The organism is Collinsella sp. CLA-AA-H167 (assembly GCF_040095305.1).
Lineage (GTDB): Bacteria > Actinomycetota > Coriobacteriia > Coriobacteriales > Coriobacteriaceae > Collinsella.
Genome location: NZ_JBBNGA010000001.1, coordinates 1 through 55,732 on the forward strand (window position 1 = coordinate 1; position 55,732 = coordinate 55,732).

General features: G+C 58.4%; 59 protein-coding genes and 2 tRNA genes (1 of these 61 cut by a window edge). 46 read left to right on the forward strand and 15 right to left on the reverse strand.

From position 1 onward, the window contains the following. The first annotated feature begins 303 nt into the window (after positions 1-303). The 13 genes from AAAT03_RS00005 to nrdD all read left to right on the forward strand — a co-directional run bounded on the left by AAAT03_RS00005 (position 304) and on the right by nrdD (position 12,934). Positions 304-2,037 (forward strand): glycoside hydrolase family 13 protein, encoded by a 1,734-nt coding sequence (locus tag AAAT03_RS00005; protein WP_349102292.1) that lies wholly within the window; start codon positions 304-306, stop codon positions 2,035-2,037. Between the two features lie 141 nt (positions 2,038-2,178). Beyond that, a tRNA-Gly gene (locus AAAT03_RS00010) sits at positions 2,179-2,254 on the forward strand. A 3-nt stretch (positions 2,255-2,257) separates the two neighbouring features. Continuing rightward, a tRNA-Val gene (locus AAAT03_RS00015) sits at positions 2,258-2,332 on the forward strand. A gap of 284 nt (positions 2,333-2,616) precedes the next feature. Further along, complete coding sequence (locus AAAT03_RS00020) at positions 2,617-3,108, forward strand: 4'-phosphopantetheinyl transferase superfamily protein (protein WP_349102293.1); 492 nt, start codon at positions 2,617-2,619, stop codon at positions 3,106-3,108. Further along, positions 3,102-3,752: a TetR-like C-terminal domain-containing protein gene (locus tag AAAT03_RS00025; RefSeq protein WP_349102294.1), complete on the forward strand. Its 651-nt coding sequence runs from the start codon at positions 3,102-3,104 to the stop codon at positions 3,750-3,752. The genes AAAT03_RS00020 and AAAT03_RS00025 overlap by 7 nt, the downstream gene beginning before the upstream one ends. Positions 3,753-4,073: 321 nt before the next feature. After that, complete coding sequence (locus tag AAAT03_RS00030; RefSeq protein ID WP_271817623.1) at positions 4,074-5,360, forward strand: thiolase family protein; 1,287 nt, start codon at positions 4,074-4,076, stop codon at positions 5,358-5,360. 38 nt (positions 5,361-5,398) lie between these two features. Next, on the forward strand, positions 5,399-5,821 hold the full coding sequence (locus AAAT03_RS00035) for a hypothetical protein (protein ID WP_117583871.1): 423 nt from the start codon (positions 5,399-5,401) through the stop codon (positions 5,819-5,821). Between the two features lie 117 nt (positions 5,822-5,938). Further along, the gene (locus AAAT03_RS00040) at positions 5,939-6,172 is read left to right on the forward strand and encodes an acyl carrier protein (RefSeq protein ID WP_117806465.1); all 234 of its coding nucleotides are present in this window, start codon (positions 5,939-5,941) and stop codon (positions 6,170-6,172) included. A gap of 5 nt (positions 6,173-6,177) precedes the next feature. Further along, positions 6,178-7,185 (forward strand): phosphate acyltransferase, encoded by a 1,008-nt coding sequence (locus AAAT03_RS00045; RefSeq protein WP_195404221.1) that lies wholly within the window; start codon positions 6,178-6,180, stop codon positions 7,183-7,185. Between the two features lie 3 nt (positions 7,186-7,188). Then, positions 7,189-8,301, forward strand: coding sequence for a butyrate kinase (buk, locus tag AAAT03_RS00050; RefSeq protein WP_195404220.1), 1,113 nt, complete (start codon positions 7,189-7,191; stop codon positions 8,299-8,301). A gap of 74 nt (positions 8,302-8,375) precedes the next feature. After that, positions 8,376-9,575, forward strand: coding sequence for an MFS transporter (locus AAAT03_RS00055; RefSeq protein ID WP_195404219.1), 1,200 nt, complete (start codon positions 8,376-8,378; stop codon positions 9,573-9,575). A 100-nt stretch (positions 9,576-9,675) separates the two neighbouring features. Next, entirely contained in the window at positions 9,676-10,143 is a 468-nt protein-coding gene (locus AAAT03_RS00060; RefSeq protein ID WP_195404218.1) for a hypothetical protein, read from the forward strand. A gap of 568 nt (positions 10,144-10,711) precedes the next feature. Further along, positions 10,712-12,934, forward strand: coding sequence for an anaerobic ribonucleoside-triphosphate reductase (gene nrdD, locus AAAT03_RS00065; RefSeq protein ID WP_271743418.1), 2,223 nt, complete (start codon positions 10,712-10,714; stop codon positions 12,932-12,934). Positions 12,935-13,070: 136 nt separating this feature from the next. On the opposite strand, the gene AAAT03_RS00070 is transcribed toward nrdD, so the two are convergent. Next, positions 13,071-13,244, reverse strand: coding sequence for a hypothetical protein (locus AAAT03_RS00070; protein ID WP_349102295.1), 174 nt, complete (start codon positions 13,242-13,244; stop codon positions 13,071-13,073). 116 nt (positions 13,245-13,360) lie between these two features. On the opposite strand from AAAT03_RS00070, the gene nrdG reads away from it, so the two are divergent. The 4 genes from nrdG (at position 13,361) to folB (ending at position 15,679) form a co-directional block, all read left to right on the forward strand. Further along, positions 13,361-13,942, forward strand: a complete 582-nt coding sequence (gene nrdG / locus AAAT03_RS00075) for an anaerobic ribonucleoside-triphosphate reductase activating protein (RefSeq protein WP_349102296.1) — start codon at positions 13,361-13,363, stop codon at positions 13,940-13,942. A gap of 66 nt (positions 13,943-14,008) precedes the next feature. Next, positions 14,009-14,566, forward strand: a complete 558-nt coding sequence (folE, locus tag AAAT03_RS00080) for a GTP cyclohydrolase I FolE (RefSeq protein WP_022094399.1) — start codon at positions 14,009-14,011, stop codon at positions 14,564-14,566. A 2-nt stretch (positions 14,567-14,568) separates the two neighbouring features. Next, a complete protein-coding gene (locus AAAT03_RS00085) occupies positions 14,569-15,150 on the forward strand; it encodes an HD domain-containing protein (protein WP_192934622.1) in 582 nt (193 codons plus the stop codon). Positions 15,151-15,193: 43 nt separating this feature from the next. Beyond that, positions 15,194-15,679 (forward strand): dihydroneopterin aldolase, encoded by a 486-nt coding sequence (gene folB / locus AAAT03_RS00090; protein WP_349102297.1) that lies wholly within the window; start codon positions 15,194-15,196, stop codon positions 15,677-15,679. Positions 15,680-15,685: 6 nt separating this feature from the next. On the opposite strand, the gene AAAT03_RS00095 is transcribed toward folB, so the two are convergent. Both AAAT03_RS00095 and AAAT03_RS00100 read right to left on the reverse strand, forming a co-directional pair. Continuing rightward, the gene (locus AAAT03_RS00095; protein WP_349102298.1) at positions 15,686-16,462 is read right to left on the reverse strand and encodes a SprT family zinc-dependent metalloprotease; all 777 of its coding nucleotides are present in this window, start codon (positions 16,460-16,462) and stop codon (positions 15,686-15,688) included. Between the two features lie 74 nt (positions 16,463-16,536). Next, a complete protein-coding gene (locus tag AAAT03_RS00100; RefSeq protein WP_349102299.1) occupies positions 16,537-17,550 on the reverse strand; it encodes a membrane dipeptidase in 1,014 nt (337 codons plus the stop codon). A 120-nt stretch (positions 17,551-17,670) separates the two neighbouring features. On the opposite strand from AAAT03_RS00100, the gene AAAT03_RS00105 reads away from it, so the two are divergent. The 3 genes from AAAT03_RS00105 to AAAT03_RS00115 all read left to right on the forward strand — a co-directional run bounded on the left by AAAT03_RS00105 (position 17,671) and on the right by AAAT03_RS00115 (position 19,561). Then, the gene (locus tag AAAT03_RS00105; protein ID WP_055286916.1) at positions 17,671-18,099 is read left to right on the forward strand and encodes a peptidylprolyl isomerase; all 429 of its coding nucleotides are present in this window, start codon (positions 17,671-17,673) and stop codon (positions 18,097-18,099) included. 3 nt (positions 18,100-18,102) lie between these two features. Continuing rightward, the gene (locus tag AAAT03_RS00110) at positions 18,103-18,681 is read left to right on the forward strand and encodes a hypothetical protein (RefSeq protein ID WP_349102300.1); all 579 of its coding nucleotides are present in this window, start codon (positions 18,103-18,105) and stop codon (positions 18,679-18,681) included. A gap of 82 nt (positions 18,682-18,763) precedes the next feature. Next, positions 18,764-19,561 (forward strand): HAD family hydrolase, encoded by a 798-nt coding sequence (locus AAAT03_RS00115; RefSeq protein WP_117757384.1) that lies wholly within the window; start codon positions 18,764-18,766, stop codon positions 19,559-19,561. Between the two features lie 76 nt (positions 19,562-19,637). On the opposite strand, the gene AAAT03_RS00120 is transcribed toward AAAT03_RS00115, so the two are convergent. The 5 genes from AAAT03_RS00120 to AAAT03_RS00140 form a co-directional block, all read right to left on the reverse strand. Continuing rightward, complete coding sequence (locus AAAT03_RS00120; protein ID WP_172677978.1) at positions 19,638-20,018, reverse strand: transcriptional repressor; 381 nt, start codon at positions 20,016-20,018, stop codon at positions 19,638-19,640. A 61-nt stretch (positions 20,019-20,079) separates the two neighbouring features. Further along, the gene (locus AAAT03_RS00125; RefSeq protein WP_271729708.1) at positions 20,080-20,490 is read right to left on the reverse strand and encodes an acylphosphatase; all 411 of its coding nucleotides are present in this window, start codon (positions 20,488-20,490) and stop codon (positions 20,080-20,082) included. Positions 20,491-20,492: 2 nt separating this feature from the next. Continuing rightward, positions 20,493-21,599, reverse strand: a complete 1,107-nt coding sequence (locus AAAT03_RS00130) for a Gfo/Idh/MocA family oxidoreductase (protein ID WP_349102301.1) — start codon at positions 21,597-21,599, stop codon at positions 20,493-20,495. 73 nt (positions 21,600-21,672) lie between these two features. After that, positions 21,673-22,209, reverse strand: coding sequence for a ribonuclease HI (gene rnhA / locus AAAT03_RS00135; RefSeq protein WP_117637459.1), 537 nt, complete (start codon positions 22,207-22,209; stop codon positions 21,673-21,675). 48 nt (positions 22,210-22,257) lie between these two features. Continuing rightward, a complete protein-coding gene (locus AAAT03_RS00140) occupies positions 22,258-23,160 on the reverse strand; it encodes a LysR family transcriptional regulator (protein WP_349102302.1) in 903 nt (300 codons plus the stop codon). Between the two features lie 272 nt (positions 23,161-23,432). Here AAAT03_RS00140 and AAAT03_RS00145 point away from each other — a divergent pair, with 272 nt between their 5' ends. The 3 genes from AAAT03_RS00145 (at position 23,433) to AAAT03_RS00155 (ending at position 26,226) form a co-directional block, all read left to right on the forward strand. Further along, the gene (locus AAAT03_RS00145) at positions 23,433-24,743 is read left to right on the forward strand and encodes an O-acetylhomoserine aminocarboxypropyltransferase/cysteine synthase family protein (RefSeq protein ID WP_117779259.1); all 1,311 of its coding nucleotides are present in this window, start codon (positions 23,433-23,435) and stop codon (positions 24,741-24,743) included. A gap of 312 nt (positions 24,744-25,055) precedes the next feature. Beyond that, complete coding sequence (locus AAAT03_RS00150; RefSeq protein ID WP_349102303.1) at positions 25,056-25,832, forward strand: hypothetical protein; 777 nt, start codon at positions 25,056-25,058, stop codon at positions 25,830-25,832. Positions 25,833-26,019: 187 nt separating this feature from the next. Next, on the forward strand, positions 26,020-26,226 hold the full coding sequence (locus AAAT03_RS00155) for a hypothetical protein (protein ID WP_117766084.1): 207 nt from the start codon (positions 26,020-26,022) through the stop codon (positions 26,224-26,226). 107 nt (positions 26,227-26,333) lie between these two features. Here the strand turns inward: AAAT03_RS00155 and AAAT03_RS00160 are convergent, their stop codons facing one another. After that, entirely contained in the window at positions 26,334-27,248 is a 915-nt protein-coding gene (locus tag AAAT03_RS00160) for a ketopantoate reductase family protein (protein WP_233503834.1), read from the reverse strand. A gap of 261 nt (positions 27,249-27,509) precedes the next feature. Here AAAT03_RS00160 and AAAT03_RS00165 point away from each other — a divergent pair, with 261 nt between their 5' ends. From AAAT03_RS00165 to AAAT03_RS00190, 6 genes are all read left to right on the forward strand, one after another. Then, positions 27,510-28,700: an aldo/keto reductase gene (locus tag AAAT03_RS00165; protein ID WP_349102304.1), complete on the forward strand. Its 1,191-nt coding sequence runs from the start codon at positions 27,510-27,512 to the stop codon at positions 28,698-28,700. A 90-nt stretch (positions 28,701-28,790) separates the two neighbouring features. Beyond that, positions 28,791-29,810 (forward strand): Gfo/Idh/MocA family oxidoreductase, encoded by a 1,020-nt coding sequence (locus AAAT03_RS00170; RefSeq protein WP_349102305.1) that lies wholly within the window; start codon positions 28,791-28,793, stop codon positions 29,808-29,810. A gap of 144 nt (positions 29,811-29,954) precedes the next feature. Then, on the forward strand, positions 29,955-30,821 hold the full coding sequence (locus AAAT03_RS00175; RefSeq protein ID WP_349102306.1) for a deoxyribonuclease IV: 867 nt from the start codon (positions 29,955-29,957) through the stop codon (positions 30,819-30,821). A gap of 147 nt (positions 30,822-30,968) precedes the next feature. Further along, complete coding sequence (locus tag AAAT03_RS00180) at positions 30,969-31,829, forward strand: ABC transporter substrate-binding protein (RefSeq protein ID WP_349102307.1); 861 nt, start codon at positions 30,969-30,971, stop codon at positions 31,827-31,829. A gap of 140 nt (positions 31,830-31,969) precedes the next feature. Beyond that, a complete protein-coding gene (locus AAAT03_RS00185) occupies positions 31,970-33,307 on the forward strand; it encodes an amino acid ABC transporter permease (RefSeq protein WP_349102308.1) in 1,338 nt (445 codons plus the stop codon). Between the two features lie 12 nt (positions 33,308-33,319). After that, positions 33,320-34,072, forward strand: a complete 753-nt coding sequence (locus AAAT03_RS00190) for an amino acid ABC transporter ATP-binding protein (protein ID WP_055251428.1) — start codon at positions 33,320-33,322, stop codon at positions 34,070-34,072. A 116-nt stretch (positions 34,073-34,188) separates the two neighbouring features. Here the strand turns inward: AAAT03_RS00190 and AAAT03_RS00195 are convergent, their stop codons facing one another. After that, complete coding sequence (locus AAAT03_RS00195; RefSeq protein WP_118289161.1) at positions 34,189-34,608, reverse strand: flavodoxin; 420 nt, start codon at positions 34,606-34,608, stop codon at positions 34,189-34,191. A 46-nt stretch (positions 34,609-34,654) separates the two neighbouring features. Further along, entirely contained in the window at positions 34,655-35,359 is a 705-nt protein-coding gene (locus AAAT03_RS00200) for a DUF3793 family protein (RefSeq protein WP_349102309.1), read from the reverse strand. 174 nt (positions 35,360-35,533) lie between these two features. Between AAAT03_RS00200 and AAAT03_RS00205 the strand changes: the two genes are divergently transcribed. Continuing rightward, a complete protein-coding gene (locus AAAT03_RS00205) occupies positions 35,534-35,917 on the forward strand; it encodes a heavy metal-associated domain-containing protein (RefSeq protein ID WP_117583897.1) in 384 nt (127 codons plus the stop codon). A gap of 26 nt (positions 35,918-35,943) precedes the next feature. Here the strand turns inward: AAAT03_RS00205 and AAAT03_RS00210 are convergent, their stop codons facing one another. Both AAAT03_RS00210 and AAAT03_RS00215 read right to left on the reverse strand, forming a co-directional pair. Further along, on the reverse strand, positions 35,944-36,369 hold the full coding sequence (locus AAAT03_RS00210) for a hypothetical protein (RefSeq protein ID WP_233506767.1): 426 nt from the start codon (positions 36,367-36,369) through the stop codon (positions 35,944-35,946). After that, complete coding sequence (locus tag AAAT03_RS00215; protein WP_349102310.1) at positions 36,362-37,867, reverse strand: DNA repair protein; 1,506 nt, start codon at positions 37,865-37,867, stop codon at positions 36,362-36,364. Before AAAT03_RS00215 ends, AAAT03_RS00210 begins: the two co-directional genes overlap by 8 nt. Before the next feature lie 223 nt (positions 37,868-38,090). Here AAAT03_RS00215 and AAAT03_RS00220 point away from each other — a divergent pair, with 223 nt between their 5' ends. The 15 genes from AAAT03_RS00220 to AAAT03_RS00290 all read left to right on the forward strand — a co-directional run bounded on the left by AAAT03_RS00220 (position 38,091) and on the right by AAAT03_RS00290 (position 53,851). After that, positions 38,091-38,615, forward strand: a complete 525-nt coding sequence (locus AAAT03_RS00220) for an iron-containing alcohol dehydrogenase (protein ID WP_349102490.1) — start codon at positions 38,091-38,093, stop codon at positions 38,613-38,615. A gap of 199 nt (positions 38,616-38,814) precedes the next feature. After that, entirely contained in the window at positions 38,815-40,509 is a 1,695-nt protein-coding gene (gene pgi / locus AAAT03_RS00225) for a glucose-6-phosphate isomerase (protein ID WP_349102311.1), read from the forward strand. 237 nt (positions 40,510-40,746) lie between these two features. Beyond that, entirely contained in the window at positions 40,747-41,589 is an 843-nt protein-coding gene (locus AAAT03_RS00230; protein ID WP_349102312.1) for a Cof-type HAD-IIB family hydrolase, read from the forward strand. Between the two features lie 63 nt (positions 41,590-41,652). Then, positions 41,653-42,312 carry an HAD family phosphatase gene (locus AAAT03_RS00235; protein ID WP_349102313.1) on the forward strand — a complete coding sequence of 220 codons (660 nt, stop codon included), beginning with the start codon at positions 41,653-41,655 and terminating at the stop codon, positions 42,310-42,312. A 150-nt stretch (positions 42,313-42,462) separates the two neighbouring features. Next, complete coding sequence (locus tag AAAT03_RS00240; RefSeq protein ID WP_349102314.1) at positions 42,463-43,206, forward strand: GntR family transcriptional regulator; 744 nt, start codon at positions 42,463-42,465, stop codon at positions 43,204-43,206. A gap of 218 nt (positions 43,207-43,424) precedes the next feature. Continuing rightward, entirely contained in the window at positions 43,425-44,888 is a 1,464-nt protein-coding gene (locus AAAT03_RS00245; protein ID WP_161194911.1) for a putative basic amino acid antiporter YfcC, read from the forward strand. Positions 44,889-44,897: 9 nt separating this feature from the next. Beyond that, positions 44,898-46,481, forward strand: a complete 1,584-nt coding sequence (locus AAAT03_RS00250) for an amidohydrolase family protein (protein ID WP_161194584.1) — start codon at positions 44,898-44,900, stop codon at positions 46,479-46,481. A gap of 1 nt (position 46,482) precedes the next feature. Next, positions 46,483-47,334 carry a sugar phosphate isomerase/epimerase family protein gene (locus AAAT03_RS00255; RefSeq protein ID WP_161194583.1) on the forward strand — a complete coding sequence of 284 codons (852 nt, stop codon included), beginning with the start codon at positions 46,483-46,485 and terminating at the stop codon, positions 47,332-47,334. Between the two features lie 62 nt (positions 47,335-47,396). Then, positions 47,397-48,365, forward strand: coding sequence for an SIS domain-containing protein (locus AAAT03_RS00260; RefSeq protein WP_273377892.1), 969 nt, complete (start codon positions 47,397-47,399; stop codon positions 48,363-48,365). 14 nt (positions 48,366-48,379) lie between these two features. After that, the gene (locus tag AAAT03_RS00265; protein WP_161194581.1) at positions 48,380-49,243 is read left to right on the forward strand and encodes a PfkB family carbohydrate kinase; all 864 of its coding nucleotides are present in this window, start codon (positions 48,380-48,382) and stop codon (positions 49,241-49,243) included. Positions 49,244-49,364: 121 nt separating this feature from the next. Further along, complete coding sequence (gene frlD, locus AAAT03_RS00270) at positions 49,365-50,165, forward strand: fructoselysine 6-kinase (protein WP_161194580.1); 801 nt, start codon at positions 49,365-49,367, stop codon at positions 50,163-50,165. Positions 50,166-50,192: 27 nt separating this feature from the next. Beyond that, complete coding sequence (locus AAAT03_RS00275) at positions 50,193-51,053, forward strand: amidohydrolase family protein (protein WP_349102315.1); 861 nt, start codon at positions 50,193-50,195, stop codon at positions 51,051-51,053. A 2-nt stretch (positions 51,054-51,055) separates the two neighbouring features. Then, positions 51,056-51,484 carry a secondary thiamine-phosphate synthase enzyme YjbQ gene (locus AAAT03_RS00280; RefSeq protein ID WP_006234356.1) on the forward strand — a complete coding sequence of 143 codons (429 nt, stop codon included), beginning with the start codon at positions 51,056-51,058 and terminating at the stop codon, positions 51,482-51,484. Positions 51,485-51,517: 33 nt separating this feature from the next. Beyond that, positions 51,518-52,327, forward strand: a complete 810-nt coding sequence (locus AAAT03_RS00285; protein ID WP_349102316.1) for a BtpA/SgcQ family protein — start codon at positions 51,518-51,520, stop codon at positions 52,325-52,327. Positions 52,328-52,333: 6 nt separating this feature from the next. Further along, positions 52,334-53,851 (forward strand): FGGY-family carbohydrate kinase, encoded by a 1,518-nt coding sequence (locus AAAT03_RS00290; protein WP_349102317.1) that lies wholly within the window; start codon positions 52,334-52,336, stop codon positions 53,849-53,851. 80 nt (positions 53,852-53,931) lie between these two features. On the opposite strand, the gene AAAT03_RS00295 is transcribed toward AAAT03_RS00290, so the two are convergent. Together AAAT03_RS00295 and AAAT03_RS00300 are read right to left on the reverse strand one after the other, a co-directional pair. Next, a complete protein-coding gene (locus AAAT03_RS00295) occupies positions 53,932-54,714 on the reverse strand; it encodes a TatD family hydrolase (RefSeq protein WP_349102318.1) in 783 nt (260 codons plus the stop codon). Positions 54,715-54,728: 14 nt separating this feature from the next. Continuing rightward, positions 54,729-55,526, reverse strand: coding sequence for a tRNA threonylcarbamoyladenosine dehydratase (locus AAAT03_RS00300; RefSeq protein ID WP_349102319.1), 798 nt, complete (start codon positions 55,524-55,526; stop codon positions 54,729-54,731). 179 nt (positions 55,527-55,705) lie between these two features. Between AAAT03_RS00300 and AAAT03_RS00305 the strand changes: the two genes are divergently transcribed. After that, positions 55,706-55,732, forward strand: the 5' portion of a protein-coding gene (locus AAAT03_RS00305) for an autorepressor SdpR family transcription factor (RefSeq protein ID WP_349102320.1). 252 nt of this gene lie beyond the right edge of the window; 27 of the gene's 279 nt are visible here — the first part of the coding sequence; it begins with the start codon at positions 55,706-55,708; its stop codon lies beyond the right edge, outside the window.

Here is a 55,732-nt window from a genome sequence, read left to right on the forward strand (position 1 = left end):
CCCAACCTCGTTGCGGCGCGGCTGCGCCTCTGGCACTTCAACAACATTGTCGCAGCCCCGACCCGCGGTCACGAGCGGGGGCTCCTGTCGTTTCCGTGCCCCTGGATTGGGTCATAGTGTCTGTCGTGGCCGGGGAAGTGGGTCTTCCGTTCTTTTCACTAATCGATTGATTCGCCCCAGGAGGCTCGAGCCCGTGAGGGAGCGAGCGTTTGGGGCGTGGCTGTGACGTTTGCCGCGAATGTCCGCTTTGGGCGTATCATCGTGGGCATCTCGCATAACCTCGTTGCAAGGGAGATACGCCCCATGGCTACAGAAAAGTCTTCTTCGCGCTCATGGATGTCCGACGCCGCGATCTATCAGATCTACCCGCGCTCGTTTAAGGATTCGACTGGTTCGGGTCTGGGCGATATCGCGGGCATTACCCAGCAGATGGACTATCTTGAGCAGCTGGGTATCGAGGCCATCTGGCTGAGCCCGTTTTACCCATCGCCTCTTGTCGATGGCGGCTATGATGTGGCGGACTACTGCGATGTCGACCCACGTCTCGGCTCGCTTGACGACTTCGATGACATGATCGCCGCGGCTCATGCGCACGGCATCAAGGTCATCGTCGACATCGTGCCTAACCATTCATCCAACCAGCACCCTTGGTTCAAAGCCGCTCTTGCCGCCGGCCCCGGATCGCCCGAGCGCGCCCGTTATATCTTCCGCGATGGTCGCGGCGAGCATGGCGAGCTGCCTCCCACCAATTGGAATGCCAACTTTGGCGGCCCCGCCTGGACGCGCGTCGCGGACGGCCAGTGGTATCTGCACATGTTTACGCCCGAGCAACCGGACTTTGACTGGTCATGTCCCGAGGTTCACGCGTTCTTTTGCGACGTCCTGGCGTTTTGGAGCGATCGTGGCGTCGATGGCTTTCGCATTGATGTGGCGCACGGTCTCGCCAAGGATCTCGACCGCGATGACCTCGACCGGTGGCATCTCGCCGAGGGCGATGACATGGTTGACGACGGCACCCATCCGCTGTGGGACCGCAACGAGGTCCATGAGATCTATCGCGAGTGGCGCCGCGTGTTCGACCGTTATGATCCGCCGCGCAGCGCCGTTGCCGAGGCGTGGGTTCTGCCCGAGCGCCAGTATCTCTACGCACGCCCCAGCGAGCTTGGCCAGACATTCAACTTTGAGTTCGCCAAGGCCACTTGGACCTATGATGACATGCACGCTGCAATCGAGAAGGGCTTGAAGGCGGCCATCGAATCCGATTCCGCCTCGACCTGGGTACTCTCCAACCACGACGTGCCGCGCGTGGCGACACGCTATGCCCTGCCGCAAATCAAGGCGACGCGCTACCATCAGATTGCGCTCGACTGGCTCTTACGCGACGGGTCGTCTTATGACGAGGACCGTGAACTCGGCGAGCGCCGCGCGCGGGCGGCCCTTTTGCTCGAGCTGGCGCTTCCGGGCTCGGCATACGTGTATCAGGGTGAGGAGCTCGGCCTTTTTGAGGTGGCTGACATTCCGTGGGCTGCACTCGAAGATCCTACTGCGACCAATACGCACGGACCGAAGCGCGAGAAGGGGCGCGACGGCTGCCGTGTGCCCCTGCCGTGGGTGGCGGCGGACGATCCCGCGCAGGGCGGATCGTTTGGGTTTTCACCGGCGGACGCCGATGCGGCGCCCCATCTGCCGCAGCCTGCATGGTTTTCCGATTACGCTGCCGATAGGGAAGAAGCGGACCCGACATCGATGCTTGCGCTCTATCGTGACGCCCTCTGGCTGCGGCGCAAGCTGCGCGGGTGCGCCAACGATCTCGCGTGGCTCGATCTTGACGGGCGCACCGGCCTTGCGGATGGTGCCGAGGGCGCTGAGGGCGGCGTCATCGCCTATCGCCGCGACAACGGCTGGGCGTGTGTGACGAACTTCGGTGCAGCACCCGTGGAGCTGCCGGCGGGCAGGGTCCTGCTCACCTCATCACCGCTTGCAGACGGCAGGCTCGCGCAGGACAGTTCTGCCTGGATCATGCTCGCTGAGTTGTAGGGGCCTCTTGCGGCGAGTTTGCGTTTGCCTGCGCTTTCCGTGGTGGCTGATGTCTTCGCGAGGTTCGCGAGGGCGTCGCAAAACTTTTCAAAAAAAGTTCTTGCATTTGGGTGGATTATCCCGTATATTAAATCCTCGCAGGCGGACATGGCTCAGTTGGTAGAGCACAACCTTGCCAAGGTTGGGGTCGCGGGTTCGAGCCCCGTTGTCCGCTCCATTTGGGCGTTTAGCTCAGGGGGAGAGCGCTTCCCTGACACGGAAGAGGTCAGAAGTTCAAATCTTCTAACGCCCACCAAATGTTCGCAGCTCAGAGGCTTAGCCTCTGAGCTGTTTTGTTTTGGTCGCCAAATCGCCGGCAAAAGGTACCTCGCTTCATGAAAGAGCGGTTCTGAACGTCAGTTTAGCCTTGTCATCTCAATCGAGTGGGGGTTGACCATTTTGAACATAACCGTGCATCTCGTTGACGTTTCTGCGATCGATCCCGGCGAGACCGTTGATATGGCATCAATCGCGGGACGTTATGCCTCGCGTGCCTCCAATGGAGATCTCCCCATTGCGTCTCGGAGGGAAGCTGCGGGCGTGGGTCTGCTGCTTCGCGACGCCCTGGGTGTCTTCGACGACACCCAGCTTGCGCGTTCTGCTTTCGGCAAGATCGAGCTTGCGGATGGGGAGGCCCCCTCTATTTCCATTTCACATGGCGGAAGCGTGGCCGTCCTCGCTGTTTCCGATGTTGCTCGGTCGGTCGGAGGACCTATTGGCGTGGATATCGAGGCGGTCGATGAGATTGTACCTATTGCGGTTGAGCGTATGGCGAGCTCAAGGGAACGGGCGTGGATTGACGCTGCGGCAGATTCGCAGGAACGCGCCTTTCGGCTGTGTCGGGTTTGGACGCGTATCGAAGCCGTCCTGAAGGCGGAGGGGTCCGGCTTTTCAATCGATCCCCGCAAAGACGGGTTGCCGAGCGGATGGTTTACTTCCTCGGTGGTGTTTGGCCAGTGTGTCATCTCTTGTGCAGCGCGTTCTATGCCCCATATCGCCATTGAGGAGCATGCCTTTCGGGTAGCATGGTAGCCAATCGCCAACAGGGGAGGCCTTCTATGTCACTGAACGCTAAAAACGATATTGCTTCGCGGATCGAAGGCGCCGTCTTTGAACTTATGGCGACAACGCCTGTGCAATCGATTAAGGTCACCGACGTACTCCGTCTTGCCCATACATCAAAATCAACCTTCTATCGTTGCTACCGCTCTGTCGATGATGTGGTCAAGCGCTTTGAAGATGAGCTGCTCCAGAACATGCAAGACATTAACGACGTTGCCCTTGAGGCTCGTTTTGGTGATGCGCAGCTTGATCCCACGCCCACGATGATCAAGCGCATGGAAATCCTCAAGGCCAATCGCTCGAAAGTCCTGGCGCTTAACAGCGATAACGGTGATCCCGTGTTTGCACACAAGGCAACGATCTTCATGCATGACTATTTTCGCGATCGTTTGCGGTCGACGTTTTCGGATGAGACGGACCTCGATCTGTATCTTGCTTTTGCGCTTGCGGGCCACCATAACCTCATCCAGTATTGGCTCGAAGTCCGGCCTGACCTTGAGGCACGAACCGTTGCCGCCGCGCTCAATCGCATGTTCTACGCACCGCTCTTTGTCGACGATGCATCGCGCCATTGGCATCCGCGGATCCCTGATTTCGATAATACGCTCGGATGAACGGTCGCTATTTACGGGTAAATGGTTAGATTCATGGCGGTGTCATAATGATTTGCCGAATCCTTGCATTATTGATAAGACCATTTACCTGCTATTTGGAACGCTTTTGCCCTATGGGTCTCAAATGATGGGACACATAGGGCCTTTTTGTCCCATACGTCCTGTCTTGCCCCTCATAAACTAAAGCTACGTTCAAAAGAACCACTGCAGTAGTTCAACGTGTGACGGCACAGAAAAGCCGCGAGCGCTCTCTCACCTTCGCTCGCGGCCGGACTGCGCCATCACTCCGTACACCCTCACATGATTAGGATGTGATATTCAGTGGTTACGCTCGGAAAGAACATGCGCAGCGTCTCGATTGTAGGCGTAGGCTGCACCCCGTTCAAGGATTTTGAGGAGCATCCCGAGACCCAGGGCATTGGCGAGGGCGAGGCGTTTGGCTATGCTGCCCTCGAGGCAATTGCCGATGCCGGTCTTGAGCCCCGCGATATCGACTTTTTCTACCACGGCAGCGCCAATCCGTATCTTGTTGGCGATTGCATTACCCCCAACATGCAGGTTGCCGATTGGTTTGGCGTTCGCGCCAAGGGTTCCGTCCATCATTCCGAGGCTTGCTGCACGGGCTACGTCGCCCTTGAGCAGGCCGTGATGGCAGTCGCCTCCGGTGCCTACGATGTCGTCCTTACGGGTGCCTGCGATTTGGCTTCGACCCTTCCCGTTGAGCACATGCCCTCGCATATTCGCCAGGACTTTACGCTCGACGTCATGATTCCCTCGCTCGATAAGATCTATGACCGCGCGTATGGTCGCCCACTCGATGGTGCCTTTGGCGTGTCGTTCGACAACTGGATCAACGAGTATTCGATGCAGTACGACCTTACTGCCGATCAGATCGATGACGCCCTGAACGGCCTTACCAAGAGCCTTCGCCGCGGTGCCGTCCTGAATCCCCTTGCCTGGTACGAGACCACGGTCGAGGAGGATGCGAAGGCAGCTGGGTTCGATACCGCCGACGAGTATCTCAAGAGCATGTACAACCCGCGCGTTACGCAGTACCTGCGCGTTACCGGCTTTGAGAAGAAGTGCGACGGTGCCGCCGCTGTTGTCGTGATGCCCACGGAGAAGGCCAAGGCCATGGGCGTGCCGTATGCGCCTATCGAGGTGCTGGGTACGGGCGCCTCTGCTGTCGAGGCCGGTCTGCTCCACAACGAGCACTGGGCTACCGAGCTTGCCGCCAAGCAGGTCTATGACCTTACCGGCGTGAGCTCCGACGAGATTGACCTGTTTATGTGCAACGACTTCTTCCTGGCTTCCGAGATTGTCTCGGCTGAGGAGTGCGGCTATATTCCGCGCGGCGAGGCTTGGAAGTACGCGATCGATGGCCGCACCGCTTTTGACGGTGATAAGCCCATCAACCCGCACGGTGGCCGTTGCAACTTCGGTCACGCTCATGGCGCATCCGGCATCGCCGATATCGTCGAGGCCGTCAAGCAGATGCGCGGCGTCGCCGGTGCCACCCAGATGAAGAAGGTTCCCGAGACGGCCTTCCTGCGCGGTTTTGGCGGTTCTCAGAATGTGCGCTGCCAGATTCTTCGTACCGTCGCCTAAGCGACCGCGGTTTTCGATTTCCCATAAGGAGTATTCTCATGCAACTCAAAGATATGGAGCCCGTGGTCAAGAAGTTCTACACGGGTCTTGAAGAGGGCATCTATTGGGCACGTCAGTGCCCCGAGTGCGGAGCCGTCGAGTTTCCGCCCCACCTTGCCTGCAATGCCTGCGGCTACCACAAGACCGATTGGGTCCAGGTTTCCGGTCACGGCCATCTGATCGATTTTACCCTGCCTGGTCCGCAGAACGACAAGCCCTACCTCAAGGAGTATGGCAAGTACGCCTACGGCGCCGTCGATATCGACGAAGGCTCTCAGTACACCTACGTCATCTATGGCATTACCAAGAAGAAGGCCCCCGAGATCCGCGCCAAGCTCATGGCGGGCGAGACCGTGGGCGTCCATGCCAAGGTCATCGACCGACCGGGCTACAAAGAGCTCACGTTCGAGCTTGACGACTAGGCTTTCACACTAGGCTTTCACCCCTATAACAATTCGCTTCCTCTCTTAGGCCACGGCGGGACCCATGTCTCCAGCCCGCCGTGGCTACCCCTCTTTTTATCTTAGAAAGGCACCATCATGAACGAAGAACTCACTCAGCAGATCTGCGATTTTGCCAAGTCCGCTTACAACTACGATGGCGATGTGACCCCCGAGACGACGTTTGAGACCCTGGGCAAGGGCTCGATGAAGATGATCGCCCTGACCTCCATGATCGAGAACGAGCTCGATGCCGAGGTCCCCGTTCGCGAGGTCATGGTCATGAAGACCATCCGCGAGCTTATCGAGCGCACTGCCGAAGAGATGGAGTAGCTGCCATGGACCTGATGCAGACCCTGCGCGAGCAGGCTGCCGCCAAGCCTATGCGCGTTGCTTTTCCCGAGGGCGAAAACGAGACCATGATGCAGGCGGTCGCAAAGATCGCCGCCGAGCATCTTGCCGAATGTGTGCTGGTCGGCGACGGCGGTAAGCTCAAGGAGCTTGCCGATGAGCGCGACATCTCCCTTGACGGCATCGAGATTGTCGATGTGACCGACGAGGAGGCGAACACCGCTTGCTGCGAGCGCTATCTTTCGCATCCGGATTGCAAGTTTAAGCCCAAGGGCGCCGCGCGCCGTATGACGCGTCCGCTTGAGCGCGCCCTGATTTTGCAGGTGCTCGGCGATGTCGACGTAATGTTCGCCGGCATTGATAACGCCACGGGCGATATTATCCTGGCGGGTCAGACCATCGTCGGCCTTGCCGACGGGGTGGACACCGTGAGCTCGTGCGGTATCGCCGACATTCCCAACTGGAACGGCGGCGAAGGTGGCCTTTTGGCTTTTGGCGATTCCGCCGTTTGCGTCGACCCTACGAGCGAGGAACTTGCCTCGATCGCGATTTCGTCGAGCGAAACGGTGCGCTCGCTGACCGGATGGGATATCCGTTGCGCGCTGCTTTCGCATTCGACTGACGGCTCGATGGATAACGAGCTCGTCGACAAAGTACGCCGCGCTCGCGAGATTGCCAACGATCGCCGTCCCGACCTTGCCATCGACGGCGAGTTCCAGTTTGATTCGGCGATTAACCCCAAGGTTGCGGCCAAGAAGGTACGTCGTGAGTCCGCTGTTGCGGGACAGGCCAACGTGGTCATCTGGCCCGATATCAACGTGGGCAATATCGGCGTCAAGATCATCCAGAACCTGACCGGCGCCAATGCTTACGGCCCCATGCTTCAGGGCTTCAAGAAGATCGTGTGCGATTGCTCGCGCTCTGCGCCCGTCGACGAGATCGTCGGCAACGTGGTGATGAGCTGCGTGCGCGCCCAGGCGCTTAAGGAGGCTTAAGATATGTCCGATAAAAAGACTCCCTGGCGCATCCTGGTAATCAACCCGGGCTCCACTTCCACGAAAGTGGGCGTTTTTGAGGGTGATGAGTGCAAGCTCAGCAAGAACGTTGCGCACGATGCGAAGGACCTCGCCCAGTTCGATGGGGTTTCGGCTCAGATGCCGTATCGCTGCGATCTGATTCTTGGAGCACTGGGGGAGGCGGGCCTGAAGCTCGAGGACTTTGATGCATTTGTCGGTCGCGGCGGCGGCTTGCTTTCGTTGCCCGGCGGCACGTATGCCATCAACGAGGTCATGCTCGAGCATGCCCGCATCGGTGCGAACGGCATTCAGCACCCGGCGCAGCTTGGCCCCCAGATTGCCCATGAGTTCGCCTCAAAGACGGGAAAGCCCTCTTTTGTGGTGAATCCTCCCGATACCGACGAGCTGTGCGACCTCGCACGTATGACGGGCATTAAGGGCGTGTATCGAAACGTGCACCTGCACGCCCTTAATCTCAAAGAGACTGCCATTCGCCACGCGGCAAAGCTCGGTCGTGCATATGACGAGTGCAACTTTATTGTCTGTCATATCGGCGGTGGCATTTCGATTTCTGCTCACCTTAAGGGCAAGATGGTCGACGGCAACGACATCGTCGGCGGCGAGGGCCCCATGGCGCCGACGCGCTGTGGCTCGGTCCCCGCAATCGAGGTCGCGAAGTATACGGCGGAGCATGGTCTCGACGTTGCCCGCGCCCATTGCATGAAGACCGGTGGCTTCGTTGACCTTTTGGGTACGTCCGATGCCATCGAGGTGTGCGAGCGCGCCGCCGCGGGCGATGAGGCCGCGGCTCGCGCCTGGGATGCGATGGTTTACCAAATCTGCAAGTGGATTGGCGAGATGGCCTGTGTGCTGAAGGGCGACGTCGACGGCATCTTGCTCGGAGGCGGCATGGTCCACAGCAAGGAGCTCGTTGCCTCGATTGAGGAATGCTGCTCTTGGATCGCCCCCGTGTCGGCTTATCCCGGCGAGTTTGAGCTCGAGGCGATGGCGTCTGGCGCCTGCCGCGTGCTCGATGGTGTCGAGGAAGCGCTCGTGTACAGCGGAGAGCCCGTGTTCACCGGATTCAACGACTGATAGTGCTGTGTTTGGGGCGGCCGCTGGTGATGCCTGGCCGCTCCGACCCTTTTCTTTAAGTGTAAGGATGGATCATGGATAAAACCAAGATCAAGTACCTGGTGGGCATTTACGCAGCCGCCATGTGCATCATGGGCATGCTCGTGCCCGTTCCCATCGTGGCCTCTGTTGCGGCCGCGTTTCCCAACGAGAACATCGCTGCCGTTCAGATGATTATCGGCATCATCCCGTTGATGATGGCGTTGTCCGCCATGCTCGTCTCTTCACAGCTTGCCTCTCGCGTGTCCAAGAAGAAGACGACGCTCGTCGGTCACATTATCGTGATGCTGGCAGGCGCCTCGGTGCTGGTGTTCCACGACTCGCTCGGCCAAGTCTTAGCGGCTTCTGCTGTCATGGGCCTTGGTCTCGGCGCCGTGCAGAATTCAACGGACGCTCTTATCGCGGATTACTTTGGCGGAAAGCAGCGCTCGTTTGTCATGGGCATCTACTCCACTTTTGTTGCACTGGGCGGCATTATCTGGACGATGGTTTCCGGCATCTTGGGTTCTGCCGAGTGGTTCCACAGCTATGCGGCGTACTTCATCATGATCATTTTCATCGTAATCGAGGCTGTTTGCCTTCCTGAGGGTCATCTTGAGCCCAAGCGCAAGGTCAACGTGTTTGCCAATATGCCTAAAGAGGTCGCGATTATCACGCTCATGAGCTTTGTGTTCGTACTTACGTTCCAGCTCTTCAGCTCCAACGTTTCGCTGCTTGTTGTAGGTCGCGGCTTTGGCGGTACCGTGGAGGCCGGTCTTGCCTCTACCGTTATGACCGTTGCCGGTATTGCGGCTGGTCTTTTGGTCGGTCCGCTGTTTGCCAAGTTCAAGAACCTGGCTATGCCGATCGCGTGGGGCGTGACGCTCGTTGGCCTGGGCCTGACGCTGGTTGCGCCCGCCTTTATGGTGCTGTGCGTTGCGGGCTTTGTCGTTGCGCTGGGCAAGGAGACCTACGTGCCGCTGGAGGGCAATTTTGCTGCCGGCAACTCTGCCCCCGAGGGACGTGCGTTTAACCTCGCCATTGGCATGGCAGGTATCAACTTTGGCATGGCATTGTCTCCCATTGTGTTTGAGGCCGTGACGTCGCCGTTTGGTGCAACGATTGACCAGAAGTTCATCGCCGGCATGATCGTCTGTGCGGCTTGTGTCGTCTTTGGCGCCATTAAGTATCGCAAGCTCACCCCGGCCCAGCTTGCCGAGGCCGAGAAGATGGCAGCCGGCGGCGAGGCGGAGTAGCCGCTCGAGTAGTTGCTTTGCCGTACATCATGTTTTATCGGGGCCGCCGACATATGCCGGCGGCCCTCTTTCTATCAATGACTTTGAAAGGCTTACGGCTATGAAGTTACCTGTCAGGCGCGTTATCGGTATTCTCAACGGCTTCTTTAACCCGCTATTGCTCTGCGCGTTTCTCCCCATCATTGAAGGGGCGCCTGGCTTGGATCTGACGGGCCCCACGGGCTTTTGGGGACAACTCATCGTGGCCACGGTGATCGCCGAGGTTCTGAGCGCACTCCCGCTGTTTGGCAAAACGGTTGGTATGTGCCTGGACTTTTTTGGTTTTGAGCAGGGGAGTGCATCACACAAGATCGCCGGTACGGTCATCGGTGCCACGCTCCTTTTTATGGTGATCGGTTTTGGCGAGATTGCCTTCCAAGGAGGATTCGGAACGATTGAAGGCCGTACATTCTTCGCGCGTTGGGCCGGCCTCGTCACAAAGGGATGGGCCTTTGTGGTTATCGCCGGCGTGCTGCTCGATCCCTTTACAGCGGCTCTCGGCCGCACGATAGTTCGCGAAGAGAAGTAATAGATCCTCGCCTATCGAATGCCGGCGGACGGGGCGCCGGGGCTGTAGTCTTCCGAGCGTTTACAGTCCTGTCGCTCCGTCCGCCGGCATTCGACCGCAACATGTTGGTCAAGCATAATCTTTTGGATTCTTTTGGCGTGAGCGGCTTGGTTTTGGTAGGATTTGTCAGCGGCTTGACTAAGGGGGTTTTATAACTGCCATGCAGGTAGCCGTGTTGGTAACGTTTTACCGACTTGCCAAGAACCCCTCATAATTAATGCGTCTGCAAAATGACCAATTGCTTTGACCTGCTGAAACACTATATGTTGTGTTTGAACTAAAAAAAGAATACAGGATATAGATGCCTCTTTGTCGTATGATAGATGGCGGACAGAGAACGAGGACCTTATTTGCCCCATTTGGATAGATCTTTGAGCCGCTTGATCGGCCGCGAGGATTGTCCGCATGAGGACCTATGGTTTATCGAGAACACAGATTGCGCGACGGCGCCGCAAGACAGGGGCAAGCCCTGCCGGGCATCGTTTGGCTCTGAAGCGCAATGAGACTACGACGCGAAAGAGGCAAGAGGATGAAGATCATCAAGCGCAGCGGCACCGAGGTTGTCTTTGACATCGATAAGATCGTCAATGCGATTCGCGCCGCAAACTTGGAGGTCGAGGAGAGCTCTCGTCTAACCGACCGCCAGGTGGTTTATGCGGCGCAAAACGTCGCCGAGGCATGCGAGAACGCGGGCCACACCGTTTCGGTCGAGGAGATCCAGGATTTGGTCGAGGACGAGATCATGCGTCTCGACTGCTACGAGGTCGCCCGCCACTACATCATCTATCGCTATGTTCAGAGCCTGAAGCGCCAGAAGAACACGACCGATGACAAGATCCTGTCGTTGATCGAGTGCAATAACGAAGAGGTCAAGCAGGAGAACTCTAACAAGAACCCGACCGTCAACTCCGTTCAGCGCGACTACATGGCCGGCGAGATTTCCAAGGACCTGACTCAGCGCGTGCTGCTGCCCCAGGAGATCGTGGATGCCCACAACGAGGGCCTGATCCACTTCCACGATTCCGACTACTTTGCCCAGCACATGCATAACTGCGACCTGGTGAACCTGGAGGATATGCTCCAGAACGGCACCGTTATCTCGGGCACGCTGATCGAGAAGCCGCATAGCTTCTCGACCGCTTGCAACATCGCGACGCAGATCATCGCCCAGGTTGCTTCCTCCCAGTACGGCGGCCAGTCTATTTCGCTGACCCATCTCGCCCCGTTCGTTGAGGTGAGCCGTCAAAAGATTCGCGGCGAGGTCGCTCGCGAGCTTGAGGAGCTCTGTGTCTCGGCGTCTGCCGAGAAGGTGCGCGAGGTCGTTGAGGATCGCCTGCGCGATGAGATCCGTCGCGGCGTCCAGACGATTCAGTATCAGGTCGTGACCCTTATGACCACCAATGGCCAGGCGCCGTTCGTGACGGTCTTTATGTATCTCAATGAGGCCCGTACGCCCCAGGAGAAGCACGACCTTGCCATGATCGTGGAGGAGACGCTTCGTCAACGCTATGAGGGCGTTAAGAACGAAGCCGGTGTGTGGATTACCCCGGCATTCCCCAAGCTTATCTATGTACTCGAGGACGATAACGTTCACGAGAATTCCCCGTACTTCTACCTGACCCAGCTTGCTGCCAAGTGCACCGCCAAGCGCATGGTGCCCGACTACATCTCCGAGAAGAAGATGCGCGAGCTCAAGCTGTCGAAGGGCGAGACCGCCGGCAACGGCGATTGCTACACCTGCATGGGTTGTCGTAGTTTCCTGACGCCCGACCGCTCGGGCAACGGCTTTAACAATGTCGCCAACGCGCTGAACTATGACCCGACCAAACCTAAGTACTATGGCCGCTTTAACCAGGGTGTTGTGACCATCAACCTGCCCGATGTCGCGCTGAGCTCGCATCAGGACATGGACAAGTTCTGGAAGATCTTCGACGAGCGCCTTGAGCTGTGCCACCGCGCCCTGCTGTGCCGTCATGAGCGCCTGATGGGTACGCTTTCTGACGCTGCACCGATTTTGTGGCAGTACGGCGCCCTAGCGCGTCTGAAGAAGGGCGAGACGATCGATAAGCTGCTCGTGGGCGGATACTCCACCATCAGCCTGGGGTATGCCGGCCTGTATGAATGCGTCAAGTATATGACGGGTCACAGCCACACCGAGAAGGAGGGCACGCCGTTTGCCATGGCCGTCATGCAGCGCATGAACGACAAGTGCGCCGAGTGGAAGGCCGAAAGCGATATCGACTTCTCGCTGTATGGCACCCCGCTTGAGTCGACGACCTACAAGTTCGCCAAGTGCCTGCAGCGTCGTTTTGGCATTATTCCGGGTGTGACGGACAAGGGCTACATTACCAACAGCTATCACGTCCACGTGTCCGAGGAGATTGATGCTTTCGACAAGCTTAAGTTTGAGGGCATGTTTCAGCAGCTTTCGCCGGGCGGTGCTATCTCCTACGTTGAGGTCCCCAACATGCAGGACAACCTCAAGGCTGTCATTCGCGTGATGCAGTACATCTACGACAACATCATGTACGCCGAGCTCAACACCAAGAGCGACTACTGCCAGGTGTGCGGCTACGATGGCGAGATCAAGATTGTTGAGGACGATGGCAAGCTGGTGTGGGAGTGCCCCAGCTGCGGCAACCGAGACCAGGAGAAGATGAACGTCGCTCGTCGTACGTGCGGCTACATCGGTACCCAGTTCTGGAACCAGGGTCGAACCGAGGAGATCCGCGACCGCGTGCTGCATCTCTAATAACCATCCCAGGCTGCCCCGTAGCGAGGCCCCGGACCTTTGCTCGATATTTCGGACAGTCCTGGCTCACGACGGAGGCGCCACTGGCGCCTCCTGTTCGTGCGGAACTCATATCGAGCAAAGGTCCGGGGCCTCGCTACGGGGCGGCCAAGTTGATGTAGCTGAGATGCAGCACGCAGCCTGCTCGCTCCTCGAAGTTCTTAGCGGAAATGAGTTGACTTGCAACAACGCTTTGCTTGCGATGGCGGTTGAGCCGCAACCCAGTTTTTATTAGACCTCGAACCCTATACTCGATGTTTGCTTCGCTCATTGAGTTACCCTTTGCATGAGGCCGGGACATATCGTCCCGCCCGCAGTTTCGCAGGCCGAAGGCCGAGAATGTTTGAGGACGGGATGATATGTCCCGGCCTCCCGGGAGAGTTACCTATGAACTACGCGAACATTAAGTATTTCGACATTGCTGATGGAGAAGGCGTTCGTACTTCTCTGTTTGTGAGTGGGTGCCGTCGTGGGTGCAAGAACTGCTTTAACTCTGTCGCGTGGGACTTTGCTGCGGGCGAGCCGTTTGATCGCACCGTCGAGGACAAGATTATCGAGAGCCTCGACCATCCCTTTATTGATGGCCTGACGATTCTGGGCGGGGAGCCCATGGAGCCCGAGAATCAGGCGGGGCTCGTTGATTTTGTCGAGCGTGTTCGCGCGGCCTATCCAGTGGGGTCGGGGAAGACTATTTGGTGCTTTACTGGCGACGTACTCGAGGAGCTTATGCCGGGCGGTCGTCATCATACCGAGGTGACGGACCGCATCCTTGCCTGCCTCGACATGTTGGTGGACGGCCCGTTTGTTCAGGACCTGTACGATATCACGCTGCGCTTTAGGGGCTCGAGCAACCAGCGCGTGATCGATATGAACGCTACGCGCGCCCGTGCTGAGCGCGAGGGCATTGCGCTTTGTGATGCGGTTGAACTTTGGCGTGATGATCCGGTCTATTCGACCCATACTATGTAGCTTGTGGTCGATGCCGGAGGGCGTGGTACCATAGAGCGAACGTGAAATCGGAAAAGTGAGGCCCAGATGGTCGATCAGGAAAAAGTCGAGGCCGCCATTAAGCTGTTGCTTGAGGGCATAGGCGAGGACCCAACTCGTGAGGGCCTGCTGGAGACCCCGGCGCGCGTTGCCCGTATGTATGGTGAGATTGCCGGCGGTATGGACCAGAGTGCCGAGGAACACCTGTCCAAAACCTTTGCCGTCGCTTCGAACGATTTGGTTATCGAGCGCGATATCACGTTTTACTCGCTGTGCGAGCATCATCTGCTGCCGTTTTACGGCAAAGCTGCCATCGGCTATATCCCTAACGGTCGCGTGGCTGGACTCTCCAAGCTTGCCCGCACGGTTGAGGTTTATGCCCGCCGTCTGCAGCTGCAGGAGCAACTGTGTGCACAGGTTGCCGATGCCCTCATGGATTATCTCGCTCCCCAGGGAGCGATTGTGTTGATGGAGGCCGAGCATATGTGCATGACGATGCGTGGCGTGCAAAAGCCCGGCACCAAGACCGTGACGCTCGCTCGCCGCGGCGTCTTTGAGACCGATCCCGCGCTCGAGGAGCGTTTCTTTAGGATGTTGGGCCGCTAACCATGAGAGTCGTCAACGACTTTACATCGAAGACCGATGAGGGGACGTCGCGTCGCGGCTTTATGGCTTCGGGCCTGGCCCCCTTTGGCGCCATGCCTCGCATTGATTACATTTGTGCCAACGGGCTGTTCCGGCGGCACCTGGGCAACATTGCACAGTTGGAATCGGGGCGCATCTTCTGCCGCCACGGTATTGACCATCTGCTCGATGTCGCTCGCATTATGTGGATCAAGAATCTCGAGGAGCAGCTCGAATTTGACCGCGAGGTCATTTACGCCACGGCACTTCTTCACGATATCGGCAAAGATGAACAGTACGAATCGGGTATATCCCATGATGTTGCAAGCGAGCGCGTCGCTGATGCAATACTCGCCGGCATGCCCGATGACGTGGCGTTTGAGTCGGCCGATGCCGCAGCCATTAAGACGGCCATTCTGGGTCATCGAAAGCTGCGCGTGAACAGCCAACCGCTTGAGCGTCTGCTCTATGCAGCCGACAAAGCGTCGCGCGCCTGCTTTGCATGCCCCGCGCGCAATGCTTGCAACTGGAGCGATGATAAAAAGAACCTGTCGATTCGCGTGTAGTTAATTTGCGCGGTCGGGGTTCTAAACGAAGGAGACGATCGCGATGAGTAACAAGAAACTGCCCGAGAATGCAACCAAGACTGAGGGTGCTGAGCTCGCCCGTCGTGGTAGGGGTGAAATTTCTACTGCGACGGCGGTGCCTCACGTGAACTATGACGATCTGCGCCATGCCGATCGTATTGTCATTGACGGCCTAGAGGTTTTTGCCAACCATGGCGTGTATCCCGAGGAGAACGCGCTGGGTCAGAAGTTCATCGTGTCCTTGGTGCTCTATGCCGACCTGCGTGCAGCGGGGGAGCACGATAACCTGGACGCCTCGATTGACTACGGCTCGGTGTGCCACGATGTTGATGGCTATCTGCGCGAGCATACGTTTAAACTCATCGAGGCGGCAGCCGAGGGTGTGGCCCAGATGCTGCTGCGTCGTTACCCCCTGCTGCTTGGTGTGCGCATAAAGCTCGATAAGCCGTGGGCTCCTGTTGGCCTGCCCCTGGCAAGCTGCGGCGTCGAGATCGAGCGCGTGCGCTAGTCGACGCTAGAGCTTGTTGAGGGGTGGCTGCTTGAGCCGCTGAGACAGTGTTCTATTGTTGGGACAGTACGTGTCGAGCAGGGCGTGAAAGCGCTGATTGTGGCTCGGCTCGAGCAGATGGACGAGCTCGTGGGCGACAACCATGTCGAGGCATTCGACGGGGTAGGCGGCGAGCTCGCGCGCGATGCGAATGGCGCCGGTTTTGGGTGTGCAGGAGCCCCAACGCGTTTTCATGCTGCGCACGGAGACGCGGGCCACGGTGACGCCCATTGCGATTTCGTACGCGTGCACGATGTCGCGTAGCGCTGCGGTGACCTCGGACGCGTAGAGCTGGTCGATGTGGGCTTGGAGCTCGTCGGACGTTAGGCCGTCGAGGATTGCGTGCCGCTTGGCCTGCGGGCCTTCGTCCGATTCATCGGTACCCATAAAACTTGCGAAGGTGGCCTGTTTGGGTCGCGGTGCGGGTGATGCAAAGTTGTGATCGAGTGCATCCTGTACCGTGATGGGCTTGCCCCAAAGTGCAATGATGGACGAGGGGCTGAGCGGCTCTCGTGCCGTCGCCTGACGTTGCTCGCGCTGGGCAAGTCGGCTGATAATCCAGGCGCTGTTGCGCTTCACAAACGCTTCGATACGCTCGCGGCTGGCGCCGATCGGTGCGCTGGCGTGGACCTCGCCGCTCGATGTGACGCGTAGGTTGAAGTTCTTGACGCGCTTTTTGGTAACGACGACGGGGATGGTCGTCCCATCCGGTCGGGATGCGGAAATCGTAAACTGCTGCGTCAAAAGCGGTCCTTCAGATCGGGGACGGGCCGGCATGTCGACCGTTCGGCATGCCGGCCCGCTCAAGGGATGTGATATTAATAACGCTCGAAGAAGGCAAGCGCGTTGTCGCTGCAGAGCTTTTGCATCACGGTCTTGCCAAAATGCTTGGAAAGCATGTTCTGGAACTCGGGCATCTTGCTGGCATCGGAGAGGAAAGCGGGCACCGTGGCGCCGTCCCAGTCGCCGCCGAGCGCGATGACGTCCTCGCCGCCCAGGTCGAGCCAGTGCTCGATATGCGCCGCCAGCTGGTCGAAGGTGACGTCTGCGGCGGTCTTTTTGGTTGCGTCGTTGGAAAGGAACTCGCTGCAGTAGTTGAGGCCGACGATGCCACCCATGTCGCGAATGGTGCGGAACTGGTCGTCGGTAAGGTTGCGTTTGGCGCCGCAAACCGCACGGGAGTTGGAGTGGCTGGCGACGAAGGGACGCGTGGCGCGGGCGGCGACCTCGTCAAAGCACTCATCGTTGAGGTGGGAGACGTCGAGCACCATGCCGGCGTGCTCCATCTGCGTAAGCGCCTCGATGCCGGCGGCGGTGAAGCCGGTGTGGGTGTCGTGGCCGCTCGCGAGCGGTCCCTGCGCGTTCCAGCTGAGTGACGACATAAGCACGCCCAGGCTCTTGAGCACCTCGATCAGCGCGGGGTCCTCGGCAAAGAACGTGGCGTTTTCGATGGTGTGGATGCAAGCGACCTTGCCGTCCTTGAGCGCGGGGCGAATGTCTGCGGCGCTGCGCACGTTGACCATACGGTCGTGGTTGAGCATTGCCTGGCCGCTCATATGCGCCATGATCTGCGCCTGGAAGCGCGCGGCGTGGGCGGTGGGAATCTCGTCGGGGACAAACGTGGCGAAGCACTGTGCCCACGGCGTGTTGCCGATCTTTGCGAGCGAGATGGCACAGGCGTTACCCTCGATGAGGTCGAAATCTTGCGGATGCGTTTCGTCGCCGGGGAAATAACCGTCGGTGCCGGCGGTAAAGCGCAGGTCGAGATCGAGCGTGGCCCAGCCGATTCGGTCGGCAGTGTCGCAGTGTAGGTCAAATACGGGATATGCCATGGTTCCTCCGGTTGCAGCGTTTCTTTGCAAACTGTCATTGAATTGTATGACTAGGGTATAGTTAGCGCCATATGTTCACGGCGGCCCGCGTTGTGCGCCGCCCTTATCACGGAGGTTACCATGTCCAACCAGGGCAAGAAGGTCAAGACCCATTATCGCGGCACGCTCGATGACGGCACGCAGTTCGATAGCTCCTACGATCGCGGCGAGCCGCTGGAGTTCACCTGCGGCGCCGGTCAGATGATCAAGGGCTTCGACGCCGCTGTTGTCGACATGCAGGTGGGCGAGAAGAAGACCGTGCACATTCCTGCTGCCGATGCCTACGGCGAGCACAATCCCGAGATGGTTATTACCTTCCCGGCCGAACAGGTTCCCAACATCGAGCAGATCGAGAAGGGCATGAAGCTTTTCCTGTCCACGCCGAGCGGTATGCCCGTTCCCGCCGTGGTCATCGACGTAACGCCCGAGGCTGTGACGCTCGACGCCAACCACGAGCTGGCCGGCAAGGACCTCAACTTTGATATCGAGCTCGTTGAGGTCGAGGGTTAGAGTATGCCTGAACGCTTGGTTTCGACGACATGCTTGGGAAATCTCAACGATCCGTCCTATGAACTCCTGCTTCGCCGGAAGTTGGGCGGCGTCTTTGAAGTTGACGAGCTACTGTTCGATTGGGACCGGGCTGATGTATGCGCGTTTGCGGGCGTGACGGAGCTGGGGCGCACGATCGATGTTCGGCTGGATGCTGCCGACGGCGGTCGTCTTGCCGATGGCGACGTGCTCGCCATCGACTGTTCGGGCATGGTGCCCGTGGCGGTTGTCGTGCGCCTGCGCAGCGCCGAGGTTTATTTGGTCGAAGTCGACCGCATGGATCCGATTGCGCTCGCGCATGCGTGCTGGGAGATCGGCAATATGCACGCGCCGCTTTTCCGAGGCGATTCGGACGAGCATACCGTGCGCATGTATACGCCGGTGCAGCCTGTTTTGGGCCGCATGCTCCGGGGCGTCGAGGGTGTTCAGCTCTCGGTGGTTACCCGTGAACTCGATGCGGACCGGCGCCTTGCATCGAGTACGGCGGAGGCCGTCGTGAGCATGGCTCCCGACTTTACCATCGTAAAAAAGACGCGCGGCTAAGCGCGTATATACGCAAGGCGGGCTTTGAGGGGCGACCAATCAAGGTCCGTCTTGCTGTTGATAGGAGGCTTTGGGGAAGCATATGGGTCTTGAGGGAATCAAGCTGATTGCATGCGATTTGGACGGCACGTTGCTGCATCCGGGGGAGCGCGAGCCGCGTTCCGAGGCCTTTGAACTCATCGATGAACTGCATCGTCGCGGTATCGTGTTTATGCCGGCGAGCGGCCGTCAATATGCGAGCTTGCGCTACCTGTTTGCCCCGGTGGCCGATGAGCTCGCCTATGTATGCGAAAACGGAGCCCTGGTGATGAGCGAGGGGCGTGCCGTTGTCAAGCGCTCTATGGAGCGTGACCTGGCGATGGATATCGCGAATGCCGTGGTCGCCTACCCCCATGCCGACGTTACCCTTTCCTGCGAGGGGCACCTCTACACCATAAGCGGCAACGATGCGTTCGTCGACCATTTGCGCTATGAGGTCCACTGCGATGTGGCGGTGGTCGGCCGTCCCGAGGACATCGACGAGGACGTCATTAAGATTGCCTTCCAGATGCCCGAGGTGGATCAGCCGGCGGCCCTGGAGTATTTCGAGCGCCTCTTTAGCGACCGTGTTGACGTGATGACGTCGGGAACCGAATGGACGGACTTTATCGGTTTCGGTTCGGGCAAGGGCTCCGCGCTTGCCGATTACGGTCGTGCCCTGGGTATTTCGCCCGATGAGATGATGGCGTTTGGCGATAACGAAAACGACCGCGACATGCTCAACGTAGTGGGCCATCCTTATCTAATGGAGAGCTGCAATCCCTCTATGCGTGGCATCAACGACCACGTCCGCTACGTGCGCACGGTCGAAGAGGAGCTGCGCCGTCTGCTCGCCGAGTAGGTTTTCGGGACATACCTAGAAATCTATTTTTTGCTGCAAAGTGCGAAAAGGTGGATTTAAGGCATGTTCCAAACATTTACCGGCAGTCGGGGCAGAGACCCTCGAAGATGGTGTAGTGCGACGTGACGTGCCAGCCGATTTGCTCGGATGCCTTGGCGTCGAGCTGGGCATCGAAGGGGAGTGGCACGTCGATGACGCGGCTGCACGAGGTGCAGATGATATGCGCATGCGGCTCGATCGTGCGATCGAAGCGGCTGCCGCCCGGCGTCTTGATGGAGAGGATCTCGCCGGCGTCGGCCAAGAGATTGAGATTGCGGTAGACCGTACCGCGGCTGATTTTGTCATCCTGCGCGCGCACGACGTTGTAGATTTCGTCGGCGGTGGGATGGTTATAGCTTTGGCGCACGGCGTCAAGAACCAGCTTTCGCTGCCTGGTATTCCTTCTTTGCACCGCCATGCGCCTCGCCTCTTTTCTATCAACGGTCGTAGGTAAATGATACCGTATTTAGCACACAATACTAATAACGAGGCGTGAAACCGTCTTCATTGGCAAGTGGGGCTCGGGCCTGGGCGTCTACGAGGCGAAAACGCGTTCCCATGCGCTCGTAGGAGGCATGAAGCGCCTCGAGATGAGATAGGACGTTTGCCGGAGCTCCCTGTATCTCCATCTCGACTGAGCCGTCTTCCATATTACGCACCCAGCCGGTGAGGGAGCGTGCCTGCGCGAGGTTGGTGTTGGTAAAGCGAAAACCAACGCCTTGGACTTGCCCCGCCCAGCGCAGGAAATAGCGCAGGGGAGTGTCTTGAGTGGCCTCGTCGCTTGCGAGCACGGTAAGCCTGCGGCGCAGCTCGAGCTCGACGTTTGATGGTTTTTGAGGCTCTCGACTGCCTCCGGTGACGCTGGAGAAGAACGTATCGAAGAAGCCCATCGCTATGCCTGCTTGCCTGCGTCGGACGGGAAGGTTATGCCGGCCTGCTGGCGCACGGCATCCATGATGCGCAGTGAGACGAGCGTGACATCGCGGTAGTGGCCAAGCTCGTGGCGTCCCGCCGGGGTCTCCCAAATCTCTTCCTTAACGTTATCGATGCCGCCGATGGCGGTGATAAAGTCTGTGAGTTCGTATTCCATAGTGTTGCTCGATTTGGGCAGGTCGAGCACGCGGCCGTTGTCGCCCTGCTCGCGCGGTGCCTCGGTCGCCGAGCCGCGTACGACATCGCCGCGATAGTCGATGCGGACGTTGCGGGGCGTGGACAGATGGTCGATCTGGATAGTGCCACGCTCGCCTTCGATCTGCGAGGGCAGCAGGTCATTCGTAATTTTGGAGTGCGCGAGCTCGACGGAGATGCTGCCTCCGCCATAGCTGGCGAGGATGGAACCGCAGCCGTCGATGGGGCCGTGCGTGAGCTGTCGCGTGGTGGGGTCGAGTAGAGTAGTCATGCTCGTAAGGCCGGAGGGCATGCCGAAAATCTCGACCATGGGCTCGACGGCGTAGACGCCAATGTCCATGAGGGAACCCGATGCCATATTGCAGTCGAAGATATTGGTGGCGCGTCCCGCGAGAACCTCGTTGTAGCGCGAAGAATACTTGCCAAAGCGCAATGAGGCGCGGCGGATGGGGGCGATCTCGCCCAGGGCGTCCTCGATGGCGTGGAAGGCGGGATCGTGGAGGGGACGCATGGCCTCGAGGGCCACGACACCTGCTGCCTCGGCAGCGCGGAAGACTTCCAGCGCCTGCGCTTCGGTGGCGCAGAAGGGTTTCTCGACGATGACGTGCTTGCCACCGGCGATGCAGGCAAGAGCCTGCTCGTAGTGAAGTGCGTTAGGGCTGCCGATATAGACGGCGTCGACGTCGGCGGCTGCCGCAAGCTCATCGAGCGACGTAAAGTTTCGCTCGCCACCGCGCTCGGCGGTAAAGGCAGTACCGCGATTGGCGTCGCGTGAAAGCGTGCCCACAAACGCGGCTTGGTCGTTGGCGTTGACGACTTGGATAAAGTCGTCGGTGATCATGGATGTACCGATGGTCGCGATGCGCAGCATACGTCTCCCTTGCGTTGTTTGGTCTACAGGATGAGTGTAGCGCGTGGGGATATAAAGCTGCGCGAAAACGCTATTACAGGTCGCTCTCGTTAAAGCCGGTGTCGATATCGAGGTTGCTGCCGTCGGCCGCCGTGGTGGCGAGCTCATCACAGCGCTCGTTGAGCTCGTGACCGGCGTGACCCTTAACCCAGATGAACTCAACCTTGTGCTTGCTTTTGGCGGTGAGTAGGCGCTCCCACAGGTCGCGGTTCTTGACGGGTTGCTTGTTGGCGGTTTTCCATCCGCGCTTTTTCCAGCCGTCGATCCAGTGCTTGTTAAAGGCGTTGACGACATACTGCGAATCGGAATGGACTTCGACCTCGCATGGGCGGTTGAGTGCCTCGAGCGCCACGATAACGGCCATGAGCTCCATGCGGTTGTTGGTGGTCTTGGCGTAGCCGCGCGAAAGCTCGGAGGTAAAGGTCTTGCCGGCGGGGTTGGTGTATTTGAGCACGGCGCCGTAGCCGCCGCGTCCCGGATTTGATCGGGCCGAGCCGTCGGTATAGATGATGACCTTCACGGGCTTCCTTTCGTTGGGTACGTTTCGTGTGAGTGACCATTGTAGCGCCATGCCCGCCGGGGGCTAGCAATCTACGATTTCTACCCCGTCTTCCGACAGTTAGTTGGCACGGATGATGCGGTTGAGCTCGTCGAGGTATTGCTGCAAGAGGGGAGAGGGCTTGCGCTCGTCGTGCATGATATAGCCTACGTGCATCGTTGGGGCGTCTGCTAACGGGATCGATGCCATACCCCATTGCATTTCATTGGAGAGGACACCGGTCGACAGGGTGTAACCGTTCGACGTGATAAGTAAGTTAGTAAGTGTTCCGCGGTCCGAGATTCGTATGTTGCGGTCGCAAGGGATATAGCTAAAAGGTTCCTCGGCGTAATAGAAGGAGCTCGAGGTGCCTTGCTCAAAGCTGTAGCGCGTATAGGGTGTAAGGTCGGCAAGGGACAGCTGCGGGCGGCGTGCGAGCGGGTGGCGCTCGCTAACGAAGACGTGGACCGTCGCGTCGAAGAGGGGATGGAAGCTTGCACGGGCATCGGCGAAGGCCTTCTGCAGAACGCGGGCGTTAAAGTCGTCCAGATAGAGGATGCCGATGTCGCTGCGAAACGCGCGGACGTCATCGATGATCTGCGACGTGGTGGTCTCGCGCATGATGAATTCGAACTTGCTGTCCCGGCAGCGCTCGACGACGTTGACGAAGGCCTCGACCGAAAAAGCGTAATGCTGGGCCGAGATGGCAAGGCGCGCCTGGGGCGTGCCGCCGTCCTCGTAGCGGGCCTCGAGCATATCGGCCTGCTCTACGACTTGACGCGCATAGCCCAAAAGCTCGGTGCCGTCGTTGGTGAGCGTGACGCCGCGGCTGGAGCGCGTAAAGATCTCCAGATGGAGCTCCTGTTCCAGGCTTTTGACGGCGTTTGAGATGTTGGACTGAGCAGTATAGAGGCGTTGAGCTGCGGCGTTGATTGAGCCGGACTCTGCCACGGTGATCAGAAAACGAAGCTGCTGAAGGGTCATCGACGCCATCCTTTCGATAGTTATCTATAAAACAGATAACAAGTTAGCGCTTTTAAGTGATTGACCGAGGGAGACAATGCCCGTACTATTCAAAACACACAAAGGCGGTAGGTTATTAAGCCGACCACGGAATCGGGACGCGAAAGGAGGCCCGCATATGAATTGCTTACCAAGACGAATGCCGGGCTCCTGTTTGCGCCCGTCGGCGTGATCAGGAGACAGCGACTTACTTCTCTCTTTTTACTTACTTTCGTTCGATCAAGGAGATCATCATGAGCCAGTTCATCAACAACCCCGAGCACACCTTTGGTTTCGATACCCTGCAGCTGCACGTTGGCCAGGAGAGCGCCGATCCCGCTTCCGACTCCCGTGCCGTGCCGATCTACCAGACCACGAGCTATGTGTTCCGCAACTCCCAGCACGCCGCCGACCGCTTTGGTCTTGCCGACGCCGGTAACATCTACGGCCGTCTGACCAACTCCACCCAGGGCGTCTTCGAGGACCGTATCGCCGCGCTCGAGGGCGGCGTGGCAGGTCTTGCCGTCGCCTCCGGCGCTGCTGCCATCACCTATACCCTGCAGGCTCTTGCCCAGGCTGGTGACCACGTGGTGGCTCAGAAGACCATCTACGGTGGCTCCTACAACCTGCTGGAGCATACGCTCTCCCAGTTTGGCGTCGAGACCACGTTTGTCGATGCCCATAACCTGGAAGAGGTTGAGGTTGCCATCAAGGACAGCACCACGGTCATCTATCTCGAGACGCTCGGCAACCCCAACTCCGACATCCCCAACATCGACGCCATCTCCGAGATTGCCAAGAAGCACGGTCTGCCGGTTGTCGTCGACAACACCTTCGGCACCCCGTATCTGTTCCGTCCGCTGGAGCACGGCGCCAACATCGTCGTCCACTCCGCAACCAAGTTCATCGGAGGCCACGGTACCTCGCTGGGCGGTGTGATCGTCGACGGCGGTAACTTCGATTGGAAGGCGAGTGGCAAGTACGCCCAGATCGCTGAGCCCAACCCCTCCTACCATGGTGTTTCGTTTGCCGAGGCTGCCGGTCCCGCCGCCTTCGCAACCTATGTCCGCGCTATCCTGCTGCGTGACGAGGGCGCCTGCATCAGCCCGTTCAACGCCTGGGTCCTGCTCCAGGGCACCGAGACTCTGTCGCTGCGCGTCGACCGTCATGTCGAGAACACCAAGAAGGTCGTTGAGTTCCTGGCTGGCGACAGCCACGTCGCCAAGGTGAATCACCCGAGCCTGCCTGAGCACCCCGATCACGAGCTCTATCAGAAGTGCTTCCCCCGTGGCGGTGCTTCGATCTTTACCTTTGAGATTAAGGGTGGCCAGGAGGCTGCATGGAAGTTCATCGATCATCTGCAGGTGTTCTCGCTGCTCGCCAACGTGGCCGACGTCAAGTCGCTCGTCGTGCACCCGGCTACCACCACGCACTCCCAGCTCTCTGCCGAGGAGCTCGCCGAGCAGAACATCACGCCCTCCACGATCCGTCTTTCCATCGGTACCGAGAACGCCGAGGATATCATTTGGGATCTGAAGCAGGCCTTTGCCGCGCTGGACGAGTAAGGCGACTTGTGCAAGGACCCCTTGCGACTCGATAGGTATAACTGCATAAAATGCCTGCTCAAGGCGCCTGTGCGAACAATGGTTGCACAGGCGTCGTTTTTGCATAGAGAGGGTGCAAAAACAGGGTTTTTGGCATGCTTTATGCATTCGAGTTGTGGAAAACTCCTGTTGAGAGGATGTGAGTTTTACGCAATTGACGTGCGCCTTTTGAGTAAAACCGCAGGTCGCGATTTGCTCGGGGTACTATGCAGCGCGATTAAATCACACGTAGCTCACACGCAGCAAAAACGCACTACGGAGGTTTCCAGCTACATGAGGATCGATTCACGAAAACCGAAAGCCGCCGCCCTTTCCGCCGCTCTGACCGTGGCACTTTTGGCGGGCGCCGGCGCAACTGATGCCCACGCGGCGACACTATCCGATACGGTCGGATCAACGCCGTCCGAGGCGACGCTGGTGCAGCCCGTTGACTACCGCGGCGACGGTTATGGCTCTATGCAGGAGTGGAACGCCTCGATGGGGGCAAAGCGCGATTCCCTGGAGATGCGCGCTCAGATCATTATGAATATGTATGGCGACTATGCTACCGATGACGAGCGCGCTGTGTTGCAGGGCTGCATCGACGGTGCGGGTAGCCTGTTGACGATGGGGGAAGTCGACGCCAAGTCGACCGAGCTCGACGAGCTTCGCTCCACGCTTGAGGATGCCAAGCGCGAGGCGCTCGAGGCTGCCGCAGCCGAAGCCGAGGCCGCTGAGGCCGTTCAGGCTTCGTATTACAACGCCGGCTCCGGCTCGTCTTATACGTCTGCTGCGTATTACGCGAACGGCTCGGGTCTGACGCGCTCGAGCGGCGTCAATAACTATAACGGCCGCCGCGAGACTTATTACAGCAGCAACGTGTTGTATCACCACCGCACGGGCGAGTGGACGCAGGATTCCGAGGGCTTTTGGCGCGATTCCGATGGTTACTACGTCGTTGCCGCGGGCGATAAGGCCCAAGGCTCTACGTTTACCGGTTCCAAGGGCGAGTGCAAGGTCTATGACTCCGGCTGCGCTGCCGGAACCACCGACTACTACACTGGCTGGTAATCTGCCATAAGCCAATAGGACATGACGGGCGGGCGTCTTTACCGAGCCTTTGGGCAACGTAAGGGCGTTCGTTTTTTGTGCGTGCTTGAGTTAACAGAGCGCTTACTGTGGCAGTACGCCGCGCATATGGGCGCAGGGCACACTAGTTCATGAGAAATAAGGTCTTTCTCTTGGAGGAAGTGGTCTTGTGAACGCTCGAGATATCGCCGTTGCCGTCGTCGCATTGGTGCTTGGTTGCCTTGGTCCTACGGCCGCGCTCATTGCGGGCGTGCAGGGGTCATGCGGGGCTGCTCCAATCGTGGTCGGCGCGCTGATTGCGGCCGCGCTGCTGGGAAGTGCGGGTGTAGTCCTTTGTCGCGACGATGAGGGCCAGGCCTCGGAGTCGCAGCTCTAACCGTCGGGACATCGACTACTGGTTATAGATGAAGATGAAAGCCGCCGTAAGGGGAGTGCCCTTGCGGCGGCTTTGCTGTTGAGTCTGTTGACGTGGTGAGTCGGGCGCTACCAGCTTGCCTCGATATCGCGAATGCGCTGATAGAGCCATTCGTTCTGCGGTGCCTGGATATCGTGCTTGGCCGCCAGACGGCAGATGGTGCCGGCGAACTCCTCGACCTCGGTTTTGCGCCGCGCGACGCGGTCTTGCGCCATCGAGGGCATGCCGGCGGGATCGATTCCTTCGATGAGGTGCACCATCTGCGTCAGGTCTGCCTCGGTCAGCTCAACGCCCTCGGCGTTGGCGACCGCAAGCGTTTCGCGCATGGCGGAAACAAGGCAGCGACGCTGCTCGGAGCCCGGCTCCGTGGCACTTCCGTACGTGCCGCCGTAGGCCATGCAGGTCTGGTTGATGCCGTCGTTGAGCATGAGTTTGGCCCACATGCGGTGCGCAATGTCGCTCTCGACGGTGTGTGCGATGCCGCAGCGCGTGTAGAGCTCGTCGATTGCGGTGATGGCTGCGGGATCCGTACCGGCCGCCGCGCCAAAGCGGATTTCGCCCGTGTTGGTAAAGGTGAGCTCTCCGTTGAGAAACACAGCGTCCATGCCCTGGCAAATACCAAGAACGGTATGCTCCCAGCCAAAGCGCTCGGCAATCTTTTGCTCGCTCGTGATGCCGTTGCACAGCGAGGCGATGAGCGTATTGGGTCCCACGACGCGCTCCATAGTCTTGAGTGCTTGGTCGAGACCGGTGGTCTTGACCGTCAGGATGACCAGATCGGCGGGCGTTGCCTTGCTGGCGCGGACGGACTTGAGCGCACAGGGCTTGCCGTTGACGGTGAGCGCATCGTTTGCGTGACGCTCAAAACGGGCGTCATCCATAACGTATTCGACGGCGTCATTGCCGAGGGCCTTGGCAATCATGCTGCCGTAGAGCAGGCCGACGCCGCCCTTGCCGATAAAGGCGATCTTGTTGATCTGCATGCGAATCATCTCCCCATATAAAAGGCGCCCGCGTAAGGGGCGCCTGATGGATTGTATGCTGCCGGACCATGCTGCGTGCACCGGATGGCCGTATTTGTTTGTTGCTCCTTTCATCGGGCTTTTTGCTGATGTTAAAGCGGTGCCGTGACAGCTCGATTTCTGCTGCGTTACGATACGTTCTCGATTGCGATTCCACGATGTTTCGGCTGCGTGACCATTGTGTTTCGCCTTGCCGGGGCGCTGATGGCGAAGGGAGGGTCTGTGCAATACCGCGTTGACCCCAAAAGTGGTAACCGAATATCCTCTCTGGGTCTGGGCTGCATGAGATTTCCCGGTGCGCCGGGGCACCCCGATGCGAAGACGGCCGATGCCATCATTTCCCGTGCGGTGGAGCAGGGGATTAATTATCTGGACACCGCCTATCTCTATCCCGGTAACGAGGCGTGCGTGGGCGCCTCGCTTGGGCGCCTGGAGCTGCGTGACCGGGTGTTGCTGGCGACTAAGTTGCCGCACGCTTCGTGCAAATGTGCGGAGGATTTCGACCGCTTTTTTGACGAGCAGCTGCACCGTTTGCGGACCGACCATATTGACTACTACCTTATGCACAACATCACCTCGCCCGCCCAGTGGGAGCGCGTGGTGGCGTTGGGCATCGAGGACTGGATTGCGCACCAAAAGGCTGCGGGGCGTATTCGCCAGATAGGTTTTTCGTACCACGGCAGCGCCGCGGACTTCCTCACGATGCTTGACGCGTATGACTGGGATTTTTGCCAGATCCAGTACAACTACGCTGGAGAGCGCTACCAAGCGGGAACGGCGGGACTCATGGCGGCTGCGGAGCGCGGGCTCGCGGTGTTTGTGATGGAGCCGCTTTTGGGTGGACGCCTGGCGGGCAAGCTGCCTCCGCGGGCCCGCGCCGTGCTCGATGGCGCCCGTGACCCGCATTTGCGCACTCCTGCCGCCTGGGGACTTTCGTGGGTGTGGAACCATCCTCAGGTCACGATGCTGCTTTCGGGCATGACCGATACCGCACAGGTGGACGAGAACGCGGCATTGGCGGATCGCGCACTGCCGAATTCGATGACGACAGAGCAGCTCGATACCATCGCACGTGTGCTGGCGGAGTTTGAAAAATCGAATCGCGTGCCCTGCACGGGATGCGGCTACTGCATGCCATGTCCCAAGGGTATTAACATTCCCGGCTGCTTTGCCGCTTACAACGCGAGCTATGCGCACAGCTGGTTTACGGGGCTGTCGCAATACTTTACGGCGAGCGCGGTGCGCACGAGCGAGCCCAAGCTCGTGAGCAATTGCGTCAAGTGCGGCAAATGTGCGCGTCACTGCCCGCAACACATCGATATCCCCGAGCGTCTCGACGACGCGCGCCGACGTTTCCAGCCTGGCCCCGTAACGGCCGCGCTTAAAGTCTTCAGCAAAACTCGCTCCTCATGACCCTTTTATATCTTGTGATGGAATAGTTCCTGTTTGCGGCAGAATAAGGCGATAGCAGGAACTATTTCGTCGCAACTGAAGGGAGCTGTCGTGGGCCATCGGGATTCATGTGATGATTTGCGTGAGGTTCGTTGGGGCGTTTTGGGCGCTGGGCACATTTCGCATCGATTTGCATCGTCGCTCAAGAAGGTCGACAGGGCACGGCTTGTGGCTGCCGCCGGTCGCACTCCTTCGCATGTTGAGGAGTTTTGCAGGGCGTTTTTGATCGATGCTGCGCACAGTTATGTCACGGCTGACGATGGCGGCGATGCGGCTTATGATGCGCTGATTGCCGACCCCGATGTCGACGCAATCTACTTGGCTCTTCCGCATGGTATGCATACGCGTTGGGCCTGTCGCGCGCTGCGCGCCGGAAAGGCCGTGCTGTGCGAAAAGCCGGCCGTTTTGAGTGAGGAAGAGGCTCTCTCGATTGCCTCCGCCTCTCGCGAGTGCGGCGTGCTGTTTATGGAGGCGATGAAGAATCGGTTTTGCCCGATGCGCACTCGCGTGGAGGACTTGCTTGCGTCGGGCGAGCTCGGCTGTATCGTCTCGATCGAAAGCGTGCAAAAACTCGATTATGGTGAGTCCCCTTCGAGTTATCTGCTCGATCCGTTGCAGGGCGGCTGTCTATATGACATGGGCTGCTATGCGGTCGGGTGGTTTGAGGATTTGCTTGCGGGTGCGTGCGATGTTTCGTCTCGTGAAGTTCGCTGGCGTGACGTATCGGGCGGCCGCGTGGATTGGGCCGATGAGATTCATATGAGTGTCGGCGGTATACCCATTCATATGGTGTGCGACGGCAAAGCAGCATATGAAAGCCGCTTAACGATTGCCTGCGAACGGGGTTCGTTGGAAATCGAGCGCCTCCATCGCCCCGAGCTCGCCCATGTGAAGTACTCCGACGGTCGAGTGCTCGAAATCGACGCCCCATTTGAGGTCGATGATTTTTACGGCGAAGCTTCGCATGCGACTCAGCTCATCCGGGCGGGGAAACTCGAGAGTCCCGTCATGCCCCTTGCCGCCACACAGCGCTGCGCGCAGATCATCGATGCGATTCGCTTGACGCTCTAGGCTGCGGTGCTGCTGCTCAAGGGGGCTCGGCGGACCGTGCCCCTGATGCCCCTTTTATATCTTGCGGTGGAATACGGTCTGTTTGCGCCAAAATAAGGCACCAATAGACCGTATTTCACCGCAACTGATGAGGGGGAGCTGGAGATGCTAACGATCGGGTGTCATCTTTCGACGACGAAGGGCTATCGGGCGATGGGGGAGACGGCGCTATCCATTGGCGCCAGTACCTTTGCATTCTTTACGCGCAATCCGCGCGGCGGCAAGGCGAAAGACCTTGACATGGATGATGTGGCGGCCCTGCGTGACCTTATGGCGCAAAATGATTTTGGCCCACTCGTGGCGCATGCCCCCTATACCTACAATCCCTGTTCTGCCAAAGAGCGGGCGCGCGAGTTTGCCTTGGAGGCCATGGCCGAGGACTTGCAGCGTCTGGAAGCGCTGCCCGGCAACTACTACAACTTCCACCCCGGCGCGCATGTGGGGCAGGGTTCCGACGTCGGCATTCAGATGATTGTCGACACCCTGTGCCAGGTGATGTTTGAGGGGCAGCAGACGACGGTGCTGCTCGAGACCATGGCGGGAAAGGGTACCGAGGTGGGCCGTAGCTTTGAAGAGCTGGCGCGCATTATCGAGGGTGTTGCCGCCAGGCGTCCAGAGCTATCGGACAAGCTAGGCGTGTGTCTGGACACCTGCCATGTGAGCGATGCCGGCTATGACATCATCCATGATCTGGACGGCGTACTCGACGAGTTCGATCGCGTGGTGGGTATCGACCGCTTGCATGCCGTACACATCAACGATTCGAAAAACCCCTGTGGCGCCCATAAAGATCGTCACGAGTGCATCGGCAAGGGATACCTTGGCAGCGAGGAGTTTGGCGGCGGTATGCAGGTTATGCAGAATATTGTATCGAATAGCCGCTTGCGTGCACTTCCATTTATTTTGGAGACGCCGAACGAACTTGCAGGTTATGCGGTGGAAATTACGCTATTAAGGTCGTTACAGCAGTAACGACTGTCACAAAGTGGAGTATTCCATGCACGTTGTGCGTTTGTTTCAATCAGTTTTCTAATTGCAGATTCGCACTTACGGGTGCATAATAGCCAACAGTTTTTGCAGACCTCTGAATCAAACGAGGTCACCGGAAGGAGACTGATTATGAAGCTCAAGAAGCTTGGCGCATTTGCCGCCACGGGCGCCATGGCGCTCGCCCTCGCACTGACGGGCTGCGGCTCGTCCAACGCCACCTCTGGTTCCGATGCCGGTTCCAGCAGCTCTGACAACGCGAAGGTCGAGAAGGTCGACGGCTCCAAGAAATATGCGCTCGTCAAGGACGGCACGCTGACCGTCGGCACCTCTGCCGAGTATGCGCCGTTTGAGTATAAGGATGATAACGGCGACTACCAGGGCTTTGACCTTGAGCTTGTCAAGGCTATCGCTGACAAGCTGGGTCTGGATGTCGAGTACGTCAACAACGACTTCGACACGCTCGTCCCCGGCGTTGCTTCGGGCGCCAAGTATGACGTCGCCATCGCGGCTATCACTGACACGCCCGAGCGTGAGAAGGAAGTCGCGTTCTCCGACTCTTACTACATGGACGATCAGGCTATCGTGACCAAGGTCGATAACGCCGACATTACGGCCGATAACTACAGCGAGAAGCTCAACAATGCTGACGCCACGATCATCGTCCAGTCCGGTTCGACTGCCGAGGCCTTTGCTCAGGAGAACTTCCCCAAGGCCAAGATCGTCCCCTATAAGGACGCCACCGAGTGCTTCAGCGCCCTGCAGTCCGACAAGGGCGACGCCGTGGTTACCAATCGCTCCGTTGCCAGCCAGCTGACCGCCGAGCAGTTCAATACCTGCCATACGGTTAAGCAGATCAGCACCGGTGAGGAGTATGCTATCGCCATCAACCAGGGCAACACCAAGCTCAAGGACGACATCAACCAGGCCATCAAGGACCTGACCGACGACGGTACCGTTGACGCCCTCATGGCTAAGTACAACATCAAGTAAAATAGTCACTTGATTGCGCGCGGGCCCTTTCCGTTTTGGCGGAGAGGGCCTTTGCGGTTCTTGAATGGGCACGATACCGCCCCGTTATGTCGGCAACTTAAACGTTAGGAGCCACCTTGTCTCGATTGAACCAAGGAGCTATGGGCCAGAGCCATCCGCTGCCCTCGATGCTCCAAAAGCTAGCCTGTGCTCTGGCTGTGGCGCTCGCCCTGGTATGCGCGGGGGCCTGCGTGCCCTCGACTGCTCAGGCGCTTGAGACCGCAAAGATCACCGCCCGACCCAATACCGGTTCGGGCAGCGACGTGGTCGGCGGCACCGAGACCCGCATCACCTGGGAGGTCCAAGCCGATGCCGATGAGGAACTGAGCGGTCTTTCGCTGACGTTTGCCGATGGTACGACCTTTGGTGCGGACGACACGCGTCTGACGATGCTCTCGGGCGATGACCTTATGGACCGTACGCCCATGAAGCCTACGTGCAAGGTCGACGGCCAGACGCTCAAGATCGATTTTGGCGAGACGGCGCCCGCCGGCGGCTATTTCCGCGTCGAGGTCTACGGCGTGACCTTCCCCGTCGAGGGTGGCGACGAGGACTTTAGCGGCACCTGCACTTTGGCCGATGGTTCGACCAAGAAGATCTCCAAGATTCCGTCGGTGGAGATCAAGGGCGTGACGGCATTCGATAGCTTCCTGGCCGACCTTAAGGGGCAGCCGTGGGTCAAGGCATGGAATTCCAACATGTTCCTTCGCCTGTTCCTGAACCCGGTCATTTTGGTCCAGAGCCTGCCGATCGTCTTCAAAGGCTTCCTCATGTCGCTCTCGATCGTGCTCGTGGCGTTTCCGCTGGCAATTCCCTTTGGCTTTGCCTTGTCGCTCATGCGCATCTCCAAGTCGCGCATCCTGCGTTGCCTTGCCGGCATCTATGTGAATATCATCCGTGGTACGCCGGCGTTCCTGCAGATCTACATCGCGTTTTTTGGCCTGCCGCTGGCCGGCGTCAAGGTTGACGACTATGTGCTGGGTGTCATCGTCATGGCCATGAACTCGTCCGCCTATCTGTGCGAGATCTTCCGCGCCGGTATTCAGTCAATCCCCAAGGGCCAGAACGAGGCCGCGCGCTCGCTGGGCATGAACGCCTTCCAGACACTGCTCTACGTTATGATTCCGCAGACGTTCCGCAATGTTTTGCCTACGTTGACCAGTGAGTTCATCCTGCTTTACAAGGATACGTCGCTGCTTGCGGCCGTGGGCGTGGTCGAGATCGTCATGAACGCCCGCACCATCGTGGCCACGACGGGGTCCATCACGCCGTATGTGGTTGCCGCCCTGTTCTACCTGGTCATCACCCTGCCGCTTGCCCGCTTGGTGAGCGGTCTTGAGGCGAGGCTTTTGGGTACGGCCGAGACCAAGAAGAAGCATCCCGCCAAGAGCGCCGGGCAGGTCGTCGCGACGCCCGCCGATCACATCGCCGGTCTGTAAGGAGGTCCTATCATGAGCGAAACCAATAACTCGAACGAGGTCGTCGTCAGCATCAAGAACCTCCAGAAGGCCTTTGGCGATAACGTGGTCCTGCGCGATATCGATTTGGATGTGCACAAGGGCGAGGTCGTCGTAGTCCTAGGTCCTTCGGGCTCGGGCAAGTCGACGATGCTTCGCTGCATCAATCGTCTGGAACATCCCACGAGCGGCTCGATTGTCGTTGAGGGCGTGGACGTGTGCGCCAAGGGCGTCGACCTTAACAAGGTACGTACGCATCTGGGTATGGTGTTTCAGCAGTTTAATTTGTTCCCGCACCTGTCAGTCAAAAAGAACGTCATGCTCGCGCAGCAAAAGGTACTCAAGCGCAGCAAGGAAGAAGCCGAGAAGATTGCCGTCGAGGAGCTGACCAAGGTCGGTCTTGCCGAGCGTATCGACTTTATGCCGAGCCAGCTCTCGGGCGGCCAGCAGCAGCGCGTTGCCATCGCCCGCGCCCTGTCGATGAACCCTCACGTCATGCTCTTTGACGAGGCCACGTCGGCGCTCGACCCCGAGCTGGTTCGCGACGTTCTGGGTGTCATGCGCGACCTGGCACGCGACGGCATGACCATGATCGTCGTGACGCACGAGATGGGCTTTGCCCGCGACGTCGCCGACCGCGTCGTCTTTATGGACGGTGGCGTTATCGTGGAAGAGGGTACGCCGAGCGAGGTCTTCGACCACCCCAAGAGCGAGCGCACCAAGGCGTTCTTGGGAAATATCTCGTAGCCGGTTGATGTAACTGCCGTTACAAAAGAGCGGGGGCTGGACTTGAATCCAGCCCCCGCTCTTTTGTAGGGATGGGGATGCGCTGTGATACAGGCTCTTTTGGAGGCCTGGTTTCGTTACGCGAGCTCGGCTCCGAGGGCCTTGCAGGCCGCCTCGCCCTCATCGTCGGGCGCATCGTAGCAGATGGTGGAGTCCACGACGTTGACGCCGGCCTCGTCGGCGTCGGCCTTCCAGTTGTCCATCCACTCGCCCTCGGCCCACGAATAGGAGCCAAAGAGGACGACCTTCTTGTCGCCGAGAATCTCCTTGACCTCGTCCCACATCGGCTGGAACTCATCGTACTCGAGTTCCTCGGAGCCCATGGCGGGGCAGCCGAAGGCGAAGGCATCATATTCGGCGGCCTTGTCAGCAGAGAAGTCGGCGCAGGGGATGACCTCAGTCTCGGCACCCGCGGACGTGGCGCCTTCGGCGACGAGGTTTGCCATGGCCTCGGTGTTGCCCGTGCCGCTCCAGTAGACGACGGCGATCTTGCTCATGTTGAGTCCTTTCAGTTGTGCGGCAGGTTGCCGCGGCTTCTATGTTCTATCGGGTTGCCTGGGCAAGTTGCGCCAAGCTGCAGCCCTGCTGATAGACAAAGGTGAGGTATTGAGTGCAAGCGCGGTAGGCGTCAAACATCGCAAGCGCTTGCTCGACATTCGTGTAGACCTTCCAAGCTCCAAAGACCTTGTAGTTCTCGCCGCGCTGGACGATAAACTCGTGCACGTCGTCGTAGGGATATCCAAGGAAGTAGCCTATTTCGTGCGGAAACTCGCAGGTGCAGTCGTTGCTGCAGCTAGCTTGCTGGGGTAGTGCGCATCGAGTCTGGCTACAAGCGCATTCCGCGACGTTATTGCTCGCGAGCGTGATGCGTGATGCCAAATGCACAAGGCATGTCGAAAGGTCTCTCGTGTCGTAGCCTTCCGAGGCGAGCGCTGTTTGGGCGCGAGGGTCTGCGAAATAGGTGGCGAGGCTTTTGGCTCGGTACACGTACACGAGTGCTCCGCAGGGCCGCCAAACCAAAACACTCAGGTGGATGCCGAGCGGGTCAAGCTCGCGATTGCACTGGGCGATAACGTCGAGCAGGCGTGCTCGGCGTTCTGCAATGGTTTCGGTTGTGGTCGAGCCGTCCCCGTGGGCGTAGGTGCCTGGATAGGTAAAGAGCGATGCCGGCTTGATGCCCGCGAGCGTGGGAGAGCAGTTGCGCACGACTGCCGCCTGAAACGTTGGGATGTCTATGGTTCGAGTCACGGCGCTCCTTACGGATCTAAACTGTTAGCCTAGGAAAACTTATACACGAAAGTAAGCCATGGTCAACAAAAAAGTTTGAAGAGGGAAACTAATTGACCGAACAGACATGATTTTGGGTTAAGATGGGGGCACCCCATGGGGGTATCTAGATAGTGCTACTTGAAAGGGGAGCGCATGAGTGACTTGCTCAACCCTGCGAATCTCATCGTGCTGGCCGTCATTGCCGTCGGCATGTTTTTTGGACTGCGTCGCATTGCCGCTTCGACACACGGGAAGAGTTGCTGCAGCGATGGTACGAGCGGCAAGAAGGCCAAAAAGGTTGTTGTGGTGGATACCGATGCGTCACACTATCCCTATAGCGATGAGCTGCTCATCGGCGGCATGAACTGTGACGGCTGCGCTCAGAACGTAGCCAATGCCCTCAATGCGCTGGATGGCGTGTGGGCAACGGTGACGTATGCGGACCACACGGCACGCGTGCGCTCTAAGCAGCCGGTTGATCGTGGTGTCCTCGAGACGGCCGTGAAAGACGCGGGCTACTACGTCATGACTCTGTAAGCGCCGCCCTGGATGCGCTTCCTTGGCTAGGCTCGTCCGCGCAGTTCGATGTCTTGGATGTCGTCGAAGTCGATGGCGATGTCTCGGAGTTTGAGGAGCTTGAAGGCGGGGAGCGCCTCGTCGAGGATGCCGGTGCGGCTGCGATAGCCGTATGTATCGTAATAGGTGACACGAATCAAGTCGCCACGTTTGAGACCCTCGAGCTTTTTAGAAAGCGCGAGGGCTTTTTCTTCCGTGAGCTCACGTTTTGGCTCGACGGTGATTTCCTGCTTGCGCACGAGTTCGTAGTATCCCGTGAGGGCGGCAAAGGGCATAAACTGTGCGGCGCGGTTGGCGCGCACGGCACCGTTGGCAGTGAGGTTGGGGTCGGCGGCGCGGCGTCTGCCCTCGGGGTCCGCCAGGCGCTCGAAGGCGGTCGGCGGGCGCACGGGCTGCTGCTTGGGTTTAGGCACGATGTCCTCCAACTTGGCCGTTGCGTTCGCGCGCGGTGGCGCCGGCGGTAAAGCTTAATCCCTTGACGAGCGCGTTCTTGCCGTACTTGCCTTTCACGGCCAGGACGGCGCGCGCCAGGTCGCGCTCGCGCTCATCGGCCTCGATATCGCTGAACAGATCGATGGTGGCAAATTCCTCGGGCACAAGATTGCCAAATCCCAGGTTGATGCGCTTGACTGGTCGTTTGGGATCGACAGTCTGCGCCCAGAGCTCATCGAAATAGCCCATGATCTTCTTAAACGAATTGGTGCGCTCGGGCAGCTTGCGCGAGGCGTTGGAGTGCGCTAAGAGTGCGGCATAGCCACCGCGCGGTTTGCCGCCATGCTCTCCCACAAAGATGCCATCGATAGCCTGCGCCTCCCGCACCAGGCGGCGCCGTTCGTCATCGCGCTGGACGGGCTTGGGCGCACGGGGCGCGAGCTCAGGGCCGGCGGTTGCGGTGGGTTCGATGCTCGACGTGCTCGAGCGTAGGTGTCCGCATCCGTCCACATATTGCGCTGTACCGCTGGCGTCGAGGCGGCGTATGTCAGCTCGTTCGCTCGCATAACCCACAAAGAGCGAGATGCTGTCGCAGACCACGTGCTTATCGACTAGGTCCAACACGGCGTTGTCGACCATCTCGCGCAAGACGGTGTAGGCCTGCTCATAGGCATAGCCCTTCGAGAGCACCTGCCCTGTGGTGGTCGAGGTCGCTTGCGGGCGATAAGCTTGGATATCGGCGATGGTTGTCGGCTCACGCCCGAAGGCGTGGTCGATAAGATATTCGGCATTGACGCCGAGTTCGTCGTAGAGCAGGTTCTCGTCGAGCGCTGCGACCCCCATCAGGTCGTAGACACCGTATTTCTCGAGACGGGCCGCCACGCCGGGGCCGATGCCCCAGATATCGGTGATGGGGCGATGGGGCCAGATCTCCTTGCGAAAGGTCTCGTCGTCGAGTGTGCCGATGCGACTGGGCACATGCTTGGCAGTGATGTCGAGTGCTACCTTGGCCTGGAATAGGTTGGGGCCGATGCCGACCGTCGCCGTGATGCCGGTGCGCGCGAGGACCTCGTCGCGCAACATGCAGGCGAAGCCTTCCGCATCGGTGTGATAGAGGTCCAGATATGGCGTCACGTCGATAAAGCACTCGTCAATTGAGTAGACGTGAATGTCTTGCGGACTGACGTATTCCAGGTAGATACCGTAGATTTGCGCCGACACCTCCATGTAGTGCTGCATGCGCGGTACGGCCTTAATGTAGTCGAGGCCATCGGGTATTTCGAACAGGCGACAGCGGTTGTGAATTCCTAGGTCCTTCATAGCCTGCGTGATAGCGAGACAGATGGTCGTGCGTCCGCGCGATTCGTCGGCAACGACCAGGCACGTCGTGAGCGGGTCGAGCCCGCGGTCGACGCACTCGACGCTGGCATAAAACGTCTTGAGGTCGATGCAGATGTAGGTGTGCTGCTCGTGCGCCATCCGTGCCCCTTCATCAAACACATGTTCTTATCGAATACATGTTCGATAATACCCGCTTGCGCGGACATCGTCAAAACCTGTCCCTTTTTGGCAGGTATGGTCGTGCGGCTGCATCGGGTTTTAACGCAGCTCTAAAGAGTGCGAAACAGCTCGGAAAAGCTTGCTTCGTAGCATGAGCCTAACGATTGATACCGCCTATACGCACGGAAGGGTTGTGGGAAAGATGGTCAACTATGGGTTTGGTATGCCGACGCGCTTGGTTGCGGACGGGGATGTGGCTCGCTGGTGCGGGCGATTGGTTGCCCACTATGGCGGCACCAAGGCACTGGTCGTTCTGGGAGGCGACAAGCACACGCGTGATGAGCTCGTCTCGGCGGCGCTGGGCTCGCTCGATCGCGCCCTGCTCGAGCTCGTGCTTTTCCGCTGCGGCTTGGTCGGGGGCGACGGGGGAGACGATTTGGCCGATGAGGCCGTAGCCCTGGCGACTGATGAGGGCGTGGACTTTGTCTTGGCGATCGGCGATGCCGATACTGCCGGCTTTGCACGCGAACTCGCCCGTCGCATGGCGGCGCTCGATGCCGGCGGAGACGGCTTTGTGCCTTATGGATGCATTGTCTCGGAGGGCAAGGTGCCTGCCGTCGTGGGCGCCGGCGAGGTTCCCGTTTTTGCCATCATCGCGCCCGAACTGCTGGAGGGCATCGGGTCTCCTCTGCGTGAGTTGCTCGGTAGCGTCTGCGCCGCGGCCTAATATTTGGCATAAAGGGATGGGTTATTTTTGGTAGGTAAAGCGTTTGACCTGCCAAAATAAACCTGTCCCTTTTTGGTCGGTTGCCGTTTGGGGGCCGATTGGCAACGCTCGCTGATTATAGTCTTGACCTGCGCTAGAATAGTGGCATCTGAATGTCCGGGCGCATGGAGGCGTGTGCCCGTATGCCGAGGAGGACTCTATGGCAACTGTTGCCGCACCTATCGATGCTACGTCGACTGACGCTTGGAAGGCGCTCGAGGCTCATCAGGAGAAGCTCGAGGCCGAGGGTATCGACCTCAAGGCCTGGTTCGCCGCCGATGCCGAGCGCGTGAACAAGCTGAGCTTTGACGCCGGTGACCTGCACTTCGATCTGTCCAAGAACCTGGTGACCGATGAGACCGTCAAGCTGCTGTGCGATCTTGCCCGCGAGGTGAAACTCGAGGAGCGCCGCGACGCCATGTTCTCCGGCGAGCACATCAACACCACCGAGGACCGCGCCGTCCTGCACACCGCGCTGCGCCGTCCGGCAAGCGAGAAGGGCCAGCTCATCGTCGACGGCCAGGATGTCGTCGCCGACGTGCACGAGGTCCTCGACCGCATGTATGCTTTCGCCGAGCGCGTGCGCTCCGGTGAGTGGAAGGGCGTAACCGGTAAGAAGATCGAGCACCTGGTGTCCATCGGCATCGGTGGCTCCGATCTGGGCCCGGTCATGGCTTACGAGGCCCTGCGCCCCTACGCCGACGCCGGTATCGATTGTCGCTATATCTCCAACATCGACCCCAACGACCAGGCCGAGAAGCTCAAGGGCCTGGATCCCGAGACCACGCTCGTGATCATCGTCTCCAAGACCTTCACCACGCTCGAGACCCTCACCAACGCCCGCGAGGTCAAGACCTGGATGCTCGAGCAGCTCAAGGCTCAGGGTGCCATCGACGGTTCCGATGAACAGAACGCCGAGGCTGTGGCAAAGCACTTCGTCGCCGTTTCCACCGCACTCGAGAAGGTCGAGGCTTTCGGTATCGACCCGGCCAACGCCTTTGGTTTCTGGAACTGGGTTGGCGGCCGCTACTCCGTCGACTCCGCCGTGGGCCTGTCGCTGATCGTCGTGCTCGGCCCCGAGCGCTTCCAGCAGTTCCTCGAGGGCTTCCATGCCATCGACGAGTACTTCTGCAACACGCCGCTCGAGAACAATGCCGTCGCGCTGATGGGTTTGTTCAACGTCTGGTACGTCAACTTCTTCGGCTCCAAGAGCCACGCCGTGCTTCCGTACTGCCAGTACCTGCACCGCTTCCCGGCCTACCTGCAGCAGCTCACCATGGAGTCCAACGGCAAGCATGTCCGCTGGGACGGCAGCGCTGTGACCTCCGATACCGGTGAGATCTTCTGGGGCGAGCCTGGCACCAACGGCCAGCATGCCTTCTACCAGCTGCTGCACCAGGGCACCGTGGTGGTTCCGGCCGATTTCATCGCCTTCGCCAATACCGCCAACCCCGCAACCGACAGCGGTCAGGATGTCCACGAGCTGTTCCTGGGCAACTTCCTGGCCCAGACCAAGGCGCTCGCCTTTGGTAAGACGGCCGACGAGGTTCGTGCCGAGGGTACGCCCGAGCAGATCGTCCCGGCCCGCTGCTTTGAGGGCAACCGTCCGACGACCTCGATTTTCGGCGACACGCTGACCCCGTTCGCACTCGGCGAGCTCATCGCTCTGTACGAGCACATCACGTTTGTCGAGGGCACGGTCTGGGGTATCGACTCCTACGACCAGTGGGGCGTCGAGCTTGGCAAGCAGCTTGCCAAGCAGATCACCCCGGCCTTCCACGACGACGCAGCCAAGGCCGAGCAGGACGCTTCGACCCAGGCACTCATCGAGTTCTATCGCGCGCACCGCAAGTAGGATTCGCTGCGAAAACTAACGCATAGCCGACAAGGGCCCGTATCCGTTGGGATGCGGGCCCTTTGCTATCTGGATAGAATGGAATGTATCGGGAGGCGCCTCGACGGGCATCGCAATCGTCGAAGGCGCGCCGTTCATGTTTGGGACAATATGACATTTTTCCCGTTGCAAACAGCGCCGCCGTGGGTGTTCTGTATGATGGCTCAGACAAGGTTGCTCAATGACAGGGAGGCACATATGGCAATCAAAGCCATCGCAATGGATATCGACGGTACGCTCACCAACGACCAAAAGGTCATCAGCCCGCGTACGCGCGAGAAACTGCTCGCGGCGCAGGAGTCGGGCATTAAGCTCATCTTGGCTTCGGGTCGTCCCGCATGGGGGCTGCATGCCTTGGCGCAGGAGCTCGACCTTCAGAACCATGATGGTCTGCTAGTTGCCTTTAATGGCGCGCACGTCGTCGATGCCCAGACCGACGAGGTGCTGTTCGATCAGGCTATGCCTGCCGACGAATTGCATCGCCTGATTGATCACCTGCGTAATTTTGACGTGATTCCTATGATTTCGCTTGGTCGCGATTTGCACGTCGAGGACTCTTACCATTGCATGATCACGCTGCCTGGCGGCTCGCAGAAGAATATCGTCAAGTATGAGCGCGACGCGTGCGATCTTAAGATTCGCGAGGTGGAGAGCCTGCATGAGGTCGCTGATGCTTATCCCGTGGATAAGCTGCTGACGGCGGGCGATCCAGCCTACCTGCAGGCGCATTACGAGGAGATGTATGCGCCCTTTAAGCAGACGCTTTCGGGCATGTTTACGGCCGACTGGTACTTTGAGTACACGGCGCCCGGTATCGACAAGGCCCACGCGCTCGAGGGTGCCCTGCCCAAGCTCGGCATCGATGCCAGCGAGGTCGTCTCGTTTGGCGACGGCCAGAACGACAAGTCCATGATTGAGTGGGCCGGCACCGGTGTTGCCATGGGCAACGCCGTCGATGAGGTTAAGGCAGTTGCCCAGATGGTGACCGCCAATAACAACGAAGACGGTATTGCGGTGGCGCTGGATAAGCTGCTGGGTTAGAATCGCCGATAGTGCATGGTTCGGGCGTCCGCTTGCGGGCGCCCTTTTGTTAGGGAGGGTGCCGTGTCCGCATTTCCGTTCGACGCTGTTATCTTTGACATGGACGGCGTCATTGTCGATACCGAGTATTACTACCTGGGGGAGACTGCCGCGTTTGCCAAGGAGCTTGGGTTGAATCTGACCCAAGAGGAGTTGAACGGGCAGGTTGGTACCTCACATCAGTTCTTCCTGCATATGCTGGTCGATTGGTTTGAGCGCGCCGGTAAAGGGCACTTCACTGGCGAGGAAGCATTGGCCCGTTGGGACGAGTGGGCGCATAAGCGTCCGCGTGACTACCAGGCTTTGATTAACCCGGGCGCTGTGGATACGATTCGAGAGTTGCCGCGCCGCGGCGTTCGCGTGGCGCTGGCGAGCTCGTCTCCCATGGACAGCATCGAGGAAGTACTCTATGCATGTGGTCTGTCGGATGCCTTTGAGTACGTGGTGAGCGGCGAGCAGTTTAAGGAGAGCAAGCCCGAGCCCGACATCTACCTGCATGCGCTGGACCTGTTGGGGCTGCCTGCGGTCCGTTGCTGCTGCGTTGAGGATTCGGTGCCTGGCATCACTGCCGGCAAGCGTGCCGGCCTGACGGTCATTGCCAAGCGCGAGGAGCGCTTTGGCTTTAGCCAGGATGCCGCGGACAAGATCATCGACCAGCTGCCGGAGCTGCTCACGCTTTCTTAGGAGCGCGGTAGTTGCGCGTTTTTCGGGTCTGATGAGTAAATAGCCGACATTTTGGTGCGACACCTAGCATACTTTAAGCTAATGCGGGCTTAAGGACTTGTTGAATGCCCTTAAGCCCGTTTTAGACTTAATTGTGCTTGGAGAGGGTATATGCCACCGACTGAAGGGCTAACTGACGGTAAAGCAGCGATACCGCTGTACCAACAGGTTATCGATATCATCAAAAACGAAATCAACTCCGGTGCCTACAAGGCAGGTGCGCGGATACCCAACGAATTCGAATTGGCTGAGAGCTATAAAGTTGGCCGCGTTACCGTGCGACGCGCTATTGAGGAGCTCGTCCAACAGGGCTATCTAACGAAGCGACAGGGGAAAGGCACGTTTGTCAATGCCCCCAAGCTCAAGCGCAAGAATCGCCAGAAGGATGACGTCCAGAGTTTTTCGGACGCATGCCGCGTTAACGGAATGGAACCGGGGGCGCGTGTCATTTCGAGAAAGATACTGCCGGCGGATTCCACCGAAGCACAGTTCTTTGGTGTTGCCGTTGGAACTGACTTGATCTGCGTTGAGCGCGTGCGTACTGCCGATGGCGTCCCTGTCATGCTCGAGAACAACATATATGTTTACGAGGACAACGCCTATCTATCAACGGCACCTCTATCTAACCAATCCATTTTTGAGTTCGTGCGCAACCGGACGGGCCGCACGCCCGCGTTTACCGACCCATGCACGCTTGAGATCGCGTGCGCGTCGCCCGAGGTCGCTCGGTTGTTGGCAGTTCCCGTTGGCGAACCCTTGTTTTATATGGAAGCCTTCTTTTTCGATGAGCAGCGGCGGCCGTTTATCATCGGTCGTCAGCGGATCGTTGGGTCTCGCTACGTTTTTGACATCTAGGACATTGCGAATGGAGACGCCCGGTGGATCATCTCACCGGGCGTTTCCATACCGTTCACGGCGCAAACGCAACCGTTCAACCGCGTTGCGGCAATCAGTTTGAAATTATCTTGATGACGAGAAAAGCTGCTGGTAATCTATAGAACGTCATAGAACGTTTGCCTTGTGCAAGCGTTGAAGCGAGATGCGATGCAGTCTCGAGTTCTTTGGAGGTATCTATGTCAGATACGAAGGCGAAGAAGACAAACAGACGTTTTAAGTTCAAATTACCGCATGTCTATACGATCATGTTCTTGCTGATCGTTGTCTTTGCGGTCCTGACTTGGATCGTTCCCTCTGGTCAGTATCAGCGCAAGACAATTTCGACAGCGGCGGGCGAGCGTGAAGTCGCCGTTGCTGGAACCTATGAACAGGTCGATAAGAACTACACCGATTCCGAGACCGGCGAGACCATCAATCTGGGTCAAGATATCTTCGCGGTCCTGCAAGCGCCCACCAAGGGCATCCAGGAGGCTGCCGATGTCGTTGCGTTCGTCTTATTGATTGGCGGATCGTTCGCAATCATCACCAAGACCAACGCTTTGAATGCCGGCATGAGCCGTGTGATTAAAAAGCTCAAGAACAAGGACATCCTCATCATTCCCATCACGATGACGCTGCTGTCCATTTGCGGCACTACGTTTGGTATGTCTGAGGAAGCCCTACCGTTCTATGCCATCTTCATTCCCATCATGATGGGTATCGGGTATGACTCGATGACGGCGTTTATCATCTGCTTCCTTGGTCCTAACCTGGGATATTGTGCTTCGACCATCGACCCGTTTAATGTTTTGATCGCCCAAGGCATCATTGGTATCGAGGGCAATCCTCAGCTGTGGCTGCGCGCCGTTTCTTGGGTCATCTTCACTGCCGTCGGTATCGCATGGGCCATGCGCTACGCCATGCGTGTAAAGAAAAATCCCGAGTCGTCCATTACGTACGAGGACGATAAGCTCAAGCGTGTTGAGTTTTCTGTGACCGATGCCTCCATCGAGGAAGAGTTCACTATCCGTCAGAAGCTCGTGCTTATCGATTTTGCTTGCGGTATGGGCATCATCGTCTGGGGTCTTGTTACCCAGGGCTGGTACATGAATGAGATTTCCGCCGTGTTTCTTGGCATGGGCTTGCTTGCCGGTATCCTGGGCGGTCTTGACCAGCAGACGATCGCTGAGGAGTTCGTTAAGGGTCTCGCCGACTTTGCGTACGCCGCCATCGTTATCGGTATCGCTCGCGGCATTCTGGTCATCGCCGAGGGCGGCATGATCATCGACACCATCCTCCAGGCGCTCGCTACTGCGCTCGCCGGTGCACCCGCCGCCGTCTACACCACGTTTATGTATATCGTCCTTGGCCTGCTCTCTTTGCTGGTTCCTTCGAGTTCTGGACTTGCGGCGCTCACCATGCCCGTCATGGGTCCGCTGACCGAGCTTATGGGCCTCAATCCCGAGGCTGCCGTTACCGCGCTCCAGTTTGCTAATCAGACCATCAACACTATCAGTCCCGTGGCGGGCATGACGGTCGCCGGCCTTGCCGTGTCTAAGATTTCGTTTGGCCAATGGTGGAAGACCATTTGGAAGTTCTTCATTTTCATGGTCGTCTTTGGCCTGATCGTAACGGCAATCTCTGGCATGCTTCCGGTGTAGGTGGTTGTGATGTCTGATCGTTTGACGGTCCTGACGTCTAAGAGCGTCTTTACCGGTACGGGGGACCTGCCGTTTGAAGGTTTCGTAGCGGTCCGTGGCAATCGAATTGAGGCTGTTGGCACCAAGTGTGAGGTAACTTCGTATTTGACCCAAGCGGACGAGGTAGTTGACCTGGGCGACCGCACCGTCATGCCTGGCCTGATCGATGTGCATACCTTCTATACAGGCTGGGCGCTGCGGACGTTGGGGTCTGATCTGTCCGGCATCGCTGATGCCAAAGAGGCCGTGTCGCTCTTGCGTGCATGGAAAGAAGATCATCCGGATTGCGCGGCGGCTTTTGGCCACAGCCTACCCGAAACGTTGGCATCGGATGCCGAGAACGCAAATACGGCAGCTGTGTTTGACGATTGTTTTGGCGATATCCCTGTCGTCTGCTTTACACCGGGTGCGGAGACCTGCGTTCTCAATGCTGCCGCCAGTGCACGATACGGCTTTACACCCCAGGCGTGCTATGCCGAGAAGATCTGGCGCATGATGAGCGATTTCCTCGCGCTGCTCGAGGTACGTGCGGGGTATTCGGACTACATGAGCATGCTTAACGAGCGCGGCGTTACCGCCATCAAGGAGATGGCGTTTGATGACTACTACGGTTTTGCCGACGAAATGGCTCGCCGTGAGGAATCTGGTGAGCTGACGGTTCGCGTCTCTATGATGTCGCAGCCGGTGGGTGCCGGTGCAAATCTGGCATATGCCCGCGAGGCACGAGAGCGCTTCCGGGGACCGTTCGTTCGTTTTTCTGGCTTCAACCGTATGACCGATCGCGGCGTATGGGCGGGGCTTGCCGAGATGATTGACCCCTATGAGGACACGGCCGATGCGGGCGCTGCCGGCAAGACGGTTGTCGAGGAGCCCGAGTGGGATCTGATTGAGAACGAGCTGCGCGCAATTGATGCTGACGGCTTCCGATATTCCTTGCATTGCCAGGGCGATGGCGCCGTTCGTCGCACCGTGGCGCTCTATGCCTCGCTGCCTCGAGACGAGCATGGACGGTTGCTTCGCCGCCATGCGATTACCGATCTCGAGAACTCTGATCCGACCGATCTTGTCGAGTTTGGCAAGTTAGGTGGAATTTGCGAGGTCTATCCGCAGATTCTGACGCTGGACCGGCGCGAGGATTGCCTATCGATGATGCGTCGACAAATTGGCAAGACGCGACTTTTGCACAGCTGGAATCGCCGCGGCATGGAAGATTCCGGATGCACGGTGTGCTGTGGTACGGATTTGCCGCTGCTGATTCCGAGCCTGGGCGAGTCAATCTACAGTGCGTGCGGCGGATACTTCGACGATGGACTGCCCGTGAATGAGGCCAACGCGCTGACGCTTGTCGAGCTCTTGCGTGCTTGGACTGCCGGGGGCGCGTACGATCTGATGCGCGAAGACGAGCTAGGTACGCTCGAGGTCGGCAAGCTTGCTGATATCTGCGTGCTCGATCGGGATGTGTTCGACCTCGATTATCGCGACGCACGCGATCTTTCGGTTGATATGACGATGTCGGACGGACAAATCGTGTTCGATCGTAATAAGGAGGCATAAGATGTCTGAATCCAAGCCGACGCTGCGCCGCGAACAGATTGCGGGCATGAATATCCACTACATCATGTGGTCGCTCGATTACTTCCTTGATGTGCAGCAGCGTTTGGGCTTTGAGTCCATTGAGCTGTGGTGTGCGGAGCCGCATGTGACACTCGACCATACGGGCTACTTTGAGGCTGAGGTCCTGGCGAAAAAAGCTGCAGACCGTGGGCTTAGGTATCGTACTCTGTGCCCCGAGAATGTTGTCTATCCTTGGCAATACTGCGCACGCAAACCGCTGCATGAACAGCGCAGCCTGGCGTACTTTAAGCACGGCATCGAGCTTGCCGAGGTACTTGGGTGCGACCGTATGTCCGTCAACTCGGGCTGGGGCGACTGGGACGAGGACCGCGAGGAAGCCTGGAAGCGCAGCCGCGAGCACATGTCCATTCTGGCGGAGTATGCCGGCGAGCACGGTCTGGTGCTTACGATGGAAAGCCTGCGTCCCGAGGAGAGCAACCTTGTGACGACGGTTTCCGATGCGAAGCGCATGATCGACGAGGTCGCGAGCCCGTACTTACAGCCCATGGTTGATACAACCGCGATGGGCGTTGCGGGCGAGACACTCGAGGACTGGTTTGCAGCCTTTGGTGATGGGGCAATTCACGAGATGCACTTTATCGACGGTGATCCGTATGGCCATCTGGTGTGGGGCGATGGCAAGCACGATATGGACGCCTTCGTTGCCACGCTCAACGCCCATGGTTTCGACGGCATGCTGGGCCAGGAAATCACGGACGGTCGTTACTACGATGACCCGGCGGCGGCAGATGCCAAGAACATGGCCGCATTCGAGAAATATCTGATTGACTAAAACAACTATCGGCCACGCAACCAACGTCATTGATTGTGGACCAAACAAGAAAGGAACTGGATATGAACGCACACGACCTGATCAAAGAGGCAATTGCCGAGAAGGGCAAGTTCGACAGCGTCTACTGGATTGCTTGCGGTGGCTCCATGATCGATTTGATCCCGGCTCATGAGCTTCTGCAGCGCGAAGCAACCACCTTCACTTCGTATATCTATACGGCTCGCGAGTTCGATATCATGCGTCCGCGTCGTCTGGGCGAGAAGTCCCTGGTCATTGCTTGCAGCCACAGTGGCAACACCCTCGAGGTCGTCGAGGGCTGTGAGATTGCCCTTGCTGCCGGCGCTACGGTGATCGCCCAGACCGACAACGCTGGATCCAAGATTGACTCCGGCAAGTGGACCACGTGGGTCTACCCGTGGGGCGAGGGCGTGCCGCAGGCCGAGGTCCCCGCTGGCATTTCGCTGTCGCTTGCGGCCGAGCTGCTCGATCAGCAGGAGGGCTACGCCGATCTTGCCGATATGTATGCCGGTATTGCTGAGATGGATAAGATTCTTCCTCCGGCACGCGAGAAGGTAAATGCCGAGCTGGGCGATCGCTTTGCCAAGCTTTGCCAGGAGCACGAGTTCTTCTATATTCTGGGCAGCGGTCCCAACTTTAGCCAGACCTACGGTTTCGCTATCTGCTCTCTTATGGAGATGCAGTGGCAGCACTGCAGCTACATCCACTCTGCCGAGTACTTCCACGGCCCCTTCGAGGCTACTCAGGATGGCGTTTTTTACTTCCTGCAGATGGGCTCCAGCGAGTGCCGTGCTATGGACGAGCGCGCCCTGGCGTTCCTTAAGACGCATACCGATACGCTGATGGTGCTTGATGCCAAGGAGTACGGTATGGAAGCCGTGCCGGCGAGCGTCCGTGCCTATCTGGACCCGGTGCTGTTCTACGCCATGAACTGCGAGCTGCGCGCCGCACGCGGCAAGGTGTTTGATCACGATCCCGATTTCCGCCGCTATATGGGTGTTGTCGAGTACTAGAAGGGGCAAAGGCTATGGCATTTAACGTTAACGCGCTCGGATTTGGCGACAACGTCGTCGATCGCTACGAGCATATCCACACCATGTATCCCGGCGGCAATGCGGTGAACTTCGCCGTTTATGCCAAGAAATGCGGTGCCGCACGCTCTGCATACATGGGCATTTTTGGCAATGACGCCGCTGCCGAGCATGTCATTGCAAGCCTCGAGGATGAGGGTATCGAGCTTGACAAGTGCGAGCAGATGATTGGCGAGAACGGAGCGGCTCGCGTGACCGTCGTTGACGGTGACCGTGTCTTCCTTGGCTCCAACGAGGGCGGTATCCGTGGCGATGCGCGCTATGTCCTCGATCGCTTTGACCTTGCGTACATGAAGCAGTTCGATGTGGTTCATTCGGGCAACTACTGCTTTACCGAGCGCGAGCTGCCCAAGTTGAAGGCTGCGGGCGTCACGGTCTCTTTTGACTTTTCGGACGACTCCACCGACGAGTACTACGAGCAGATTGCGCCCTACGTCGATTTCGCTTTCTTTAGTGCGGCGGATGCCGCGAGCGAGGACGAGATTCGCGAGCGTCTGGCATGGGTGAAGGGTCTGGGTCCGCGTTTTGTGTCGGCTACGGCGGGCGCCGAGGGCTGCATTGCTTACGACGGCGAGCGTTATTACCGCCAGCTGGCTAAACCGGTAACGGACATGAAGGACACCATGGGGGCGGGCGACTCGTTCCTCACCTCGTTTTTGATGTGCTATCTCGATTCCGTCAAGCGTGGTGAGGATGGCGCCGAGGCCATCGAGCGCGCGCTCGACTTTGCTGCCGGGTTTGCTTCGACCGTGTGCGGCATGGAAGGTTCTTGGGGCCACGGAGCACCAATCGTCGAATAGCTTAAGAAAGCGTACGGCGGTCTGGCTATGAGGCCTTGGACAGCCGATGCAAAACAATAAGCGAAACGCGAAAAGGGGGCTCGCCATGTGGTGGGTCCCCTTTTGAACATTGGAGAAGAGTATGGGTATTAAAGCGTGTGCGGCTGGTTTTTGCTGTGCGGACGTCTATCAAAACATCGGCGTGTTCTATCCGACTGGTAATGGCATTGACTGGGGTATCCATCTTGCACGAATGGGCGTTTCGGTATCCGCCGTGTCGGTTGTCGGCAAGGACGAGTACGGAGACAAGATGAGAGAGGCGCTGGCCGCCGAGGGGTTCGATATCTCACATCTGCGGGTGGAGGATGGCGACACCTCGGTGATGCTCATGGCATTGAAAGACGGCGTCGATCGCGTGCATCTCGAGGCAATCGATGGCGTAATGGAGACATATCGACCGAATGAAGACGACCGGGCGTTTATCCTGGAACATGACATCATTCATACCGACCTGTTTGGCAATTGTTTGGACCTCCTGCCCGAATGGCATGATGCGGGCAAGACGGTGGTTATGGACTTCTCGGTGTTCAGCCAGGATCCCGAATATGCATGTGAGGCTCATTTTCCTTACGTAGACTATGCGTTCATGTCGTTTGAAGAGGACACTCCGGAGCTACGAGACTGGGTACGCCACGTGCAGGGATTGGGACCGCGCGTTGCGGTTGCCACGCTTGGCGAGAAGGGAAGCATTGCCTATGACGGTGAGCGCTTCTATGAGTGCGGGGTCGTACCGGCGGAGAAGGTCGTTAATACCGTGGGTGCCGGCGACTCGTATATTGCCGGGTTTACCAAGGGCGTGATCGATGGCCTTGATATTCCGGCGTGTATGAAGGCGGGCGCTGAGCTGTCGTCCCGAGTGATTGGTTCGTTTGAGCCGTACTAGGGTCAAATGCCTGGAAAGGAGTACAAAATGGTTATCGACATGTTGGTTCAGCCCATGCTCTACAGCGAGATCTGTACGCCGGGTGATGAGCCTGATGGATTCGGTTTTTGGTCACGAGAATTTGGTATGGGGCATATGGGCCCCATGGATTGGGATGAGCTTCAAGTCGAGATGGACGTCTGCGATGTGCAGAAGAGCGTGCTCATGCCGCTCGATGTAACCACGGCATGCGGAGGGCATTTTGGCACCAATGACCAGATTGCCATGCTGGTTGCCGCGCATCCCGATCGTCTGTGGGGATTTGCGAGCGTAGATCCGCAGGTGAGCGGCGCCGCAGACGAATTGGAGCGCGCCTTTACCGAGTTGGGGGCAAAGGGGCTTTGCCTGCATCCGGCAAAGCAGGGTTTTGCCCCCGATGATGCTGTGGCCGAGCCGCTTTACGAGCTATGCGAGCGCTATAACAAGCCGGTGGTTTTCCATGCCGGTATGTCTTGGGAGCCGGGTGCAGAGCTCTCGCGCAGTAACCCGCTTGCATTTGAGCACACAATCGCAACGCATCCAAATGTGCGTTTTAGTTTGACCCACTTTGGCTGGCCCTGGGTGCGCGAGACCGTGGCGATGCTGCTCAAGTATCCCAACTGCTACACGGACACCTCTATCACTTACATCGATTCGCCCGAGGAGATGATGCAGCGTCTTTTCACGGTCGATATGGGGCCGCTGTGGTATGAGCGCGCGCTATCGCATCAAGTGATGTTCGCCAGCAATACGCCGCGCTTCCGTGCATTCAAACTCAAGCGGGCGCTCGATACCGTGCCCATGCGCGATGATGCGCGAGAAAGGCTCTACTGGGGTAATGCCCTGCGTTTTCTTGAAGGAGATGAGTAAACATGGTGACGCTCGAGACATTGAGCTATCTATCGACTGCTCCGGACCAGTTCATCGATATTACCGAAGACGTGCACGCTGCCATCGAACGCAGCTCGGTGACCAATGGCTTGGCGGCGATTATTTTGTCGCATACGACCTGTGGAATTGTGGTAAACGAGGGGCTGCCCTGCGTGGAGACGGATCTTATGGAGACGCTTGATCGCATCGCCCCACTCGATGCCCCCTATGCGCATGCACACTTCCTGCCGAGCTATGGAGCCACCGGCAACAACTCCTGTGGGCATATCAAGAGCATGATTTGTGGAAACAGTTGCTTCTTTCCCGTCCAAGATGGCCACATCGTGTGCGGAAGTGCCCAGAACATCTATCTTGCGGAGTTTGACGGTCCGCAGAAGCGAAAAGTGTACGTCGAGGTGCTGGGGGAGTAACGTCCCTGCAATAACCCTATGAAGGAGCACGTTATGTCGTTTCTAACTTCGATGTTCAAGAACGAAAAGCCGGTTATCGGAATGCTGCACCTGCGTCCTCTGCCGGGCGATCCGCTGTATTACCCGGGCGGAAGCGTATCGCAGGTCGTGGAAGCCGCCAAGCGCGATCTCGAGGCGTTGCAGCAGGGCGGTGTCGATGGCATTTTGATTACCAATGAGCTCTCGATGCCCTATGAGCAGCACGTTTCTCCCTCAACCCTTGCATCGATGGGCTATGTAATCGGGACTCTGTCCCATGATTTGTCGACCCCTTGGGGAGCTGAGGCAATTTACGATGGTGATGCCACAATCGAGCTGTGTGCTGCCGTCGATGCGCAGTTCACGCGCTGCATTTTTTGCGGTGCCTGGGCCGGTGATCTCGGGCTGATTAACCGAGATTTCGCTCACACCATGCGTCGCAAGGCGGCGCTGCGCCTGGACGACCTCAAGCTTTTTCATTTCATCACGAGCGAGGGGGAGGTTTATCTCAACGACCGCACGACTGCGGACATTGCCGATTCACTTCTCTTTAATTGCCTACCGGATGCGATGGTCATCGGCGGTTCGGCTGCCGGTCGTGGCGCTTCGGGCGAGCTTGCCGATGAGGTCCGCGAGCGTGTTGGCGAAGTACCTGTGGTATGTGGCACCGGTTGTCGCGAAAATACCGTGGCTGACGTATTTGCTCACTACGATGGCGCGTTTGTCGGCACGTGCTTAAAGCGCGACGGAAAGCTGGATGCCCCGGTTGATGTTGAGCGGGTAGTTCGTTTTATGGCTGCCGCTCGTGCGGCGCGAGGGGAGTAGGCACCTATGGCGCTCTATCTGGGTATTGATATTGGGACAAGCGCCTCTAAAGGCGTTTTAATCGATGATCGATGCAACATCGTTTGCCAAGCCTCTTGTGGACACGAGACGGACAACCCGCGTGATGGATGGTATCAGCATGATGCGGAGGCAGTTTGGTGGGGCGATTTTTGCCGCTTGTCGCGCGAGCTGGTGGTGCGATCGGGGGTTAACGCGGCACAGATTGGATGCGTGGGCCTTTCCGCATTGGGTTGCGACTGCGTGCCGGTCGATACCGAGTGCAACGCGCTGGCGCCCGCGATTTTGTATGGAGTCGATGCACGTTCGAAGCCGCAGATTGACGAGCTCCTTTCCGAATATGGGTCAGATCGCGCACGCGAGCTTTTCGGGCACGATCCCTGTTCGTCAGATATTGCTCCCAAGATCTTGTGGTTTAAGCAGAATATGTCCGAGGTGCACGAACGTGCCGCGAAGTTCCTGACGGCGTCATCGTTTCTATGCGCAAAGTTGACGGGGCGTTTTACGGTGGACCGTTATTTAGCGGAGGATTTTCTTCCCCTATATGACCGCTACACTTGGAAGGTTGATGCTCGGGAATGTGCTCGTTTCTGCCGGCCTGACCAGATGGCGGAGGTAATGTCGGCTACCGATATTGCCGGGGTGATTACGCAGTGTGCGGCTGAGGCGACGGGACTCGCGGCAGGGACACCTGTCTTAGTGGGAACGGGCGACTCTGGTGCCGAGGCCATTTCGACGGGTGTATTTCGTCCCGGCGATATGATGGTTCAGTTGGGGAGCACGGCGTATTTCATCTACCTAGCTGATCATATGGTCGATGATGCCCGCCTGTGGCCAGGGACGTTTATCATTCCCGGAACTTACGGGATCTGCGCGGGGACCAATACGGCGGGTGCGCTCACATCGTGGTTGCGCCAAGAGCTGTATCGCGACGCCGTGGAGGCCGAGGGCCACGGTGGCCCCGATGCATATTCGGTTATGGCACATGATGCCGCCGATGTGGCGCCGGGTGCCGATGGGCTCGTGTGTCTGCCGTACTTTGCGGGGGAGCGTACTCCGCTCAACGATCCCGAGGCGCGTGGCGTCTTCTTTGGCCTGACCGGAAGGCATACGCGAGCCCATATGGTTCGCGCCGCCTTGGAAGGCGTCGCGTATACCGTTGCATCCCATGTCGACATTATCGAGCGAGAGCATGGACTGCCAATTGGGCGCATTATGCTTGTCGGAGGTGGAACCAAGAATCCAGTTTGGATGCAGGCTATCGCCGACGTATGCGGGCGCGAGGTCTCGGTTGCCAAGGTTACGGTGGGCGCATGCTTCGGTGATGCCATCATGGCAGCTCTCGCAGGTGGCGCCTATGCATCATGGGATGAACTCGCCCAAGTCCTTGGCGTTGCGCAAACAATCGTGCCCGATATGGCTGCCCACGAGTTATATGCGTCGCGTCGTCATATCTTTGACGAATTGTATGCACGCAACTGTGATCTCATGCACGAATTGGTGTAATGCTGCCGAATTGTACTGCCTTCCAATAGGGGCTGCGTTGTGTGATTCGCATGTCCCTTGGCATTTTTTGCCCACAGGGGTTAGCGAAGGTCAAATACAGAGTGCGCATTTGCTAAAACTGCCGATTCGATGCGCTTTATGTCACAGTTTTTGAGTGAGGCGATGTGTTCCGAGGTCCTTGTGAGCGATCTGATGAGCGACTGCGCGCTTGTTTCTGTGTTTGGCTCGGCCGGCGCATCGGTCTCGAGCAGTAGACGGTCGAGTGGAATCTGTCGGGCATATTCACGTCCACGTTTAGACACAAGCATGCGTTCGTTGACGGAAAAATTACAGCTCGCATTACGCGCGCGGACGAGTTCGTCCGAAGTGCCGCTAAACCAGTGGAAGATGATAACGAGGGAGTCGGAGTTTGGGATGAGTAGTCCATGCGATTCGAGGACGTCCAGTACGGCTCCCGCTGAACGAACGGCGTGAATTGATATCACGCGCCCGGTAAGAGGATGCTGCACGAGTGTATCGCAGAGCCGGTTAAGTGCCTGTATTTGTAGCAGCTCACTTCCAGCAAAGCGCGCGGAAAAGTCGAGTCCGACTTCGCCGATATAGCGCTCTTGGGCAGCAACTTCGCAAAGCAGATTGACTTCGGCAGGACCGCAGCGGCCGTCGGCGAGCCACCAGGGATGGAGGCCGGCGCCCGCGATAATGTTTGGGTGGCGGCTGGCCCGCTTTTTTGCTGCCGCGAAGTCGCGTGGGTCGACCCCGCAGTCAAAGAGCCCCAGACCCAACGCCGCCGACTCGCTGGCTGCAGCATCGGGGCTGAGCATCAAATCAAGATGACAATGCGTGTCAAAGAATCGCGGTTCCATCGCAGGACATCCTGCTAGTCCAGGCGCTGGCCATCGGAGCGTACGCGCTCGGTGCCGCGCCCGCCGATCTGGCGGATAACCTCGCCGGCAATCATTTGACCCATGATGGGCGGCATAAAACTGGCAGTTCCCAGCTCGGTGCGCTCGTGGATGTTGGAAGGGTCGCGGGGCTGTGTCTTAACCGATTCCTCGCAGCTAAACAGTACGTGTAGGCTCTTGATTCCGCGCTTCTTGCATTCTTTGCGCATAATGCGGCTCATGGGGTCACGTACCGTATCAAAGATGTCGGCAAAGCGGAGGCACTCGGGATGGAGTTTGTTGGCCCCGCCCATGGAGCTAACCAAACGGATGTCATGGTCCTGAGCATATTTGGCAATGGTGAGCTTGGCCGAGATGGTGTCGATGGCGTCGACGACGTAGTTGAGCTTGCCGCCCGTCTGCTCCAAAACGCTCGCGAAGAAATCATCGATGTTGTCGCTCAGCAGATATTCAGTTCGCTTGATGACGGTGGTGGCGGGATTGATATCGTGGATCATGGCTTCCATAACATCGACCTTTCGCTTGCCGACGGTGCTGTGAAAGGCGATGGCCTGGCGATTGATATTGCTGGGCGCGATGGTGTCCTTGTCCAGAATCACAAAATGCCCGATGCCGCCGCGGGCAAGTGCCTCGCAGCAGCTAGAGCCCACGCCTCCGCAGCCGAGTATCAGCACCGTGGCGTTGGCGAGCTTGTCGAGTGCCTCGCGGCCCATGATGATCTCGAGCTTGGTGTCGCGTGTCTCGTTGGGAGTTGCGGCTGCGGTTTCGGTCATAGACATCCTCCGATGGGGAAGCGAATCGTGTTTTAGCTATCGCCATTATAGGTAATCGCCCATAGGTTGCGATGGCGCTTACTTTGATGTGGTTTGAAGCATTTCGATTAGATAGTTAGACAAACATCTAAATATCGAGTATAGTGTGCGCGTCATGAGGGGTGCTGAGAGGAGGTCTTATGCCGGGAGAGGGTTTTAAGGCGCTG

What these genes read in the sequence shown, in the direction of transcription:
- AAAT03_RS00005 (WP_349102292.1), top strand. Translation starts at nt 304, where the DNA reads ATGGCTACAGAAAAGTCTTCTTCGCGCTCATGGATGTCCGACGCCGCG.
- AAAT03_RS00025 (WP_349102294.1), top strand. Translation starts at nt 3,102, where the DNA reads ATGGTAGCCAATCGCCAACAGGGGAGGCCTTCTATGTCACTGAACGCT.
- AAAT03_RS00035 (WP_117583871.1), top strand. Translation starts at nt 5,399, where the DNA reads ATGCAACTCAAAGATATGGAGCCCGTGGTCAAGAAGTTCTACACGGGT.
- AAAT03_RS00040 (WP_117806465.1), top strand. Translation starts at nt 5,939, where the DNA reads ATGAACGAAGAACTCACTCAGCAGATCTGCGATTTTGCCAAGTCCGCT.
- AAAT03_RS00045 (WP_195404221.1), top strand. Translation starts at nt 6,178, where the DNA reads ATGGACCTGATGCAGACCCTGCGCGAGCAGGCTGCCGCCAAGCCTATG.
- buk (WP_195404220.1), top strand. Translation starts at nt 7,189, where the DNA reads ATGTCCGATAAAAAGACTCCCTGGCGCATCCTGGTAATCAACCCGGGC.
- AAAT03_RS00055 (WP_195404219.1), top strand. Translation starts at nt 8,376, where the DNA reads ATGGATAAAACCAAGATCAAGTACCTGGTGGGCATTTACGCAGCCGCC.
- AAAT03_RS00060 (WP_195404218.1), top strand. Translation starts at nt 9,676, where the DNA reads ATGAAGTTACCTGTCAGGCGCGTTATCGGTATTCTCAACGGCTTCTTT.
- nrdD (WP_271743418.1), top strand. Translation starts at nt 10,712, where the DNA reads ATGAAGATCATCAAGCGCAGCGGCACCGAGGTTGTCTTTGACATCGAT.
- AAAT03_RS00070 (WP_349102295.1), bottom strand. Translation starts at nt 13,244, where the DNA reads ATGAGCGAAGCAAACATCGAGTATAGGGTTCGAGGTCTAATAAAAACT.
- nrdG (WP_349102296.1), top strand. Translation starts at nt 13,361, where the DNA reads ATGAACTACGCGAACATTAAGTATTTCGACATTGCTGATGGAGAAGGC.
- folE (WP_022094399.1), top strand. Translation starts at nt 14,009, where the DNA reads ATGGTCGATCAGGAAAAAGTCGAGGCCGCCATTAAGCTGTTGCTTGAG.
- AAAT03_RS00085 (WP_192934622.1), top strand. Translation starts at nt 14,569, where the DNA reads ATGAGAGTCGTCAACGACTTTACATCGAAGACCGATGAGGGGACGTCG.
- folB (WP_349102297.1), top strand. Translation starts at nt 15,194, where the DNA reads ATGAGTAACAAGAAACTGCCCGAGAATGCAACCAAGACTGAGGGTGCT.
- AAAT03_RS00100 (WP_349102299.1), bottom strand. Translation starts at nt 17,550, where the DNA reads ATGGCATATCCCGTATTTGACCTACACTGCGACACTGCCGACCGAATC.
- AAAT03_RS00105 (WP_055286916.1), top strand. Translation starts at nt 17,671, where the DNA reads ATGTCCAACCAGGGCAAGAAGGTCAAGACCCATTATCGCGGCACGCTC.
- AAAT03_RS00110 (WP_349102300.1), top strand. Translation starts at nt 18,103, where the DNA reads ATGCCTGAACGCTTGGTTTCGACGACATGCTTGGGAAATCTCAACGAT.
- AAAT03_RS00115 (WP_117757384.1), top strand. Translation starts at nt 18,764, where the DNA reads ATGGGTCTTGAGGGAATCAAGCTGATTGCATGCGATTTGGACGGCACG.
- AAAT03_RS00120 (WP_172677978.1), bottom strand. Translation starts at nt 20,018, where the DNA reads ATGGCGGTGCAAAGAAGGAATACCAGGCAGCGAAAGCTGGTTCTTGAC.
- AAAT03_RS00125 (WP_271729708.1), bottom strand. Translation starts at nt 20,490, where the DNA reads ATGGGCTTCTTCGATACGTTCTTCTCCAGCGTCACCGGAGGCAGTCGA.
- AAAT03_RS00130 (WP_349102301.1), bottom strand. Translation starts at nt 21,599, where the DNA reads ATGCTGCGCATCGCGACCATCGGTACATCCATGATCACCGACGACTTT.
- rnhA (WP_117637459.1), bottom strand. Translation starts at nt 22,209, where the DNA reads ATGGCGCTACAATGGTCACTCACACGAAACGTACCCAACGAAAGGAAG.
- AAAT03_RS00140 (WP_349102302.1), bottom strand. Translation starts at nt 23,160, where the DNA reads ATGACCCTTCAGCAGCTTCGTTTTCTGATCACCGTGGCAGAGTCCGGC.
- AAAT03_RS00145 (WP_117779259.1), top strand. Translation starts at nt 23,433, where the DNA reads ATGAGCCAGTTCATCAACAACCCCGAGCACACCTTTGGTTTCGATACC.
- AAAT03_RS00150 (WP_349102303.1), top strand. Translation starts at nt 25,056, where the DNA reads ATGAGGATCGATTCACGAAAACCGAAAGCCGCCGCCCTTTCCGCCGCT.
- AAAT03_RS00160 (WP_233503834.1), bottom strand. Translation starts at nt 27,248, where the DNA reads ATGCAGATCAACAAGATCGCCTTTATCGGCAAGGGCGGCGTCGGCCTG.
- AAAT03_RS00175 (WP_349102306.1), top strand. Translation starts at nt 29,955, where the DNA reads ATGCTAACGATCGGGTGTCATCTTTCGACGACGAAGGGCTATCGGGCG.
- AAAT03_RS00180 (WP_349102307.1), top strand. Translation starts at nt 30,969, where the DNA reads ATGAAGCTCAAGAAGCTTGGCGCATTTGCCGCCACGGGCGCCATGGCG.
- AAAT03_RS00185 (WP_349102308.1), top strand. Translation starts at nt 31,970, where the DNA reads ATGGGCCAGAGCCATCCGCTGCCCTCGATGCTCCAAAAGCTAGCCTGT.
- AAAT03_RS00190 (WP_055251428.1), top strand. Translation starts at nt 33,320, where the DNA reads ATGAGCGAAACCAATAACTCGAACGAGGTCGTCGTCAGCATCAAGAAC.
- AAAT03_RS00195 (WP_118289161.1), bottom strand. Translation starts at nt 34,608, where the DNA reads ATGAGCAAGATCGCCGTCGTCTACTGGAGCGGCACGGGCAACACCGAG.
- AAAT03_RS00205 (WP_117583897.1), top strand. Translation starts at nt 35,534, where the DNA reads ATGAGTGACTTGCTCAACCCTGCGAATCTCATCGTGCTGGCCGTCATT.
- AAAT03_RS00215 (WP_349102310.1), bottom strand. Translation starts at nt 37,867, where the DNA reads ATGGCGCACGAGCAGCACACCTACATCTGCATCGACCTCAAGACGTTT.
- AAAT03_RS00220 (WP_349102490.1), top strand. Translation starts at nt 38,091, where the DNA reads ATGGTCAACTATGGGTTTGGTATGCCGACGCGCTTGGTTGCGGACGGG.
- pgi (WP_349102311.1), top strand. Translation starts at nt 38,815, where the DNA reads ATGGCAACTGTTGCCGCACCTATCGATGCTACGTCGACTGACGCTTGG.
- AAAT03_RS00230 (WP_349102312.1), top strand. Translation starts at nt 40,747, where the DNA reads ATGGCAATCAAAGCCATCGCAATGGATATCGACGGTACGCTCACCAAC.
- AAAT03_RS00240 (WP_349102314.1), top strand. Translation starts at nt 42,463, where the DNA reads ATGCCACCGACTGAAGGGCTAACTGACGGTAAAGCAGCGATACCGCTG.
- AAAT03_RS00245 (WP_161194911.1), top strand. Translation starts at nt 43,425, where the DNA reads ATGTCAGATACGAAGGCGAAGAAGACAAACAGACGTTTTAAGTTCAAA.
- AAAT03_RS00250 (WP_161194584.1), top strand. Translation starts at nt 44,898, where the DNA reads ATGTCTGATCGTTTGACGGTCCTGACGTCTAAGAGCGTCTTTACCGGT.
- AAAT03_RS00255 (WP_161194583.1), top strand. Translation starts at nt 46,483, where the DNA reads ATGTCTGAATCCAAGCCGACGCTGCGCCGCGAACAGATTGCGGGCATG.
- AAAT03_RS00260 (WP_273377892.1), top strand. Translation starts at nt 47,397, where the DNA reads ATGAACGCACACGACCTGATCAAAGAGGCAATTGCCGAGAAGGGCAAG.
- AAAT03_RS00265 (WP_161194581.1), top strand. Translation starts at nt 48,380, where the DNA reads ATGGCATTTAACGTTAACGCGCTCGGATTTGGCGACAACGTCGTCGAT.
- frlD (WP_161194580.1), top strand. Translation starts at nt 49,365, where the DNA reads ATGGGTATTAAAGCGTGTGCGGCTGGTTTTTGCTGTGCGGACGTCTAT.
- AAAT03_RS00275 (WP_349102315.1), top strand. Translation starts at nt 50,193, where the DNA reads ATGGTTATCGACATGTTGGTTCAGCCCATGCTCTACAGCGAGATCTGT.
- AAAT03_RS00280 (WP_006234356.1), top strand. Translation starts at nt 51,056, where the DNA reads ATGGTGACGCTCGAGACATTGAGCTATCTATCGACTGCTCCGGACCAG.
- AAAT03_RS00285 (WP_349102316.1), top strand. Translation starts at nt 51,518, where the DNA reads ATGTCGTTTCTAACTTCGATGTTCAAGAACGAAAAGCCGGTTATCGGA.
- AAAT03_RS00290 (WP_349102317.1), top strand. Translation starts at nt 52,334, where the DNA reads ATGGCGCTCTATCTGGGTATTGATATTGGGACAAGCGCCTCTAAAGGC.
- AAAT03_RS00295 (WP_349102318.1), bottom strand. Translation starts at nt 54,714, where the DNA reads ATGGAACCGCGATTCTTTGACACGCATTGTCATCTTGATTTGATGCTC.
- AAAT03_RS00300 (WP_349102319.1), bottom strand. Translation starts at nt 55,526, where the DNA reads ATGACCGAAACCGCAGCCGCAACTCCCAACGAGACACGCGACACCAAG.